At 51.8% G+C, this 55431-nt stretch carries 61 protein-coding genes and 3 pseudogenes (1 of these 64 only partly in view); 18 read left to right on the top strand and 46 right to left on the bottom strand.

The features are described 5' to 3' along the window. From J3351_RS11085 to J3351_RS11075, 3 genes and pseudogenes are all read right to left on the bottom strand, one after another. Nucleotides 1-358 carry the 5' portion of a DUF2249 domain-containing protein gene (locus tag J3351_RS11085; protein ID WP_156060030.1) on the bottom strand. Its footprint begins 335 nt before the window's first position, so 358 of the gene's 693 nt are visible here — the first part of the coding sequence; its start codon is at nt 356-358; the stop codon falls past the left edge of the window. 4 nt (nt 359-362) lie between these two features. Next, entirely contained in the window at nt 363-620 is a 258-nt protein-coding gene (locus J3351_RS11080; protein ID WP_156060031.1) for a DUF2249 domain-containing protein, read from the bottom strand. A 52-nt stretch (nt 621-672) separates the two neighbouring features. Then, a pseudogene (locus J3351_RS11075) lies at nt 673-810 on the bottom strand (ferredoxin); the annotation flags it as partial. A 115-nt stretch (nt 811-925) separates the two neighbouring features. Between J3351_RS11075 and J3351_RS11070 the strand changes: the two are divergent. Beyond that, a complete protein-coding gene (locus tag J3351_RS11070; RefSeq protein ID WP_097771455.1) occupies nt 926-1621 on the top strand; it encodes a Crp/Fnr family transcriptional regulator in 696 nt (231 codons plus the stop codon). 308 nt (nt 1622-1929) lie between these two features. Here J3351_RS11070 and trxB read toward each other — a convergent pair whose 3' ends face one another. From trxB to J3351_RS10975, 19 genes are all read right to left on the bottom strand, one after another. Next, nucleotides 1930-2859 (bottom strand): thioredoxin-disulfide reductase, encoded by a 930-nt coding sequence (gene trxB, locus J3351_RS11065; RefSeq protein ID WP_156060479.1) that lies wholly within the window; start codon nt 2857-2859, stop codon nt 1930-1932. 14 nt (nt 2860-2873) lie between these two features. Further along, entirely contained in the window at nt 2874-3197 is a 324-nt protein-coding gene (locus J3351_RS11060; protein WP_097771457.1) for a co-chaperone YbbN, read from the bottom strand. Nucleotides 3198-3419: 222 nt separating this feature from the next. Continuing rightward, nucleotides 3420-4283: a nitroreductase family protein gene (locus J3351_RS11055; protein WP_207697749.1), complete on the bottom strand. Its 864-nt coding sequence runs from the start codon at nt 4281-4283 to the stop codon at nt 3420-3422. A gap of 34 nt (nt 4284-4317) precedes the next feature. After that, entirely contained in the window at nt 4318-5361 is a 1044-nt protein-coding gene (locus J3351_RS11050) for a ribonucleotide-diphosphate reductase subunit beta (protein ID WP_005946381.1), read from the bottom strand. A 10-nt stretch (nt 5362-5371) separates the two neighbouring features. Next, nucleotides 5372-7888 (bottom strand): ribonucleoside-diphosphate reductase subunit alpha, encoded by a 2517-nt coding sequence (locus tag J3351_RS11045; RefSeq protein WP_207697748.1) that lies wholly within the window; start codon nt 7886-7888, stop codon nt 5372-5374. Nucleotides 7889-8046: 158 nt separating this feature from the next. After that, nucleotides 8047-9258 carry an FprA family A-type flavoprotein gene (locus tag J3351_RS11040; protein ID WP_117506266.1) on the bottom strand — a complete coding sequence of 404 codons (1212 nt, stop codon included), beginning with the start codon at nt 9256-9258 and terminating at the stop codon, nt 8047-8049. Between the two features lie 23 nt (nt 9259-9281). Further along, nucleotides 9282-11195 (bottom strand): acyl-CoA dehydrogenase family protein, encoded by a 1914-nt coding sequence (locus J3351_RS11035; protein ID WP_207697747.1) that lies wholly within the window; start codon nt 11193-11195, stop codon nt 9282-9284. A 22-nt stretch (nt 11196-11217) separates the two neighbouring features. Further along, nucleotides 11218-11649, bottom strand: coding sequence for an Rrf2 family transcriptional regulator (locus J3351_RS11030; RefSeq protein ID WP_097782394.1), 432 nt, complete (start codon nt 11647-11649; stop codon nt 11218-11220). Nucleotides 11650-11990: 341 nt separating this feature from the next. Beyond that, nucleotides 11991-12662, bottom strand: a complete 672-nt coding sequence (locus J3351_RS11025) for a GTP pyrophosphokinase family protein (protein WP_156066591.1) — start codon at nt 12660-12662, stop codon at nt 11991-11993. After that, nucleotides 12659-14353, bottom strand: coding sequence for an FAD-dependent oxidoreductase (locus tag J3351_RS11020; protein WP_207697746.1), 1695 nt, complete (start codon nt 14351-14353; stop codon nt 12659-12661). The genes J3351_RS11025 and J3351_RS11020 overlap by 4 nt, the downstream gene beginning before the upstream one ends. Then, complete coding sequence (gene trxA, locus J3351_RS11015) at nt 14350-14673, bottom strand: thioredoxin (RefSeq protein ID WP_207697745.1); 324 nt, start codon at nt 14671-14673, stop codon at nt 14350-14352. Before trxA ends, J3351_RS11020 begins: the two co-directional genes overlap by 4 nt. A 28-nt stretch (nt 14674-14701) precedes the next feature. Then, nucleotides 14702-15277, bottom strand: coding sequence for a 4Fe-4S binding protein (locus tag J3351_RS11010; RefSeq protein WP_207697744.1), 576 nt, complete (start codon nt 15275-15277; stop codon nt 14702-14704). After that, on the bottom strand, nt 15274-15477 hold the full coding sequence (locus tag J3351_RS11005) for a 4Fe-4S binding protein (protein ID WP_005946404.1): 204 nt from the start codon (nt 15475-15477) through the stop codon (nt 15274-15276). The genes J3351_RS11010 and J3351_RS11005 overlap by 4 nt, the downstream gene beginning before the upstream one ends. Before the next feature lie 18 nt (nt 15478-15495). After that, entirely contained in the window at nt 15496-15714 is a 219-nt protein-coding gene (locus J3351_RS11000; protein ID WP_227621501.1) for a ferredoxin-thioredoxin reductase catalytic domain-containing protein, read from the bottom strand. A gap of 102 nt (nt 15715-15816) precedes the next feature. Beyond that, nucleotides 15817-16191, bottom strand: a complete 375-nt coding sequence (locus tag J3351_RS10995; RefSeq protein ID WP_112146307.1) for a desulfoferrodoxin family protein — start codon at nt 16189-16191, stop codon at nt 15817-15819. Between the two features lie 17 nt (nt 16192-16208). Continuing rightward, the gene (gene rbr / locus J3351_RS10990) at nt 16209-16751 is read right to left on the bottom strand and encodes a rubrerythrin (protein WP_207685094.1); all 543 of its coding nucleotides are present in this window, start codon (nt 16749-16751) and stop codon (nt 16209-16211) included. Between the two features lie 79 nt (nt 16752-16830). Next, complete coding sequence (locus J3351_RS10985) at nt 16831-17487, bottom strand: Crp/Fnr family transcriptional regulator (protein ID WP_097771467.1); 657 nt, start codon at nt 17485-17487, stop codon at nt 16831-16833. A 1-nt stretch (nt 17488) separates the two neighbouring features. Then, the gene (locus J3351_RS10980; protein ID WP_156066579.1) at nt 17489-17890 is read right to left on the bottom strand and encodes a NifB/NifX family molybdenum-iron cluster-binding protein; all 402 of its coding nucleotides are present in this window, start codon (nt 17888-17890) and stop codon (nt 17489-17491) included. After that, nucleotides 17887-18267: a DUF134 domain-containing protein gene (locus J3351_RS10975; protein ID WP_156066577.1), complete on the bottom strand. Its 381-nt coding sequence runs from the start codon at nt 18265-18267 to the stop codon at nt 17887-17889. Before J3351_RS10975 ends, J3351_RS10980 begins: the two co-directional genes overlap by 4 nt. Before the next feature lie 274 nt (nt 18268-18541). Here J3351_RS10975 and J3351_RS14190 point away from each other — a divergent pair, with 274 nt between their 5' ends. From J3351_RS14190 to J3351_RS10965, 3 genes are all read left to right on the top strand, one after another. After that, nucleotides 18542-18748 carry a DUF6219 family protein gene (locus J3351_RS14190; protein ID WP_097771469.1) on the top strand — a complete coding sequence of 69 codons (207 nt, stop codon included), beginning with the start codon at nt 18542-18544 and terminating at the stop codon, nt 18746-18748. Nucleotides 18749-18949: 201 nt separating this feature from the next. Next, nucleotides 18950-19189, top strand: coding sequence for a GTP-binding protein (locus tag J3351_RS10970; RefSeq protein WP_005921342.1), 240 nt, complete (start codon nt 18950-18952; stop codon nt 19187-19189). 102 nt (nt 19190-19291) lie between these two features. Next, a complete protein-coding gene (locus J3351_RS10965; protein ID WP_097771470.1) occupies nt 19292-19930 on the top strand; it encodes a YitT family protein in 639 nt (212 codons plus the stop codon). A 333-nt stretch (nt 19931-20263) separates the two neighbouring features. On the opposite strand, the gene J3351_RS10960 is transcribed toward J3351_RS10965, so the two are convergent. Next, nucleotides 20264-20437: a helix-turn-helix transcriptional regulator gene (locus J3351_RS10960; RefSeq protein WP_255658672.1), complete on the bottom strand. Its 174-nt coding sequence runs from the start codon at nt 20435-20437 to the stop codon at nt 20264-20266. Between the two features lie 49 nt (nt 20438-20486). Further along, complete coding sequence (locus J3351_RS10955; RefSeq protein WP_242699392.1) at nt 20487-21059, bottom strand: S24 family peptidase; 573 nt, start codon at nt 21057-21059, stop codon at nt 20487-20489. Nucleotides 21060-21417: 358 nt separating this feature from the next. Between J3351_RS10955 and J3351_RS10950 the strand changes: the two genes are divergently transcribed. The 5 genes from J3351_RS10950 (at nt 21418) to J3351_RS10930 (ending at nt 25653) form a co-directional block, all read left to right on the top strand. Next, on the top strand, nt 21418-21672 hold the full coding sequence (locus J3351_RS10950) for a Cys-every-fifth RiPP peptide CefA (protein WP_207697743.1): 255 nt from the start codon (nt 21418-21420) through the stop codon (nt 21670-21672). 76 nt (nt 21673-21748) lie between these two features. Continuing rightward, nucleotides 21749-23083, top strand: coding sequence for a Cys-every-fifth radical SAM/SPASM peptide maturase CefB (locus J3351_RS10945; RefSeq protein ID WP_207697742.1), 1335 nt, complete (start codon nt 21749-21751; stop codon nt 23081-23083). 5 nt (nt 23084-23088) lie between these two features. Beyond that, the gene (locus J3351_RS10940) at nt 23089-24744 is read left to right on the top strand and encodes an ABC transporter ATP-binding protein (protein ID WP_207697741.1); all 1656 of its coding nucleotides are present in this window, start codon (nt 23089-23091) and stop codon (nt 24742-24744) included. Continuing rightward, nucleotides 24741-25064 (top strand): PadR family transcriptional regulator, encoded by a 324-nt coding sequence (locus tag J3351_RS10935; protein WP_097782885.1) that lies wholly within the window; start codon nt 24741-24743, stop codon nt 25062-25064. The genes J3351_RS10940 and J3351_RS10935 overlap by 4 nt, the downstream gene beginning before the upstream one ends. A gap of 1 nt (nt 25065) precedes the next feature. Continuing rightward, nucleotides 25066-25653, top strand: coding sequence for a DUF2812 domain-containing protein (locus tag J3351_RS10930; protein ID WP_097838885.1), 588 nt, complete (start codon nt 25066-25068; stop codon nt 25651-25653). Nucleotides 25654-25704: 51 nt separating this feature from the next. On the opposite strand, the gene J3351_RS10925 is transcribed toward J3351_RS10930, so the two are convergent. Both J3351_RS10925 and J3351_RS10920 read right to left on the bottom strand, forming a co-directional pair. Continuing rightward, nucleotides 25705-26361 carry a sigma-70 family RNA polymerase sigma factor gene (locus J3351_RS10925; protein WP_097838886.1) on the bottom strand — a complete coding sequence of 219 codons (657 nt, stop codon included), beginning with the start codon at nt 26359-26361 and terminating at the stop codon, nt 25705-25707. Continuing rightward, complete coding sequence (locus J3351_RS10920) at nt 26345-27175, bottom strand: helix-turn-helix transcriptional regulator (RefSeq protein WP_097838887.1); 831 nt, start codon at nt 27173-27175, stop codon at nt 26345-26347. Before J3351_RS10920 ends, J3351_RS10925 begins: the two co-directional genes overlap by 17 nt. Nucleotides 27176-27489: 314 nt before the next feature. On the opposite strand from J3351_RS10920, the gene J3351_RS10915 reads away from it, so the two are divergent. The 5 genes and pseudogenes from J3351_RS10915 to J3351_RS10895 all read left to right on the top strand — a co-directional run. Beyond that, on the top strand, nt 27490-28131 hold the full coding sequence (locus J3351_RS10915) for a CHC2 zinc finger domain-containing protein (RefSeq protein WP_374222248.1): 642 nt from the start codon (nt 27490-27492) through the stop codon (nt 28129-28131). 73 nt (nt 28132-28204) lie between these two features. Then, entirely contained in the window at nt 28205-29521 is a 1317-nt protein-coding gene (locus J3351_RS10910; protein WP_207697739.1) for a phage/plasmid primase, P4 family, read from the top strand. 365 nt (nt 29522-29886) lie between these two features. After that, nucleotides 29887-31152 (top strand): plasmid recombination protein, encoded by a 1266-nt coding sequence (locus J3351_RS10905; protein WP_207697738.1) that lies wholly within the window; start codon nt 29887-29889, stop codon nt 31150-31152. 17 nt (nt 31153-31169) lie between these two features. Beyond that, nucleotides 31170-31463: a hypothetical protein gene (locus J3351_RS10900; protein WP_097782879.1), complete on the top strand. Its 294-nt coding sequence runs from the start codon at nt 31170-31172 to the stop codon at nt 31461-31463. A gap of 96 nt (nt 31464-31559) precedes the next feature. Next, a pseudogene (locus J3351_RS10895) lies at nt 31560-31748 on the top strand (recombinase family protein); the annotation flags it as partial. A gap of 63 nt (nt 31749-31811) precedes the next feature. Here the strand turns inward: J3351_RS10895 and J3351_RS10890 are convergent. From J3351_RS10890 to J3351_RS10865, 6 genes are all read right to left on the bottom strand, one after another. Continuing rightward, nucleotides 31812-33488, bottom strand: a complete 1677-nt coding sequence (locus J3351_RS10890) for a recombinase family protein (protein ID WP_019727566.1) — start codon at nt 33486-33488, stop codon at nt 31812-31814. Between the two features lie 100 nt (nt 33489-33588). Further along, a complete protein-coding gene (locus tag J3351_RS10885; protein WP_004607973.1) occupies nt 33589-33816 on the bottom strand; it encodes a transposon-encoded TnpW family protein in 228 nt (75 codons plus the stop codon). Nucleotides 33817-34233: 417 nt separating this feature from the next. Next, on the bottom strand, nt 34234-34494 hold the full coding sequence (locus J3351_RS10880) for a helix-turn-helix domain-containing protein (RefSeq protein ID WP_019727567.1): 261 nt from the start codon (nt 34492-34494) through the stop codon (nt 34234-34236). After that, nucleotides 34475-34915 carry an RNA polymerase sigma factor gene (locus tag J3351_RS10875; RefSeq protein WP_008978027.1) on the bottom strand — a complete coding sequence of 147 codons (441 nt, stop codon included), beginning with the start codon at nt 34913-34915 and terminating at the stop codon, nt 34475-34477. The genes J3351_RS10880 and J3351_RS10875 overlap by 20 nt, the downstream gene beginning before the upstream one ends. Nucleotides 34916-35450: 535 nt before the next feature. Beyond that, nucleotides 35451-36440: a 23S rRNA (adenine(2503)-C(2))-methyltransferase RlmN gene (gene rlmN / locus J3351_RS10870; RefSeq protein ID WP_008978028.1), complete on the bottom strand. Its 990-nt coding sequence runs from the start codon at nt 36438-36440 to the stop codon at nt 35451-35453. A 22-nt stretch (nt 36441-36462) separates the two neighbouring features. Next, entirely contained in the window at nt 36463-36642 is a 180-nt protein-coding gene (locus J3351_RS10865; RefSeq protein WP_002588768.1) for a cysteine-rich KTR domain-containing protein, read from the bottom strand. A gap of 382 nt (nt 36643-37024) precedes the next feature. Here J3351_RS10865 and J3351_RS10860 point away from each other — a divergent pair, with 382 nt between their 5' ends. The 4 genes from J3351_RS10860 to J3351_RS10845 all read left to right on the top strand — a co-directional run bounded on the left by J3351_RS10860 (nt 37025) and on the right by J3351_RS10845 (nt 39599). Beyond that, on the top strand, nt 37025-37378 hold the full coding sequence (locus J3351_RS10860; protein WP_008978029.1) for a helix-turn-helix transcriptional regulator: 354 nt from the start codon (nt 37025-37027) through the stop codon (nt 37376-37378). A 267-nt stretch (nt 37379-37645) separates the two neighbouring features. Then, nucleotides 37646-37975, top strand: coding sequence for a plasmid mobilization relaxosome protein MobC (mobC, locus tag J3351_RS10855; RefSeq protein WP_008978030.1), 330 nt, complete (start codon nt 37646-37648; stop codon nt 37973-37975). Then, the gene (locus J3351_RS10850) at nt 37936-39282 is read left to right on the top strand and encodes a relaxase/mobilization nuclease domain-containing protein (protein WP_008978031.1); all 1347 of its coding nucleotides are present in this window, start codon (nt 37936-37938) and stop codon (nt 39280-39282) included. The genes mobC and J3351_RS10850 overlap by 40 nt, the downstream gene beginning before the upstream one ends. Before the next feature lie 65 nt (nt 39283-39347). Further along, a complete protein-coding gene (locus J3351_RS10845; RefSeq protein WP_002585088.1) occupies nt 39348-39599 on the top strand; it encodes a helix-turn-helix domain-containing protein in 252 nt (83 codons plus the stop codon). Nucleotides 39600-39776: 177 nt separating this feature from the next. Here the strand turns inward: J3351_RS10845 and J3351_RS10840 are convergent, their stop codons facing one another. The 14 genes and pseudogenes from J3351_RS10840 to J3351_RS10775 form a co-directional block, all read right to left on the bottom strand. Next, nucleotides 39777-40142, bottom strand: coding sequence for a cysteine-rich VLP domain-containing protein (locus J3351_RS10840; protein ID WP_067539660.1), 366 nt, complete (start codon nt 40140-40142; stop codon nt 39777-39779). After that, nucleotides 40139-40345: a transposon-transfer assisting family protein gene (locus tag J3351_RS10835; RefSeq protein ID WP_002569181.1), complete on the bottom strand. Its 207-nt coding sequence runs from the start codon at nt 40343-40345 to the stop codon at nt 40139-40141. The genes J3351_RS10840 and J3351_RS10835 overlap by 4 nt, the downstream gene beginning before the upstream one ends. A 2-nt stretch (nt 40346-40347) precedes the next feature. Further along, nucleotides 40348-43719, bottom strand: a complete 3372-nt coding sequence (locus J3351_RS10830; RefSeq protein WP_207697737.1) for an antirestriction protein ArdA — start codon at nt 43717-43719, stop codon at nt 40348-40350. A gap of 240 nt (nt 43720-43959) precedes the next feature. Then, nucleotides 43960-46050 (bottom strand): DNA topoisomerase 3, encoded by a 2091-nt coding sequence (locus tag J3351_RS10825; RefSeq protein WP_207697736.1) that lies wholly within the window; start codon nt 46048-46050, stop codon nt 43960-43962. Between the two features lie 15 nt (nt 46051-46065). Next, the gene (locus J3351_RS10820) at nt 46066-46254 is read right to left on the bottom strand and encodes a hypothetical protein (protein ID WP_002569177.1); all 189 of its coding nucleotides are present in this window, start codon (nt 46252-46254) and stop codon (nt 46066-46068) included. Continuing rightward, nucleotides 46251-46952 carry a DUF4366 domain-containing protein gene (locus tag J3351_RS10815; RefSeq protein ID WP_002585094.1) on the bottom strand — a complete coding sequence of 234 codons (702 nt, stop codon included), beginning with the start codon at nt 46950-46952 and terminating at the stop codon, nt 46251-46253. Before J3351_RS10815 ends, J3351_RS10820 begins: the two co-directional genes overlap by 4 nt. Then, complete coding sequence (locus J3351_RS10810; protein ID WP_002569175.1) at nt 46945-47223, bottom strand: DUF4315 family protein; 279 nt, start codon at nt 47221-47223, stop codon at nt 46945-46947. Before J3351_RS10810 ends, J3351_RS10815 begins: the two co-directional genes overlap by 8 nt. Nucleotides 47224-47261: 38 nt before the next feature. Then, on the bottom strand, nt 47262-49331 hold the full coding sequence (locus J3351_RS10805; RefSeq protein WP_002569174.1) for a CHAP domain-containing protein: 2070 nt from the start codon (nt 49329-49331) through the stop codon (nt 47262-47264). 35 nt (nt 49332-49366) lie between these two features. Further along, nucleotides 49367-50326 (bottom strand): site-specific DNA-methyltransferase, encoded by a 960-nt coding sequence (locus J3351_RS10800; protein ID WP_008978036.1) that lies wholly within the window; start codon nt 50324-50326, stop codon nt 49367-49369. Then, nucleotides 50323-52761, bottom strand: a complete 2439-nt coding sequence (locus J3351_RS10795) for a VirB4-like conjugal transfer ATPase, CD1110 family (RefSeq protein WP_067539662.1) — start codon at nt 52759-52761, stop codon at nt 50323-50325. Before J3351_RS10795 ends, J3351_RS10800 begins: the two co-directional genes overlap by 4 nt. Further along, nucleotides 52712-53113 (bottom strand): PrgI family protein, encoded by a 402-nt coding sequence (locus J3351_RS10790; RefSeq protein WP_067539664.1) that lies wholly within the window; start codon nt 53111-53113, stop codon nt 52712-52714. Before J3351_RS10790 ends, J3351_RS10795 begins: the two co-directional genes overlap by 50 nt. A 177-nt stretch (nt 53114-53290) precedes the next feature. After that, nucleotides 53291-54160: a VirB6/TrbL-like conjugal transfer protein, CD1112 family gene (locus tag J3351_RS10785; RefSeq protein ID WP_016289915.1), complete on the bottom strand. Its 870-nt coding sequence runs from the start codon at nt 54158-54160 to the stop codon at nt 53291-53293. Between the two features lie 19 nt (nt 54161-54179). Continuing rightward, a pseudogene (locus J3351_RS10780) lies at nt 54180-54263 on the bottom strand (Maff2 family mobile element protein); the annotation flags it as partial. 90 nt (nt 54264-54353) lie between these two features. Then, on the bottom strand, nt 54354-55431 hold a 1078-nt coding region (locus J3351_RS10775; RefSeq protein ID WP_207697735.1), incomplete at its 5' end, for a recombinase family protein.

The following is a 55431-nucleotide window of genomic DNA, read 5'->3' as shown; positions in this document are numbered from 1 at the left end:
GCCATGTGGTCTCCCAAAAATCCACGGCGATCTGCCCCAGCTTTTCATCGATCATGGGATAGTTCAAAAGAGCCAGCGGCTTGAAGGGAGCGGAGCTGTCGCCTTCCTTCTTCTCCACGCGGCAGAACCAAACATGGAACTCCGCCTCACTCCGCCGCTCGGTGTGGTGCTCGTAGCCCAAGCCCTCCATGACAGCGTACAGTGGATGCGGCTCAAAGATCTGGATGATGTGTAATCCTTCGCCCACCTCCAACGCCTCGGCTCTTTTCTTCAGCCCTTCAAAGAAGCTGCCCTGTATATGGCGCACATCCACGGTCTGAAACCCCTGTGCCTTATTCTTCCAGTTTTCGTAGCTCATGCGGTTATTCTCCTTTCTTCACTCGATAAAACCAGATGTGATATTCGCTGCCGCTCACCTTCTCCGTGTGATGCCCAAAGCCCATAAGGGCCAGCACCGGGTACAGGGGGACAGGCTCGAAGGTCTGGATGATATGCAGTCCTTCGCCGTTTTTCAGCGCGGCAGCCTTTGCCTTCAATGCGGGGAAGAAGTCCATCTTTTTGCCCCGCACGTCCATCACTTCAAATGTGCCGATTTTGTCCTTCCAGTTTTCATAGCTCATAGTCTTTGCCTCTCTTGCAGAAAGCTCACGCCTCTTCGAAGGAATCCTTACCCACGCCGTCCAGCTTAGGACAGCCCACCAGGGTGATGTGTCCCTTGATGAACCACTCGTGGAAAGCGGCGTAGGCGTAGGCGGTGCAGTCGGCGGCAATCAGGAGCCGTGCGCCGTCAAAATACGGGGCGTTTATCCTGATCGATTTCAATGATCCGTCGTTTCATGTTCGATCCTCCTGTTGCTTTTGTGCGTTCATTGTACTATACTAAGAGCAACAAGTCAGTTGAATTTTCAATAAAAGAGAACTTTTTATGAAAGAATTTTTTCCGGTACTTCATACGGCGGCGCTTTTCTCCGGCATTTCCGACGATGAGCTTGCCGTCATGCTCTCCTACCTTGGGGCGAGGATCGACACCTTCCCCAAAGGCTCACGCCTGCTCCGCGCCGGGGAGCAGGTGGAGGAGGTGGGTCTCGTGCTGGCGGGCAGCACCCTCATCGTGCAGGAGGATATCTGGGGAAACCGCAACATCCTCTCCAAGACCGGGCCGGGGCAGACCTTTGCGGAGGTATTCGCCTGCGCGCCGGGAGCGGTACTGAACGTGAGCGTAGAGGCGGAGAGCGCGGTGACGGTGATGTTTCTGCATATAAGGCGCGTTTTGAGCGTGTGCCCCTCCGCCTGCTCCCACCACAGCCGGATCATCCGCAACCTGCTGGACGAACTGGCAGAGAAGAACCTGCGGCTCAACGAAAAGCTCACCCACATGGCCCAGCGCACGACGCGTGCAAAGCTGATGTCCTATTTTTCCGCCGAGGCCCAGCGGCGCAGCGTCTATGAGTTCGACATTCCGTTTTCAAGGCAGCAGCTTGCGGATTACCTCGGTGTGGAGCGCAGCGGGCTGTCTGTAGAGCTTGGAAAAATGCGGGATGAGGGCCTGCTCGACTTTCACAAAAGCCATTTCCTTCTCAAAACGCCGGAGACTGACCGTCCCTTTCCTTCTGCGCGTTAAGGAGCCCTCTTTGGGCGTATTGGCAAGTGCGGATAACCCCGTCAGCCACGGAGCGTCGGGGTTGTGCAGATGGAAGAAGCAGCTATACTACGCAAAAAAACACAGCCGCAGAGTACATCTGTGGCTGTGTTTTGTGTTCAGTTGCTTACTGTTGCGTGGACTGGATATGGAGAGACAACATATCTCCCGATCTTACATGGGTTTCTTATCTGCCATCACTCTGGCAGTTTGCCTTGCAGATATGTCGGCATCCCCACTGCGGTCGTATCCGGCCTGACCTTAAACATGGCTTTTTCAATCTACCTCCCTTATCGGTTTTCCGCGATATATTTCTCCGCCATGTGAACTGCCACCGCGCCGTCCGCCACGGCGGTGACCACCTGACGGAGGGGCTTCGTCCGCACGTCGCCCACGGCGTAAACGCCGGGAATACTGGTTTCCGTGGTCTCTCCGGCCACGATATAGCCGCCGCCGTCCAGCTCCAGTTGACCCACCGCCAGCGCCGTGGCGGGCTGTCGGCCCACGCTGACAAATACGCCGTCGCAGTCCACCACGCTTTCCTCACCGGTGACGGTGTCCCGCAGGCGGATGCCGGTCAGCCTGTCCCCGGAAAGCAGCGCGGAAACGACGCTGTTCCAACGGAATTCCACGTTTTCGGCCTGTGCCAGCGGCTCGTGATAGATCTTGGTGGCCCGCAGGGTGTCTCTGCGGTGGACGAGGATCACTTTTTTCGCCACGCGGCTGAGAAGGAGGGCATCTGCCGCGGCGGAATTGCCGCCGCCCACCACGACCACCGTTTTGCCCTTGTAAAACATCCCGTCGCAGGCGGCGCAGTAGGCCACGCCTCGGCCCACCAGTTCCAACTCTCTGGCCACGCCCAGCGTTCTGGGGTTCGCACCGGTGGCCAGCACCACGGTTTTCCCCAGGAAAATCCCCTCGCTGGTCTCCACGAGCTTGGGAACCGCCGTCAGATCCATGCGGAGGACTTCTGCGTATTCGCTGCGTGCCCCGAAGCGCTCCGCCTGCTTTTGCATCTTCTCCGCCAGAGAGAAGCCGTCGATCCCGTCCTCAAAGCCGGGATAGTTGTCGATCTGCTCGGTCAGGGCCATCTGCCCACCGGCGGACAGTTTTTCCAGCACGATGGTGTCCAGCCCCGCCCGTGCCGCGTACAGGGCGGCGGTGTAGCCGCCCGGGCCGCCGCCCACCACGAGCATATCATAAACATGATTGTTGTTCATATCTGAACCCTCCGTTATTTCGCCAAGGCTTCCTGAATGAAACGGTCGATTTCTGCCTTTGAGCCGGGCGCGGTGATGGAATCCACGGCCTTTCCGTTCCGGTACAGCACCAGAGTTGGGATGTCCTCGATCCCCTCGGCCCCCGCCAGCCGCGGCTCCTCGTCAATGTTGATTTTGCCGACGGCAAGGCTGTCCGCGTATTCCTCTCCAATCTTCTCATACGCAGGGCCGATCTTCCGGCAATAGCTGCACCATGGCGCCCAGAAATCCACCAAAACAGGCTTTTCCTCCCGGATCAACTGCTTAAACTGCTCCTGATTCATATTCATAGCTGCCATATCTGTCAGCTCCTTTCCTTTGTTTGGGTATTCTCAAGACTCCGGTCTCGCCCCACACCACATTGTGACCTCATCCTGAGATGACGGTAGCCATATAAAAAATACCTCCTATTTTCCTTACTCAGACTCTGACGGATAGGTTCTTCTTTTCTAATGAAACATACGCTCAACCGCGGATCGACGGTCGCGCATTTTACCGTTGCCTTGCTTCCCCCAGAGTCGTTACATGTGGTACACCGCAGCGGAGCGAAGTCCTTCCGGCAGGCCGTCGGGCGCAGCAGGTGAAAGTTCCCAGCGTACCTGCCCCGCCCACTGGGAGGCGACGGCGGAGAAGTGGAGCATGACAATACCGAGATCCAATGCGGCATCCAAATTATCGGTGTAGGCATCCTCCTGCTGCACCAAATAGATGCTGTGGTCCTGCACAAGGAAGCCATAGGGCTGACGGTTGAGATAGCTGGGGGAGAGCGAAGCGGCGTAGATGGACTGCCAGAGCATATCGTCGTAGAAGTCCATCATCTCGTCAAGCCCAGACTTGTTGCTCCAGCTCCCCATGTGAACCAAATCGTGCACACCCTTTTTGGGCGCGTAGTACTGCTGCTCGGCCCGCACATCGATCTGAGACATACTTAGGATATTCAGCCGCAGCTTTTTTGCGGTCTTTTCCCCGTAGCCAAAGGCAACGATTGCCGCCACCTCTAACGGGGTGGCGAGAGACAGTGCCTGTTTGATTTTGTCGCTGTCGGTGAAGGTCATCCAGCAGGTGTCAATGTCCAACTCAGTCAGCTTAAGGACGAGATCTTCCATCATGTAGCCGGCGTTGATGGCCGCATAGGAATGCGGGGCAGACATAAGGAGCAGGTAGTGCGGTGCTCCGATGAGAAATTGATTATAGCCCGCTGAGCTCTCCAGCGCCGGCTGTGCATCCTTGTCCAAGACGATCAACTCCGTTGCAATCTCTGGGATAAGACAGGGGCAGGTCTTTTCATAGTAGGATCGGAGCTGGCCGATAGCCTCGCTCGGAACTTCCTTTTCGCGGAATGCGTGAACGGATCTGCGATTTTGAATCATAGCGCTGTAATTCATAGTAGTATCTCCTATTCTGATGTCTTTGGTTTTCTTATAAATCGTCTATCAGTGCGGTGCTCTTGGCGTAGGCGGTACTGCGTGCCTCAAAGAAATCGGTCTTGACCATGTTGGCGTCGGCGTACTGGCTGACCCATTCCATGCTCTCCGGTTCGCTCTCAAAGCCTGGATACAATGCGGGATAGCCAAGGCTCGTCCAGCGGAGGTTGCCGAGATAGCGGATGTAGTCGCTGATCATCTGCCGGTTCAGCCCCGGGATGTCGTCGCCGATTACATAATGCCCCCATGCGATCTCCTGCTCCACGCCCTCACGCATCATCTCGCGCAGCGCTTGTACGCTCTCGGCGGTGAACAACTCCGGCTGCTCCTTTTGCAGCTCCGTGATGATATTGCGGAACAGCCACAAGTGCGTGTTCTCATCGCGGTTTATGTAGCGAATCTCCTGCGCCGAGCCGGGCATCTTCCCGTTTCGGGAGAGATTGTAGAAGAACATAAAGCCGCTGTAAAAATAGATGCCCTCCAAAATATAGTTTGCCATCATCACGCGCAGCAGCGTGGGAGCGTCCTTCCGCTCCTGAAACTCGTTGTAGCAGTCCCCAATGAAGGTGTTGCGGCGCAGCAGATGCTCGTCCGTTTTCCATTGGTAGAGGATGTCATTGCGCTCCACGGGGGAACAGATGGTGTCGAGCATATAGCTGTAGCTCTGTGAGTGGACACACTCCTGAAACGCCTGAATGGACAGGCAGAGATTGACCTCGTTGGCGGTAATGTAGGCGCCGATATTAGGCAGGTTCGCTGTCTGAATGGAATCCAAAAAGACAAGAAAACTCAGAATTTTATCGTAGGCGCTGCGCTCGGCTGACAGCAGGCGTGGATAGTCCTTCACATCCTGCGAGAGATTGATCTCCTCAGGGATCCAAAAGTTGTTCATGGCCTGCCGGTACCAGTCGCTGACCCAAGCGTACTTCATATTGTTGAAGTCGTTGAGGTTTGTGGTATTGCCGCCGATCATGCGCCGCAGGCGCACATCAGGGTCGCCCTCCGGGTTAAAGAGGGGCTTTTTCTTCAGTTCCGTCATGCTATCCTCCTTATGACGAGCAGCTTTCGCAGGCCTCGACCTCAAGGGCCTTGCTGCGGACATAGTAAATGGTCTTGACGCCGGCCCTCCACGCCTCCAAATACAGTCTGAGCACCTGACGCATGGAATAGTCGTTGGTGATATAGAGATTCATGCTCTGCGCCTGGTCAATATGTCTCTGGCGAAGGCCCGCGGCGCGTACCGACCAGCTTTGGTCGATCAGATGCGCCGCCTTATAGTACCACCATGTATCCATAGAAAGCTCCGGAGCAACGCGGGGCAGCATGCTGCCCTTTTTTTCCTCTAAAAAGAATTTCTTCATAATTGGATCTATGCCCGCCGACGTGCCGGAGAGGATAGATGTGCTGGAGGTCGGTGCGACCGCCAGCAGATAGGCGTTGCGCATTCCCTGCACCGCCACCGTTTTCGCAAGCGCCCGCCACTTTTCGGAGGTATAACCCCGCTTTTCAAAATACGCGCCCGTCTGCCAGTCGCTGCCCTCAAAGAGCGCGTAACGACCCTTTTCCCGTGCCAGTGCTGTGTCCGCCTTGACGGCGGCGTAGTTGATGAGCTCGAACACTGCGTCGGTGAAGGCAAGGTGCTTATCGCTCTCCCAGTGGATGCCGCGCTTTGCCAGCATGTGGTGGTAGCCGCTGACGCCCAGGCCGATGCTGCGGTACTTCTGATTGGTAAGCCGCGCGTATTCCAACGGGTAGAAGTTGAGGTCGATCACATTATCCAGTGCGCGGATGGCCGTTTCCACCGTGCGTTCCATATAGGCCTCGTCCTCCACCGGCAGATTACCGAGAGACAGACTCGCCAGGTTGCAGACCACAAACTCACCTGGGCGTGTGGCCGTCACCACAATTGTGTCGCCGTTCTCCGTGTGCACCTCAGTGCTGATGTGCTCGATGGGTGCCATGTTCTGCGCGATCTCCGTACAGAGATTGGAGCAATAGATCATTCCCGTGTGGCCGTTTGGGTTCATATGATTTACACTGTCGCGATTGAAAGCGAAGGGTGTGCCGGTCTCCACTGCCGAGCGAAGCACCAGCCGCACGATGTCCTTGACGGTGACGCTGCGCTTTTCGATGCGCGGGTCATTGACGCAGTCCAGATACCGCTTCTCCCATTCTGTACCCCAGTAATCCTCCAGTGCGTAGCCCTTGACCGTGAGGATCTCATGCGGACACATGAGATGCCACGGTGCGTCTATGTTCTCCTCCGCCAGTCGCCAGAAGAGATCCGGATAGCACACGGCGGGAAACACATCATGTGCCTTCATGCGGTCGTCGCCGTTGTTGGTGCGCAGTTGAAGGAATTCCGGCAGATCCCGGTGCCATGCGTCTAAGTAAACCGCCACAGCGCCCTGCCGCATCCCCAACTGATCCACCGCCACGGCGGTGTCGTTGACCAGCCGGATCCAGCGGATAACACCGCCCGCCGCCCCTTGAAAGCCGCGGATGGTGCTGCCTGCAGCGCGCACCTTACCGAAGTACATCCCCATTCCACCGCCGAATTTAGAGACCTTTGCGAAGTTGTCCAGCGAGCGGTAGATGCCGTCCAGACTGTCCGGCACAGTGTCCACAAAGCAGCTTGAAAGCTGATGGTAGGGCTTTCGTGCGTTGGACATGGTAGGTGTCGCCATCGTGACCTCCATACGGCTGAGCATATCGTAAAAGCGTTTTACCCACCCCATGCGGTCAGAGCCTTCGTTCATAGCAAGATGCAGCGCGATACCCAAAAACATCTCCTGCGGTGTTTCCAGCGGCACGCGGCTGCGTGACTGGATCACATAGCGTTTGAGCAGCAGGTCAAGGCCGGAGTAGGTGAACAGCTCGTCCCGTTCCGGGCAGAGAAAGTCCTCCGCCATGGCAATCTCCTCGTGGGTATAGTGGGCAAGGATATAGTCACCGTAGAGTCCCTTATCCGTCAGATAGCGAAGCCTGCTATAGAGGTCGCCGACGCCGCGCCCCTCCCATTCCTGTGCGTTGCGACAGCGAAAGGAGTGGTTCAGAAGCCGCGCCGCGATGAACTCCCACTTGGGTGCCTCTGCCGTAGTCAGCTCTACCGCCGCCTTGGTCAGTGCCTCAGCCCGCTCATCCTCAGTCATGCCCAGGCGACAGAAACTCTCAAACTTCATTTGAAGCGCCGCGAGGGAGTAGACTTCCTCGGTAAAATCCATCTGGATGCGGCGCAGCACCTCGTCAAGCGAGTCATCCCCCACCGTCCGCGCGATGGTATGCCGGACACGGCGCAGCGCAGACCGCTTTTCGCGGTAGAGGATGTACGCCTTGGCCACCTCATAGTGTCCGCGCTCCATGAGCGCTCGCTCCACCTCGTCCTGCACACGTTCTACGGTGAGCGGCACTGTGACGGAGAGATTGTTGAGAACGGTGGCGAGGATCTCATCCATCTCTCTGCTCCCGATCTCCTTGCCCTGTCCGTCAAACGCCTTTTTCATGGCGTTGAAAATTTTCTCCTGTTGAAAGGGAACAGACTCCCCGTTTCGTTTTCTGATCTCCATTTCGATCCTCTCATCTTCTCCGGTCACTTCTCATGTCCTTTTGGGCAAAGAGCGGGCAAGCGCAGTATCACGCTTGCCCGCTCTGTTTTTGAAAGCCGGTTTTTCTGCAGCCGACGCGGCAGGGCTGTTTGTTGTCTTGGCTTTGGCTTCTCTGCCAGTCACTTCATAGATTCCAGAATAGCGTCCGCCAGTGCTTCCAGCTCAGTGCGCTTGTCCGTGCCCATGGACGAGGCGAGGCTGAGCCGCTCGTTGAGCACCGTCATGTTCTTAAGCTCATCGTTGACGAATTTCTGCATGAGGTCACCGGACTTCACCGCCCATGAGCCGTTTTCAATGATGGCAAAGGTGCGGTTTTGCAGATTCAGTGCCTTCATATCCATGAGGAAGTCATGCATGGCGGGGTAGATGCCGAGGTTGTAGGTCACAGAGGCCAGGACAATGTGACTGTACTTAAACGCCTCGGAGATCAGCTGGGAGACATGAGTGGAGGACACATCGTACATCGCCACCTTGCTCATGCCCTTATCGCAGAGCGACGTCGCCAGCGCCTGCGCCGCGTTCTCCGTGTTGCCGTACATAGAGGCGTAGACGATGAGCACGCCCTGGGTCTCAGGGGCATAGCGGCTCCATGTGTCGTACTTTTCAATGAACCAGCCCAGATCCTTGCGCCACACGGGGCCGTGGAGCGGGCAGATGTACTTGATCTGATCCAAAACGCCGCCGGCCTTTTTCAGCAGGAGCTGGATGTGGGGGCCGTACTTGCCCACGATGTTGGTAAGGTAGCGACGGGCGTCGTCCAGCCAGTCCCGCTCGAAGTCCACCTCGTCGGCGAACAGCTTGCCGTCCAGCGCGCCGAAGGTGCCGAAGGCGTCGGCGGAAAAGAGGACGCCGTCGGTGACGTCGAGGGTCACCATGGCCTCCGGCCAGTGAACCATAGGCGCGCCCACAAAGGTGACGGTGTGCTTGCCGAAGGAGAAGGTGTCGCCCTCCTTCACCTCGATGCACTCATGTCCGTCCACATGGAAGCCGAACTGCCGCATGAGCATGAATGCCTTCTCGTTGGAGATCAGTTTCACCTTGGGATGGCGCAGCAGGATCTCCTCGATGCAGGCGGCGTGATCCGGCTCCAGATGGTTGACCAGCAGGTAGTCCAGCTCGCGGCCATCCAGCACATACGCCAGATTTTCCAAAAGCTGGCGGCAGGCAGACCAGTCCACCGTGTCAAAGAGCACCGTCTTTTCATCCAGCAGGCAGTAGGCGTTGTAGCTTACGCCCCGGGGAATGGGAAAGCAGTTTTCAAACAGGGCCAGGCGATGGTCGTTGGCGCCCACCCAGTAGAGGTCGTTCGTTACTTTACGCACGCAATACATCTTATCTTGCCTCCTTCACGGCCTCAAGCCTTTACAAATTGATCCTTCGTCTCCGCGCACTCGGGACACACCCACTCGGCGGGAAGCTGCTCAAAGAGCGTACCGGGCGCGATCTCGCCGTCCTCGTCGCCCAACTCCGGCACATACTCGTAGCCGCAGCCGCTGCAGACGTAGCGGTCGCCGATGGGGGCGGGCTTCGGCGGCGTGGGCCGCTTCATCTTTACCATGGGCGGCGCGGGCAGCTTTTCGCCGCTATCCAGCGCGGCAGTGAGCAGGGGCAGGATCTCCTCCACATCGCCCACGATGCCGTAGTCGCAGTTCTTGAAGATAGGCGCGTTACCGTTCTTATTGATGGCCACGATGGTGGAGGCGTCCTTGATGCCCTTAAGGTGCTGGGATGCGCCGGAGATGCCGCAGGCGATGTACAGATTGCCGGTGAACTTCTGACCGGACATACCCACATAGCGGTTCAGCGGCAGATATTTGAGAGTCTCCGCCACAGGGCGGGAAGAACCGATGGCCGCGCCGGCGGCCTTGGCCAGCGACTCTACCAGTTTCATGTTCTTTTTCTCCCCGATGCCCTTGCCCGCGGAGACCACCCGCTCCGCCTGCGGGATGGGCGTATCCATAGGGATGCCCACGGAGAAGTCGTGACCATCCTTCTTCAGCGCCGCCACAAGGTCGGCCACCTGCTGGGCAGCATCCCCCTCCCGGAAGATGGTCTTTTTGCGAATGCCGGTGATGGGCGCGGATTTCTTGGCCGCCGAACGGCTCTCGCCGCCGGAGCTCTTGCCCAGCCTGCCCAACAGATGAGAGGCGATGACCACCCGCTGGATCTCGTTAGTGCCCTCGTAGAGGGTGGTGATCTTGGCGTCGCGGTAGGCCCGTTCCACCTCCATGCCCTTGAGGTAGCCGCTGCCGCCGTGGATCTGCAAGGCATCGTTGGTGACCTCCAGCGCGATGTCCGAGGCGTACATCTTCGCCATGGCGGACTCCATGCCGTAAGGCGCGTGCTGCTCCTTCAGCTCCGCCGCGGAGTAAATGAGGAACCGGGCGCAGCGCAGCTTGGTGGCCATATCCGCCAGCTTGAAGGCGATGCTCTGCTGGGCCGCGATGGGCTTGCCGAACTGGACGCGCTCCTTGGAATAGCTCAACGCGTGCTCAAACGCGCCCTGGGCGATGCCCAGCGCCTGCGCGGCGATGCCGATGCGTCCGCCGTCCAGCGTGGACATGGCAATCTTGAAGCCCTCGCCCTCCTTGCCCAATAGGTTTTCCTTGGGAACCTTCACGTTGTTGAAGATCAGCTCCGCCGTGGAAGAGGAGCGAATACCCATCTTGTCATAGTGGTCGCCGAACTCAAAGCCCTTCCAGCCCTTCTCCACGATGAAAGCGGAGATGCCCCGGGTGCCGATGTCCGGCGTGGTGACGGCGAAAACCACATAGGTGTCCGCCTTAGGGGCGTTGGTAATGAAGATCTTGCCGCCGTTGAGGAGGTAGTAGTCCCCCTTATCCAGCGCCGTGGTCTCCGTGCCGCCGGCGTCGGATCCAGCGTTGGTCTCCGTAAGGCCGAAGGCACCGATCTTCTCGCCCTTGGCCAGCGGAACCAGATATTTCTTCTTCTGCTCCTCGGTGCCATAGGCGAAAATGGGCCATGAGCCGAGGGAGACGTGGGCGGAGAGGATTACGCCCGTGCCGCCGTCCACACGGGCCAGCTCCTCCACCGCGATGGCGTAGCTCAGAGCATCAAGACCGGCACCGCCGTACTCCTTGGGGTAGGGAATGCCCATCCAGCCCAGCTTACCCAGCTTCTTGACAGCCTCATCGGGAAACTCGTTGTTCTGATCCATTAAAAATGCGAGGGGCTTGATCTCCTCCTCCGCAAAACTCCGGATCTTCGCGCGCAGCTCTTCGTGCGCCGACGTGGTTTGAAACAGCATAGGGGTACCTCCTTTTAAAATTTTACAGCTTGCTTGTATCTTGGGGATCGGATCCGCCGGTCAGCAGCCTGCGCAGGCTCACGGCACGGAACGCCTCGTCCTGCTTTTGCTGCAAGGCCGCCAGCTGACAGTGGATGGCGCACCGCCCATGCTTGTCCTGCCAGTGGCATTCATATCCCGGCTCCATGCAGGCGCACAGGATGCCCCGCTCCCCCACGACCCCCATGAGATCGTAGAGGGAGGTCGCGTCCAGATCGCAGGACAGCGCGCAGCCGCCGAGAGCGCCGCGGCTCACCCGCACCAAATTGCCGGCGGAGAGCTTGCGCAGAATCTGGTAGGCAAATTGATTGGGGATCAATTCCGTTTCCGACATCTCGGCCACCGAATGCTTCTTCCCGTCCAGCAGCACCCGCAAAATGCGCAGCGCGTAGTCCGTCTCTTTGGTGATGATCATGCTCCACATCCTCTTTTCGCTTGCTTGTTAATACCATAATATCAATCTTGATAAAATTTGTCAAGATAGTTTCAAAAAAATATCGCTTTATTACAGACCGCCCCAGACCGGGTCAGCTTCGCTTTCAATTCAGCGAAAAGCCATGTTCCTTACAATTATAGAAGCCGAAAAAGCTGTGCCGTGGCAGTCCGCCAAAAGCAGAAAAGACTATGCCTGAAAACCAGAAAGCGGAGGAATTGGTTGGGGCTCGCAGGGATCGTCCATCCAAGGCGGATGAGGCGATCCCTGGCAAGTCCAAGGCAAGCACCAAAGTGCGTGCTTTTCATTTTATATCCGACGCACTATGTTAAGATGTGCAGTAGATGTTCCATTTTACCATCCCACTCTCTGCTGGAATCGGCGCACTCTTTCAGTTCAGTTTCGATTTCAGCATTTATCGGCAGATTTTTCTTATAGCGGATGGTATGCTCAAGGCTTGCCCAGAAGTCCATGGCGATTGTACGGAGTTGTATCTCCACTGGCACATGGATCTCTTTTTCCGCAAAGAATACCGGCAGCCGGATCGTCAGGTGCAGACTGCGATAGCCATTTGGCTTAGGGTGTGAAATATAATCTTTCTCCGTGATGATTTCAATGTCAGACTGATCTTTTAAGCACTTTGCCAAAAAGAACACATCCTCCTCGAAAGAGCAGATCACCCGCACACCGGCAATATCCATGATATTTGCCTGCATGGTCGGAAAATCCAGAGAAAGTCCCCGCTTCTGCATCTTATTCATAATGCTGGACGGTGACTTCAAGCGACTTTTCATACTTTCTATCGGATTGCGATCATGCTGCAATGAAAACTCTTCGTTTAGAATTTCCAACCTGCTTTCCAGTGCTTTCAGCGCACATCGGTATTGCAGCATGACTTCCTGATACCTGCGATTTTCGCTTAAAAGGCGCTGGCACTGCAGATCATCTAAGCCTTTATCTGCCGCAACCGTCAAGCCAAATAAATTTTCACTCATAGTTTCTCCATTCCGCAGGGATAGGCGCTCCGCGCTGTCTGCTGCTCTTGTGTTACGACCTGATAAAAACTGTATCCGCCAGAGAGATGGGAACAGCTGAAACCATACTGCGTTAAAAGCCGACAGGCCAGATAACTGCGAAGCCCAGTCTGGCAATTCACATAGACAGGCTTGTCCCGCTCTAACTCGTCCAAGTGCTCCCGCAGATCGTCCAGTGGAATATTGCGGAATCCATTCAAGTGCCCACGCCGATATTCGCCTTCCGTACGGACGTCCAGCAGCGTCGCACTGCCATCGCAGGGCAAGTCCTCAACATCATTCCAGTGGAACTGCTGCACTTTCCCGCTCTCCAAATCCTCAATCATAAAACCGGCCATATTGACCGGATCCTTGGCAGAGGAATAGGGCGGCGCATAGGAAAGGTCAAGTTCCGTCAGTTCCAAAGCTTTCATTTTTGAGCGAATGGCCGTTGCCAGTACATCAATACGCTTGTCCACGCCCTCGCCGCCAACGATCTGCGCACCCAGCAGCCGCAGGCTTTCCTTTTCATACAGTACCTTCATTGCCATAGACTGTGCGCCGGGGTAATAGGCAGCGTGGGATGCCGGGAATAGCACGACTTTGTCGTAAGCGATCTCTGCTGCCTGCGCCGCTTTTTCATTGATCCCCGTGGAGGCCGCTGTCAAGCCGAACAGTTTCAGAACAGACGAGCCCTGAGAGCCGTGAAAGTGGCTATTGCCGCCACAGATATTGTCAGCGGCAATGCGTCCCTGCTTGTTGGCGGGTCCCGCCAGCGAAATCAACGCTTTCTGCCCGGTTACAAAATGGGTGACCTCTACGGCATCGCCCACAGCATAGATGTCCGGCACGGAGGTTTCCATCCGCTCGTTGACAGCGATGCTGCCCCGGATGCCCAGCTCAAGTCCGGCCTCTTTTGCCAGATGGGTGTCCGGCGTGACGCCGATGGCCAGCAGCACCATGTCGGAGCGCAGCGGCTCACTTTCCTCCAGCAGCGTCAGCACGGAATCTCCGTCCTGCCGGAATCCGGTGACGGTTTCACCCAACCGCAGAGTCACGCCGTGCCTGCGCATTTCCGCATGGACAAAGCTCGCCATGTCCGCATCCAGCGGCGCTAATAGCTGCTTTGGACGTTGGACGATGGTGACGGAAACGCCCATCTCCACAAGGTTTTCCGCCATTTCCAGACCGATAAAGCCGCCGCCAGCCAAAACAGCGGTTTTCGGCTTCTGATCCTCTACAAAGCGCCTGATGCGGAGGGTATCCTCCACGGTGCGCAGTGTGAAAACACGCTCGCTGTCCACGCCGGAAAGCGCAGGAACCGTCGGCTTTGCGCCGGGGGCAAGAAGCAGTTTGTCATAGGTTTCCGTGTAGACCTTTCCACTATCCAATGCGTGAACGGTGACGGTTTTCTCTGTGGGATTGATCGCAGTTACTTCCTGCTGTACCCGTACATCAATGCGAAAGCGGTCCCAGAAGCTCTCCGGAGTTTGCAGTGTCAGTTCTTCTTGCTCCTTGATCACACCGCCCACATAATACGGCAGACCGCAGTTGGCATAGGACACATAGCCGCTGCGCTCGATCATGATGATCTGGGCGTGTTCATCCAAACGGCGGATGCGGGCAGCGGCAGAAGCACCGCCCGCCACACCGCCTACGATCACAACTTTCATCTTGCGCCCTCCACCATTGCGGCAATCTCCGACTTAGGCCGATGGCCGCCGACCGATTTGGCAACGGCCTTTCCATCCTTGAATACGACCAGCATCGGGATGCTGGATCCTTGAAAACGCATTGCCAGCTCCATCTGCTCGTCCACGTTGACCTTGCCCACCTTGAGCGTACCGCTTTTTTCTTCGGCAAGCTCATGCAGTACGGGAGAGAGCATTTTGCACGGTCCGCACCAGTCCGCATAGAAATCCAGCAGGACGGGCTTGTCGGAATGCAGTATCTCATTTTCAAAATTCGCAGCAGTAATTTTCAGTTCAGCCATGAGAAAGGCTCCGTTCTGTTATCTTTGTTTATTCTTTGTTTTTCAGCTTGCAAATGCTCTGCGTCATGGTTCCCATCGGGCAAAACGCACACCATGTGCGGGGCATGTAGAGCACCATAACGATCAGACCCAGCAGCAGAGAGGTCAGCATGAGGCTATAAAAGCCAAAGCTGAACTGCGCCACCCAGTCAGTGACCGTACCGGCTGTATAAGTCCAGCTCCACGGCACACGGAATGTCCAGAACAGCTTAATGGCCTCCCGCAGGGACGTAGCACCAGCAGCGACCAGATAGGTCTGGAACACCATGTTGCCGAACATCGTCAGGAAAAAGAGCAAAAAGGCATAACGGAACCACTTGGAGGACATCCAGCGGGGCGTGGGCTTGCAGCGGGAGCATTTAAGGTCTGTCCCCAGCTTGCTGAACAGTTGACCCCGTCCGCAGAGGTGGTTGCAAAAGAATTTGTTCCCGCCAAAGATAGCTAAAAGCAGCGGCAGAAGAAAATCGATCATACCCAGCCACGCGAACAGGATATTGAAAAAGCCCAGTGCAAAATAGATGATGGCATATACCCACAGATAATCGTACCAATGCTTTGCTTTCATGCGTCAGCCCTCACTTTCACCTCAATGCAGCCGACGGGACAGAGCTTTGCGCACTTGCCGCAGCCTACGCAGCGTTCCGCCTCCACGGCGGCGTAGCAGCCACGGCGCACCTTGACGGCCCCCAGTGGACAGGTATTTTCACACACACCACAGGCGACACACCGCGTCTTATCTATGGCAGCCAGTTTCTTTGACAGCATAGCTTTCCTCCCTTAATCCTACAAGGATTTGTAATAGAGCATACAGTGGCAGACCCCCTCGAAGCCCGGATCTGCAATTGGATTCTTGAACTCCTGGCACATACATTTGGTTGCCTCTGTGCGCTCCCTGCGGCAGGGGCAGTACCCGCCGGTGCGCTTGAGTCCTTTTCTGATGGTGCTGACAATCTCCTGATCGGGATTGAGCTTGATTTTCATGTTCGCCAGCTCTTTCTTGATTGTGGCTTTATCATACCGCAGGACAAAGTCTTTTTCTGTGACGAGGTTACATTGATAAAAAAAATCCGGTGCTTTTTGAGCACCGGATTTTAAGAAGGTGAATTACGCTTTCCACAGACTGTGGAGGTTGCAGTAGGCGTAGACCGCTTCGACCTCGTCGCCCTCGCAGAGCGCGAAGCAGACCTCCGGCTTTTCGCCGGGATGCAGTTCCTTACGCTGATTGCCCTGCTTGGTCTGGAGAGATACCCATTCGATGTAGTGCTCTGGCAGCATGGGGTGCTCCACAGAGCCGACCTTGACATGGACGATGCCGTTTTCCACCGTCCAGACAGGGACGTGCTTTTCCACGGCGGCATCGGTGGTGCCGGGAACGATCTCGCTCATCGGCTCGCCGCAGCAGACAACAGGGACGCCTGCGTCCTTAACTTTGGCAATGATGTTGCCACAATGCTTGCAAATGTAAAACTTCTGATCCATGATAATTCTCCTTTTCTTTAATAGTTTTCTGCGTGAATTTCAAAATAGCTCTGGGGATGGTTGCAGGTGGGGCAAATCTCCGGAGCTTTCTCACCGATCACAATGTGACCGCAGTTGCGGCACTCCCATACCTTGACCTCACTCTTGGCAAAGACCTCTGCCATCTCCACATTGTGCAACAGGGCGCGGTAGCGCTCCTCATGGTGCTTTTCAATGGCGGCTACCAGGCGGAAACGCTGGGCCAGCTCATGAAAGCCTTCCTCATCGGCAGTTTTGGCAAAGCCATCGTACATATCCGTCCACTCGTAGTTCTCACCCTCAGCGGCGGAGAGAAGGTTTTCTGCGGTGTCGCCAATGCCGTTCAGTTCTTTGAACCACAGCTTGGCGTGTTCCTTCTCATTATCAGCGGTTTTGAGGAATAGTGCCGCGATCTGCTCAAAGCCTTCCTTCTTGGCCTTGGATGCAAAATAGGTGTACTTGTTGCGTGCCTCGGACTCACCGGCAAAGGCAGCCATCAGGTTTTTTTCGGTTTGAGTTCCTGCGTATTTCGTTTCTTTCATGGTGGATACTCCTTCCTGCTTTTCTGCTTTTATTGTAGCAAATCTATGATTTTATTCCGTGACGAAGTCACATTCCTTTTTATTTTAGACGATTTAGTCTGTTCTTATCCCGCAGCGTGATTGCACCACGCTTCAGCTCCACCAGTCCGTCCTCCGAGAAGCTTTTGAGCATCCGTGCCACTGCCTCCCGTGCCGAGCTGATGTGCTGGGCGATCTGCTCATGGGTCATACGTATCGTGTCGGAGCCGGTACGTTCAGCTTCGGCAAAGAGAAATTCTGCCAGCCGCTGATCCAGCCCCTTGAACATGATCTGCTGCATCGCCCACATCACATCAGAAAACCGTTTCGTTGCCAGTTCATAGAGAAAACAGCGGACATGGAGATTTTTCTCCTTGAGTGCAGCAATGACATTTGCAGGGATAATCAGAACGTCCGTATCCATTCCGGCAGTCATTTGCGTATCAAAGGTGATCTGACTGATCACGCAGGAGGCGGAAAGCACGCATAGTTCGCCCGGATACAGGCGGAACAGCGTTACCTCCCGCCCCTCATCAGAGAGAAGATAGGTGCGAATCTCGCCGGAAAGAATAAACAGCATTCCGAGACATTCATTGTCGCTGCTGTGAACGAACGCACCCTTTTTATAATGACGGACAAAGGCACTTCGGCGTAGTGTGTCCATTTCGCGTTCGGTCAAGGATGACCAGAACGGAAGTTGTGTCAGTGTGCGTTCCATATCAATGGCAGCTATGCTTGCCGCAGCCGTGGTCACCGCAGGAGTGACCAGCCTCGCCGTGCTCATGGTCATGGTGGTCACAGTGAACATTGGGATCGTAGCCCAAACTTCCGTTGAGCAATGCGCTCACCGCCGCGTCAGCGTCCCCGCTGACACCGCCGTAGAGCTTGATGCCCGCTTCGGCGAGTGCTGCCTGCGCACCGCCGCCGATGCCTCCGCAAACCAAAGTGTCCACACCGTGCTGCATTAGGAAGCCTGCCAGTGCGCCGTGACCATTGCCGTTGGTGTCAACGACTTTCGCATGAGTGATTTTGCCGTCCACAGCTTCATAAAGCTTGAACTGCTCGGTGTGACCGAAATGCTGAAAGATTTGACCGTTTTCATAGGCAACTGCAATTTTCATAATGGAATCTCCTTTGAAAGTTTGCCTGAATTTTCCATGTTGGCTCTCTGCATCCGGCAGCAACGGCCGCAGTGAGCTGTCTCCTGTCCTCCGCAGATGCGGTAGTTTCCCCCGGTGATGTGCAGTGGTTTCCCGTGGACAAGATACGCTGCGATCTTGCTCCGTGCGCTTTCGTAAATCTCCTGCACGGTAGAGCGGGAAATGTCCATTTGAGCGGCACACTGCTCGTGGGTTTGCTGCTCCAAGTCAACCAGCCGAATGACCTCGTATTCGTCCAGCGTCAGCAGGATCGGCTCGGTATTCCCGCACCCGTTGGGACAGAATGTATCGACCTGTGGTACGCCACAAATTCGACGGCACCGTGGCGGTCTTGGCATGGGAGCTTTCCTCCCTTTGTATTCGGTATATTCCGATTGTAGCACTTTGAGCAGAAAAAAGCAATTTTTTTAAAGCTGCTACATTTTCCGTCCTCATATGTGTGCCGGCTGATATTCGGAGTCGAATGCTACATGTGAGCCTTGTTCGTAATGCCCACCGATCATGACCGCAGCGGCAGTCACAGCATCCACATGAAAGCGTTCCCGGTAATGCTTGCATTTTCGTAAAAAAACGTTATAATTGAATCAGTTAAATCAAAGGAGTTATCAAATCATGAAATCACATAAATACTGGTCCTTAGGCGCACTTTTCTGTATGTTGGGATGCATTTATTCTGGAATCAAAAAATCTATGACTGCGCATAAATACTTTGCCTATTCTTCATTGCTTTGTATGGGCATGTCCATTTATTCCGGTCACAAACTGGTTTCTCCAAAGAAGAAGAAAATCACTAAACCAAATAATAGTGAGAATAGTTAAACAAAAAATTTCCTTTATTCATCAAAGACAAAGTTGCTGGAGAATTTTTTTCTCCAGCAACTTTCTTCATATAGAAAACCACAAGCTATGCTTGTGGAAGAATAGAGCCGTAGCGTTGAAACGGTAGAAAAAGAACCTCCTTTTGCTATAATTAGAAGCGGGTAACGCCAACCGCATAGGGCCTTTGGTTCGGCCTACTTTTTGGAGCTGGGCCTCTCGTGCCAGCAGCTCGAACAGAATATCCCGGCCCTCTTCACCGACCCCGCGTGCGGCCATGTGCTGCGGGCGAAAGGCTTCGTACAGGACGAGAACGGCTGGGTGGAGCTGAACGCCACCGCCGACGGCCTGACGGCAAACGCTATCCCCAAGGGGCAGGAAGTGCTCATCGTGATCGGGGAGGGGCTGGAGAAAGAACGGATTGAGGTGAGATTAAAGGGGTAAGGCGGATCCCCCGTATATCGTTGTATCTTTCCATAAATAGTTTGTCTCCCGCCCAAAGTAGGCGTATAATAGGGGAAAAGAAACGCTAAAGGAGAATCCCCTATGAACGGCACCGCATTGCGCAAACCGACTGCCCGGCGGGTGGTGGGCATGGTGGCGGGCATCGTCATCATCGCCCTTGGCATTGCGCTTTTCAAGCAGTCCCACCTCGGCAACGACTCCATCAGCGCCCTGAACATGCGGCTGGCGGAGCTGCTCGGCATCTCGCTGGGCACCCAGAACCTGTGCACGAACATCCTGTTTTTCCTGCTGGAATTCTGGTTCGGGCGCAAGTACATCGGCCTTGGCACCTTCGTCAACGGCATCTGCATCGGGTACATCGTCACGGCGTTCTATGACCCCATTCACGCCCACTTCGGCGACGCGCCGTCGCTGGCGGTGCAGTTGGCGTGGGTCATCGCGGCGGTGCTGGTCACGGCGCTGGGTGCTTCGCTCTACCAGACCGCCGACCTCGGCATCGCGCCCTACGATTACCTTTCCCTCGGTCTGCGGGACTACACACCCTGCCCGTACTTCGGGTGCCGCATCTTCACCGATGCGCTCAGCGCCCTGCTGTGCTGGCTGCTGGGTGGCCTTGTGGGCCTTGGCACCTTGATCTGTGCGTTCTGCCTTGGGCCCTTCATCCAGTTCTTCGATCGGACGTTCTCCCAGAAGGTGCTGCAATACAAACCGAACAATTGAGAAACCCCGCGGCGTCAAATCATACGCTGCGGGGTCTTTTTTATTGCTGCCGTTAAGCAGAAAATGAAAATGAAGGAGATTTATCTTTCAAAATCGCCTGTGGATTGCTGCGGCGATGGGGAGCCATAACAAACCCATCAGACAGGCTTTGGAAGAAGTAAATAGGGATGTGAGAAATGCACTGTCACAGGTTGATGTCGATTCCAAGGATCACGAATAGGATTGCCAGACAGATGCAGCTTAACATTTATCTGGAGATGGCCCAAGGATAAAATAGAAGCAGTATTAAAGCCGCTCACTGTGCTGGTTTCCAGCATGGTGAGCGGCTTTTTACTACAAATATGAGGAATCGAAGAAGTCTTTTAGTGTGATTCCCAAACCCAGACAGATTCTTTCAATCGTCTCTACGCTCAACTGGCCTCCCCGACGAGCAGTGGTTTGAATCGTGGAATACGATATTCCGCATTTCTTTGCCAACACACACAGATTCATATCACGCGCTTGCATCAAATCCTGAACACGTTTGATCGTATCCACGAAAACTCCTCCCATCTTTTTAGTTCAAAACTTTTCCAACAACCTCGAATCTTTGCTCAGGAGATATAAGGATCGGCGAATATTTGGTGTTAAGAGAAACCAAAACCGGTTGGTTATGCACCACGCCATAGCTGTCGGTAAAGAACTCTGCTTGGGACTTATCTGGGGTATGTTCATCGTATTTTTTCAGATATCCGCAGTCATCATATACGAATATCCCGATATCTCCGCATGCAAGTTCTTCGCAGCGCTTTACCCATACGATCTGTCCGCTATGATAACGTGGCTCCATACTATCACCGCTAACGTATATCCCGAACTCGGCACCAGCCGGAACGCTACTGGCAGGCACTTGTATCTGCTGAAACATTTCACCTTCAAGAAAAGCTCCTAGACCTGCCGATACTGGCAATTCTGATACTGGCATCATTATGCAGTCGATTTTCGCAGGCTCTTCTGTGCCTGGCTGGTAGCGCCGAGATGCAATCAAGTCCATTTCGTACTCAGCGACCTTTTTTTGCCCGATGGCATTTAGAAGGGCGGGTTTCTGAAAGGTCTTTGTAAAGTAGGAAGGTCCTTCCTTGATGTTCAATGCGTGGCAGATTGCAACCAGTTGGTAGATGCTGGGAGTGGTGTATCCCGTTTCCCTTAATTAAAGATACCACTTACTAAGTGTAACCCACGCTTACAATATTTGACATGATATTTCACAAAAAGCTTTTCTATAACCTGTTCAATGTCACAAAATTCAAAGACACGCTTTATAAACTCTTGATTACTATTACGGTTAACGATATAATTAGCTTGGACGAATCAATGTGTACGATTCTCCATGCCGAACGGTTTCGTGAAGCATCAACCTCATCGTAAATGAGCTTTCATAGTGACTAAGCCACATAGCATAGCTGCTTCCTATGAATAGTTTCACGCACAAAAAAAGGAGATTTCTCATGGAAACTGAATACCTCGGTAATGCGTATACAACGCAGTCTTCAAACGATGGCTGTGTGGCTGTTGCCTGCCCTATTGATGCCGGATGCGCAATTAATGCTTGTGGCACTGCTGCCTGTGGTGCCAATGCCTGTCCAGCAGATATTTGTGTAACTGCGGGCTGTGTTGCGAATGTTTGCATCAATGCTTGTACAGTTGACGGTTGTATTTTCAACCTAACACCGGCTCCCGGCCCATTCTCTCTCGATGACTAAAATTTCTTAGGATTCAAAAATTTCACAATGTCAGATTTAAAGGTTTAAATCGAGGCAGCTATGCTATGGTAATTATATGAAATTTTCAAGATATAATTTAGTCCTGTTTGAAAAAGGAACGGATAAGCCAATTCTTTTTAATACATTCACGGGAAATACATTTTTTCTTTCCTATGAAGCACTCGATTCCATCAAGAAAAATGATATTTCGTCTTTGGATTGCCGCAGCCGCGAATTGTTTTCTCGTGCTGGCGTTATCATTGAAGACACTGTTGATGAACTACGATATTTTTCATATTTTAACAATCGAAACAAATATTTTTCAGAAGTGCTTTCCTCAACTATTATATTAACTTGGTCGTGCAATTTCTCTTGTGTATATTGTTATGAAGGTGCCGGGGAAAAAAACGAAACCATGGATCATGAGCATGCGCTCCAATATATAAAATTCATGAAAAACGAAGCTAAAAGCAGACGTTCAAAGTCCATGTATATTGTATTATTTGGAGGAGAACCCTTAGTTAATATTAAAGAGGGCTTGTTCATTCTTGATGAACTTCATAGCTACTGCACCCAAAATAGCATTTCCTTTTCATGTGGCATAATAACAAATGGAACATTACTGAATAACTATGTACTCCAGCAACTTTCTAAACATAATTGTAATATGGTTCAAATTACACTTGACGGAATGCCTGAAGCACACAATTCCAGAAGACCTTATAAGAACGGGAATCCCTCATTTAATGACGTTATAGATTCCATTAAGAAGGTTCTTGCATACCCCAAGATCAATGCCGTCATAAGAATCAACATTGATAAAACAAATATTAATGATACTGACACGCTTTTAAAATACTTGGGAAAATATGGTGAAAACTTAACTTGTGCCTCTATTGATTTTGGCATTGTTAGAAGTTCGACAAGTGCTTGCTCCTCTTATGCTGGAAACTGCTTTGCCGATAGTGAAATTAGCGATGTTCTTGAGCACCTGTGGAATGAATTACAAGTAAACGGATTTGCTTGTACTCCCCGTCCAATGCAACGATGGATGTTCTGCGGATTATATAGTGATAGCCAATTTACAGTTACTCCAGATTGTTCCGTTTATAAATGCTGGGAACACGCAGGATTTGAGCAGCATAGAGTTGGAACCATTGATTCCGAGGGTAATCTTATCAATAAAACATACGCATTCTACGATTGGATGACAAGAGACCCTTTGGAGAATCATGAATGTCGAGAATGCGTGTATCTACCGGTCTGTGGTGGCGGTTGCGGTTCCGTTAGTTACAATCAATCTAAAACGTATCATGCGCCAGGTTGTTTTAAAACGAAAGGCGTTGTTGAAAAGCAAATTTTGCATTTTGTGAACGAAAAGATCAAAACAAATGTGGAGGTCAAAAAGTAAATAACTTGAATCGTTTTTTTAATCTATGTAAAAATTCACTTGTCAAATGCCGCAGACAGCTTTTTCTTTATATCGCAATTTGCATCTTTTCAAGTATCTTTTCATTGATTGTTCCATATATCAATGGTACGTTCATAGATTTTCTGACAAGTGGAAATGGAGCAAACGGAATCCTCTTATTTGCAGTTATCTTTGCCGTTGCCAGTTTATTAGGACTATTTATAGGATATATTTGCAATAGACTATATGCAAAACTTCAAACCACTATCGCATTTGATCTTAACAGAAAAGTTATTGTACACTTACAGAAAGTTTCTTTATCTTTTTTCGCCGGAAAAGACGTCTCTTCTCTCAGTCAAAAGATAAATAGCGACTCAAATGTTGTTTCGACCTTTTGCATTTCTCTTTTTCAAAACATCATCGTTAATTTATTTACAATCGTGTTGGGCCTTTTTATTGTTTTCTCATACAATCCCGCAATCTTTCTATTTATTTTTATTCTTATTCCTTTTTACTGCATAGGATACTTCTTTCTCAGAGCTCCACTGTACAGAAGTAGCTATAATTTAAAAGAAAGTCAGGCTTTCTTTTTTTCGAAGTTGTACAGCCAACTCTCAACCATAAAACAAATCAAACTGTTTTCAATTGTTAATTCATTTTCGGATAAAATGACTTCATATTTTGATACTTTAATGTGCTCTGCATTAAAGTATCAAAAAGAGTCATACAAATTCTCTGCTTGGGATACAGTTATTATAACTATTGGACGCATTTTTTTGTTTATATATGGGGGATTCAAAGTCATTCAATCACAAATGACAATAGGAGAATTCACTATTATCACCACTTATTTTTCAATGACGCTTTCAGCTATTCGCTACTTTTTTTCTCTTGGAAAAAACATTCAAGATACCAATGTTTCATACGAGCGGCTAAATGCTCTACTGGATATTCCAGAGGAGCTTATTGGGGATACTTGTCCAAAGCAGGTCAAACAGATCAAACTCAATAATCTTGGACTTATTTTGAACAAGAGGCAAATACTATCCAATGTAAACCTAATATTCGAACAGTCAAAGATATATGTTCTGATGGGCGCAAATGGTTCCGGAAAGAGCTCGTTACTCAATGCCATCGTTGGATTATACAACAGTGATATCATCGGGGATATTTATTACGATAATTATTCTATTAAAGCACTTGATGTTTACACTTTACGCCGCACATTGATTGGTTTTTGCGAGCAAACGCCAATTGTATTCGATGACACCATACGCTACAACATCTATCTTGATTCTGTGCACAACGATACAGTCATTGGGAATAAGTTGATTTCCATCTTACATTTACGCGGGTTGTTTGATAAATTAGAAAAAGGTGTCGACACTCCTATCGACAATAGATTCATTACTCTATCTGGTGGCGAGAAGCAAAAAATAACGCTTATGCGAGCATTGGTGCACAATCCTTCTATAATTCTATTGGATGAGCCAACCTCTGCATTGGATAAAGACAGTATTGATGACCTCAAAAAATATTTAACCTCAATAAAGAAAAATCGAATCATTATAATTTCTACACACGACAAAAATATAGTGGATTTAGCCGATGTGACAATCAATTTGGATAAAGGGCACATATTCGAAGCGGAGGTTCTATGAAAGACTATGTGCAAGGGGGAACCCTTACAGAAGTTACAGATTTAATACTTTTGTCCCTTTATGAACCAAGGCATGGATATGCAATCATTCAATTTGTTGAGGAAGTAACAAACGGAAGGGTATTATTAGGAGCAGGGACATTATATGGTGCTCTATCCTCGTTAGAACAAAAAGGATGGATTAAATTACAAAGCACTGAAAGTACAAGCAGAAAAAAAGTATATTTAATAACACCTTCTGGAAAGGAGGCTGTCCAAACCGAAATAGATCGACTTCATCAATTAATCGACTTAGCGGAAAGGATTTCAAAGGAGATTTAATATGCGCTACAAAAAGGTACGTTTTTTTGGTTGTCTATTATCCTTACAAGAGAAATGGCTTAATAGAATGTCCCAACAAGGGTATCACTTAATAAATACATCACGGGCTATCTATGAGTTTGAAACATGCACTCCGGGGGAATATCAATATAAGATTGATTATATTGGTCACAAGAGTCGTGAAAGCTCAGACAAGTATGTTGAATTTCTTCAAAGCTTAGGATACGTTGTTTTTTTCAAGAACATTAATCTAAACTACTCTCTTGCCAAAGTACAATTTCGTCCGTGGGCTGAATCAGGTGGAAAGCTATCAACGCCTAAGACGACACTTAACAAAGAATTATTGATTGTCGAAAAAAAGAATGATGGAAAGCCATTTGAATTATATACTACCCTTGAAGATAAACTAGCTTTGTATAAATCAGCACAGTCGCCGTGGATATTCTTTTTTTTCATCTTTATGATTATGGCTGTGCTTATGAAATCTTTCATCTATAGTGCGTTAGCAATCACATGCCTTATCATCGTTATTGTCTATTGGTTTCCAATTTATAAGATTATTAAAGAGCGTCGAACAAGGGAAGATTAGCTTTTGTTCTCTATCGTAATTCACTCAATTTAATACAATCTCTCTGCCTATTCATATAAACCACCACGGCAGTTCCAACCACAGGTTATCCATAGCCTGTTCCTCCGTCTTTTTGGCGCGGCCTTTTGTCAGGTGAAAGTATATCGCCGTGCCGATCAGCGGATGTTCCTCGCCATCGGTGAAGCCATAGCGGTACAGCAGATAAGTCTGCTCGCGCTGGGTCAGCCGGTTCAGACCATCGTACAGCTCCCGTCGCGATTCCTGTTCCTCCATAATGCTCTGTGGCTGCATGGCATAAGGGTCAGCTATGGCTTCGATGCGCCGCAGTTGTTCCTCTCCCGGCAGAACATCGTCCAGCGAAACGCGCTGGCAGCACTTGTCCTCTGTCACCATCCGCTGCTCAAAAGCGGCAAAGGCATCCCGCACCATGTCCATCATAGCATTACGGATGGCAGGAGCCGCATAAGTCAGGAACTTCATGCCGCGCGCTGCATCGAACTTTGGCACGGCCTTCCATAAGCCAAGATTGCCCGCCTGTTTCAAATCGTCTATGTCAAGGTTCAAGCCAGACTGTGCCAGATTCATGCTGCGGAAGAGGTCGTTTGCCACCTTGCCGATAAAGGACTTGTTGTTTTCGATCAGGCTGTCCAGTGCGGCGGCATCGCCTTTCTGTGCCAGCGCACAAAGCCGTTCATTCGTCTGCTTCATAGGCGTTTTCCTGCTCTGCGGCAGACTGCAAGATTCCCAACAGGCCACTCCGCAGCTGCTCCAGTGCTTCCGGCGTAGCTCCCTCCATGCCCGAAACGCTGTCCAACATTGCATCCGTCAACTGCTCTGCTGTAATCGTTGGGTGCTGCACGTCCTGCCCCTTTGTCAATTCCGTAAACATTTTCTCTGCCACTTTCTTGCTCATAGCTTCCTGTTCGGCGTAATGGCTCCCGATGCCCTTTTTGATTTCCTTGACCGCCGCCATGAAGTACATCTCAATGTCATCAAGGTCGCCTTGATACACTGGCTTTCTCCGAAGGCTGATGTCCTTTGCGGCTTTAGCTGCTGCCGGGGTTTTGACCTTTGTGCGCAGCAGGGTGCTCAATGTCGTGAGCATGGCATTCTGTGCCGCAATGCCGGACGCAAACGTATCATCAAAATACTGTGCTATACGGTAAGTAAGCTCTGCAAAGCGGGCGTTTTCCAGCAGCAAGTTGACTACCTCTGTATTGACGCGCCCTGTGTAGAGGTTCTTTGCTGCTTCTACGGACAAGCCCAGTTCGGCAATGTCGTAGTTTTTGCGATCAGGGATATTTGTTTCTCCCAGCAGAAAATCCGTAGATACGTTGAACAGCCTTGCGATTTTCAGTGCCTGCTCATGGGTCAGGGTTCCTTTTGCCCCACTGATAAAGCGGTTTATGGTGCTCTTGGAGCAGCCGATCTCCTTGGCAAGCTCCTGTTGGTTGATGTTATGTTCTTTCATCAAGTCCGCAAGACGGACGTTGGATGGTGCGGGCAGATATTCCTGTGCCATGTGGTCGGCCCTCCTTTTGAAAGCTCAATCTTTTTACTTATTATAATATATCTGCCCGTTCTGTTCAATACGACTTTTTTCGCTGCTCTCGCTGTTGCAAATCTGCAACTGGTGAGGGCATTTTTCTTTTTCCGTTGCAGTCCTGCCGCTTTTTCGCCCTTCCTGCAAAATTTTCCGTATATTCAGGCAGGAAGCAAAAAACACCAGAGTTCCCACGCTGGGTACTCTGGTGAAACGCACGAAACAAAGGAGGAATGCCCTTGAGCCTGTATCAAACTGTCAAGTCCGCCATCACCGTTCGGCAGGTGGGAGAGATGTACGGCATGGAGCCAGACCGCCATGGCATGGTGTGCTGTCCGTTCCACTCCGACAACCACCCCAGTATGATGCTGAACGACACCTATTATTACTGCTTTGGCTGCGGAGCCAACGGCGATGCCATCGACCTCACCGCCAAGCTGTTCGACCTGAACCCCCGGCAAGCCGCCGAGAAGCTGATAAATGACTTCGCGTTTGCGAAGCAATGCAGTCCCCAGTGGGGACTGCAAGTGACAGAGCGGTCTTGCGTCAGCAAGATGGAGGGGCCCCGCCCCGACAAGCTCTGGCTTGACCCGGACAAGCCGCCCGCCAACGCCATTGCCCTGCCGCCGCCCAAGCGCGGCCTGACAGACGAGCAGTGGGCAGACATCGCCTACTGCCTGCGGGTGCTGACCGATTATCTCGACCTGCTGCACGACTGGCGAGAGCGTTACAAGCCCGCCAGCCCGGAAGAACCGCTGGACGAGCGGTTCGTGGAAGCCCTCCACATGACCGAGACCATCGAGCACCTGACGGACTGCGTTGCATTCGGAACGCCCCAGCAGAAGGCCGATGCCGCTGCACGGCTGCTGTCCGGGTCGTACCTGCTGATGCTGGAGGAGCGCACCGACCGCCTTGCTCTGGCGAAGTGCGCCTGATAATTTATTCACCCGAAGTGGTGGGTCTCACCGTGAGACCCGCCACTTCACTTTTCTAAAGGAGAACCACCCTATGAAGAAAAACATTTCCCGCAACCCCTTATGGCCGGACTGGTACAACGGCAAGAAAATTGACGAAGTCCAGTTTGGCCGTGCCTTTCTGGAACAGTGGCCGCTGAAATGCGTCAACGGAACACTGTACACGCTGGACGGCCCGGTGGAGGACGAGAGCGAGATCAAGCAGCGCATCTTGGAGAACATCGAGGAATATGTCACCTCCGGCCTGTCCAAAAAGGTCACCAACATTCTGGAGACCATCAAGCTGCTGGCCTTTTCCGACCCGTTCCCCATCGAACAGGACTGCATCCACCTCCAGAACGGCGTGTACCATCTGCCGGACGGTACCTTTCAGGAGAGCCGCCTGTTCTGCCAGAACCGCCTGCCTGTGAGGTATGACCCCAAAGCCGCCAGCCCTGATCACTGGCTGACCTTTCTGCACGAGCTGCTGGACGATGCCGACATCCCCACCTTGCAGGAATATCTGGGCTACTGCCTGATCCCCAGCACCAAGGGACAGAAGATGATGCTCATTGTCGGCAAGGGCGGCGAGGGCAAGTCCCGCATCGGGCTGGTGCTCAAGCGGCTCATGGGAGATGCCGCCAGCAACGGCAGCGTCCAGAAAGTCGAGAACAACCGTTTTGCCCGTGCCGATCTGGAACGCCGCCTGCTGATGATCGACGATGACATGGACATGAACGCCCTGCCCAAGACCAACTATATCAAGACCATCGTCACCGCCGAAGCCAAGCTGGACTTGGAGCGCAAAGGTGTCCAGAGCTACCAGCGGGACATTTACGCCCGGTTCCTCTGCTTCGGCAACGGTGCGTTGACCTCGCTGTATGACCATTCGGACGGTTTCTTTCGCCGCCAGCTTATCCTGACCACTAAGGACAAGCCTGCCGACCGCACGGATGACCCCTTCCTTGTGGAGAAGATGTGCGCCGAGTTGGAGGGCATCCTGCTCTGGTGTCTGGAAGGGCTGCACCGGCTGGTGCAGAATGATTTCCGCTTCACGGTCAGCGAACGAGCCGCCGCCAACGTGGACACCATCAAGCGCAGCAGCAACAATGTCATCGACTTTATGGAGTCCGAGGGCTACTTCCGTTTCAAGGCGGACTACTCCATCAGCTCCAAGGAGTTCTATGACATTTATAAACAATGGTGCGAGGACAACGCCTGCCACAGCGTATCGGCGATCCGTTTCAGCGCAGAACTTCGCCAGAATGACCGTCGCTACAACCTTGAAGCCACCAACAACATCTACCTGCCCGGTGGCCGCAGGGTGCGGGGTTTTGTAGGCATCGAGCCGCTTGTCCACCCCTGCCCGTAAAAAGTGCATTTTTTCACGGAAGAAGTTCGTACAACCTGTACGGTCTGTACTTGTACGCACCTGTACGGCGAATTGAAGCAAATTAAAACGTGGTATCGTTTGTATTTTGCATTTCTGTACACCGTACGAACCGTACAGGTTATTTGAACTCCGTACGCAATTTTTTCAGATGCGTACGGAGCAATCAAGTTCGCATTGTGCGAACTTGATTGTAACTCTCCCGCAGGAGACGTTTCCCCTCGGAGAGCCCACTACACTTTGCAGACCGCAGGGATGAAAGTGTCATAGTGGGTTATTACACTTCCGCAGAAGTGCATCTCCGTTCCCCGTCACCTCCCGATGAACCTTGAAAGGAGGGATGCCTTTTGGCAAGAAATGATGGTATTGACCGCACCAGTGTCCGAAATCTCGCCGTTTCGGATAAGGCTGTTGGCAACACCCAGCAGCACAACGAGCGTGAAAAGGACAGCTATCGGAACCCCGACATTATCCCCCAGCGCGCTGCATGGAACGTCCACTTCAAGAAGCCAACCGCCAGCCATACTGACCTGTTCGCCCAACTGGAAGCCGATGGAACCATCTCCACGCGCGGCCTGAAGCCGGATGCCACCCATTACTGCGAACTTGTCTTTGATGTCAACTCAGCCTACTTTGACAACCACGGCGGCTATGAGTTCGCCAAACAGTTCTATGAGGATGCCTACAGAGCAGCCGTTCAGATCGTTGGTGGTGAGCAGTATATCCTTTCGGCAGTCATGCACTCCGATGAGATCAACCGTGCCATGACCGAAGCACTAGGCCGGGAGGTCTACCACTACCACCTCCATGTGGTCTATGTGCCTGTGGTTGAAAAGCAGATCCTCTGGTCGAAACGCTGCAAGGACAAGGCGTTGGTCGGCACAATCAAGGAGACCGTCATGCAGGTCAGCCGAAGCAAGAAGTGGGCATCCAAGCCCTTGCTGGACGATGCCGGAAAGCCTGTCCTGCAAAAGAATGGCAAGCCCGTCCTGAAGAAGTCGTACAGTGTCCTGCAAGACGATTTCTTCAACTATATGCGCAACGCCGGGTACACGGATGTAGAGCGCGGTGAACGCGGCAGCACCGAAGAACACCTGACCGTCACCCAGTTCAAAGTTCAGAGGGAGCAGGAACGGCTGGACACCCTGACTGCTCAAGCCGACCAGCAAGCACAGTCGCTTGCTAAAACCTGTCAGACCCTCTCCAAAAAGGAGAAGGAACTTGCCGCTGTTCAGAAAAAGACTACACTCACGAAAGAAGCCCTCATTCATGCGCGCGATCTGGATTATATTGGCAAGCGCACATTCCTCGGCAACTATTCGCTGACCGAAGAAGAATTTTCCAAGCTAAAAAAACAGGCTGACCACGGCTATATGATGGACGTGGAGAACCGTCGCCTGAAAGAAGAACTTTCCACGGCCAAGAAGGAGGCCGTTCGTTGGAGCAACAAGTACCACGACCTGTGGTACGACGTGAAACCCTATCTGGATGCTATGCGCCGTGCGCCAGAACTGGTGCGCGGTTTTCTGGAAAAGATTCTTGCCCCCAAGCAGGAGTGCACCATGAATGTGCCACAGCGAAACCGCAGGCATGGGCAGGATATGGAACTTTGATTTTCGGAGGATACTGAATGGATAATAGAAGCACTGATATGATGAACGATGCGATTGACCTTTGCTCCTGTTATGAGCCTATTTGTGAACCACCTGTCAATTTACTCGAAGAATGGCAGGATTCGGAGTACGCGGGTCCCGAACCTACTCTTGAGAACACGTCTTACTATGTTAAAGAGCCAGACGGTACGCTCTATTTTTACTGTGGCAACACCAAAATCAAAATGACCGAACATTTCGCAGAAAATGGAAAATCAGTCGGCACACTGCTGGAAGATGTGATTCAGTATTCAGCTAACCGATGCGCCTGATGATAAAAACGAATTGAATCCAGCCCACACTTACGGTATAATGGAAGCAGAAGTATTGTAAGCGTGGGCTGTTTCTTTTAAGAAGGAGGCTCTACTATGAAACAGCCTAACAATACGATGATCTATAACACTGCACTGTACCTTAGACTAAGCCGTGACGATGAATTGCAGGGTGAAAGCGGCAGCATCCAGACCCAGCGCATGATGCTTCGTCAGTATGCAGAGGAACACGGGTTGACCGTTGTTGGCGAATATATCGATGATGGTTGGTCTGGCACCAACTTTGTTGAGGTAAGATAACGTAACCTTTTTTGCAGAGGGTGTTATCTTACCTCTTTTTGATGTATGTTAGATAGCATAACTCTTTACGTCGGCTCCAATCTGTCTGAAATAGGAGATACTTTCAGTAGGCTTGTCGCCTGTATCAACTCTGCCGACAAAGCTATAAAAGATTTCGATTTTGCGGGTGTTCGTTTCCTTATCCAGTTCGTGAATAAGAATGCGGTCAATAAATTCATGGACGTTTTCGTAGGTCAGTTCGGTAATGGCGGTGTATTTGCGTACCAGTGCGACAAACCTTTTCACGTCCGCGCTGCGCTCGGTGGCGTTGTCAATTTCCTGTGACAGTTCCGCAATCCTCCGGGTCAGCGTCTTTTTTTCTTCGTCATAGCCGGAAGTCAGAAAAGCAAATTGTTCATCTGAAAGTTTCCCTAAAGCGTTGTCCTCATAGAGCTTGCGGAACAAGATATTCAGCTCGCTAATCCGGCTCTGCGCCTTGTCAAGCTCTTTCCGTTGCTGCGTCAGCGTCTTTTGTACTGCCTTTGCGCTGCACTCGTTGGCGGTTTCGATAAACTCCTGTTCATGCTCTTTCACATAGGACAATACCCTTTGTAAATCGGCAAGGACAAGTTCTTTAAGGACGCTCTTTCGGATATAATGGGTAGTGCAAAGCTCGCCAGTCCTTATCCTGTTTCGATACTTGCCGCAAGTGTAGGCGTGTTTGCGTTCCAGTGTCCCGGCTCCCTGTTGCAGATACATTTTATAGCCGCAGTCCCCGCAAAAGAGAAGCCCCGAAAAAATGTCAATTTCATCAACCTTTGTAGGGCGGTGTTTGGTGGCAATCCGTTTCTGTGCAAGCTCAAAGGTTTCTTCATCAATCAAGGGTTCGTGTGTGTTGGGGAAGAAGTAACGCTTTTCCTCCGGGTTCTTCTTCGTCTTTTTCGATTTGTAAGATACCTTATAGCTCTTGCCTGTAATGGTATGCCCCAAATACTCTTTACGCGCCAGAATGTCATAGAGCGTCTTATCCGGCCAGTTGTAAATACAATTCGGGTGTGGGCGGGGGTGCCTGTGGCTTCCTGTGCGCCTGTACTGCAATTCTGCAACAGTCAATACCTCATGTTCCCGTAGCCAGTTCTGGATTTCGCAGATACGGTCGCCGCGCACATACATAGCGAAAATCTGTTTTACAATGTGCGCCGTTTCCGGGTCGGGCAATAGATGATTGCGGTCGTTGGGGTCAGCTATGTACCCATAAGGCACTTGCCCGTTGACGCGCTCGCCTTTCTGCGCCTTTGCCTGTTTGACAGCCCGGATTTTCTTTGAAGTGTCGCGGGCGTAAAACTCGTTGAACCAGTTCCGCAGAGGGGTAAACTCGTTATCTTCCCTTGCTGTGTCTACACCGTCGTTAATGGCAATGTAGCGCACTTCATATTCGGGAAAAACAATCTCTATCAGCTCCCCGGTTTTCAGATAATTACGTCCCAGACGGGAGAGGTCTTTTGTTATGACGGTCGCCACGTTCCCGGCTTCAACTTCGTGCAGCATGGCTTGAAGCCCCTCACGCTCAAAGCTCACGCCGGAAAATCCGTCGTCTACGAAAAAGCGCGTGTTGAAAAAGTGGTGTTCGTCAGCATACTTTTGTAAAATCATCTTTTGGTTCTGTATGCTCTCGCTTTCCCCGGCCTGCATATCTTCCTGGCTCAATCTGCAATATAAAGCGGTAATCTTGTCTGTCTGTAACATTTTGTCCTCCTTTCCGACGACAGACAAGCATGGCATTTGTACTGTCTATATTATACCACATACCGCTGCCTGTGTCATGTATAAAATGTGAAGAAACGCCCTATTTCCGGGCGTTTGCGGGGTTCAGTTCCATGTCTTTGCGAATGAGTTTTTTTATCTTTTTATCCAGTGTGTCCGTTGCGCGTTCACTTGCGGACGAACATACAAGGTAAGTAACTTTTCCTATTTTATGCTCCGTTGTGGTAACGGGCGTTTGGTTTTGCGTCAAAGAAAATCCCCCTTTCTTTCGCAAACATATAATACAGTCTATGAATAGCAGCAAGTCCACTATTCAATAAAACAAAGGCTTTAATCGGACGGTTATTAGCATAACCTCATGGGAATTTCACCCCGGCATGGTTCTCATGCAGCCCTACCCATTGCCTGCGACGCTCTTAACGCTCGGACTGTGGCTGTAAGGAAGTATCATTGTATATTCTGCGTGTCGTCGCCCGCAAGCCGCTACACTTGCTTTCCGGCGCGGTGTTGGTCGCTCGGCTGTCCGGGCGGGGATAACCTCACCCGGATAGCGTCATGGCGCACCCGCCGTATGGCTCGGCGCAAAAGGAACGTATCCGATTTGCCCTATGCTGCGCCGCCGTTATCTTGCGCCGCTTTCTTTGTCAAGGTTCAGAATGGCTTTGCTGCCGCGTCAGCAGCGGAACGGAAAAGGGGGAGAGAGAAAGCGTCCCGCCGCCGCTGCGGTTTATTCCTCTGCCTTAAAGGTGAGGACAGCCATCATCAGTTTTGCTTGCAGCCGTTCCCGAATGTCGTGGTCTACGCCGAAATAGACATTCCCGCGCTCGTCGTACAGCTTCCGCATGGAGAGGCGGGCTATGTAGCCGCTGAAATGCTGCAAGACAATCTTCATAGCGTCCGGGTCGCCCTTTGTCGCTACCACAATGACAGGATAGGGAACAAGGGCATTTTCCGGGTAGCCGGGTTCGTTACCATTCGTCCCATTCATCAGCATTTTCCTCCAGATATTTTCTTAATCTCTCAAAAGAGCTTGTCCGCCTGTACTGTATCGTGCTTCTCGACGTATTGAACAGTTCCGCAATCTCGGTATCGTTCATTCCCTCGAAGTAATACAGCAGTATGGCTTTGCGCTTTTCTTCCGGCAAAGTACGGATTGCTTCAAGAAGCAGCTTTGGCGTGATTTTCTTCCCGGCTTTCTCAAAGACGGTTTCAACAGTTTCCCGTTTGAAATATTCATCAAACGTATGAAGCTGTCGCGCTTCGTCTAAGGTCATGTCGGAAAAGGTCACTTCCTTTGCCCTGTGTCTGCGAAGCTCTCTATGAGTGTCGCACGCTTCATTGTGAAGTACCGTATTACAAAACTTCTGAAAAGCACACTGTTTGTAAAACTCCCTACTGTTAGGTTCCACATTCTCACCTCCTTTCTCGTTGGAAAGTTGGTGGTGCTTCCCCCTTTTCGCGGGGCAATACGGCGGTTTTCAAAAACGCCGAAGATTTTTTGAAATTTCTTCAAAAAATTTTTTGAGCAGCAAAATGCGCCTGTCCGAAAAGCCCGGACAGGCGCATTGGTATTGTGAGTAGTATTTAGATGATTAGACAGTTCATATATACAAGCGTAATTTCCCCCGGTGGTGGTCGGGCTTTTTTTGATGTGTCAATGACCGTCGGATTTTGTCGATATGGTATGTGCTTCATGGCGGCTACCTCCTTTAGCCGCCGCTTTTAACAGTGATACCGCGTCATTTCTTGAGAAGATAAAAAGAAACGGCGGCTTTGATTTTTCAAAGCTGCTGCGGAAATCAAAGAACGACAAGCAACAGTTCTGATTTTGCTCCAATATGGTTATTGGGGGCACAAATTAAATCAAAAAAGAGCCGATAACAGCAGTATTTCAAACTGCATATTATCGGCTCTGCGTCTGTGCGTCTGGCTCTTTTAATTAAATTATTTTTGTTGTTTTTTGGCTTTATTATATGTATTAGCTAACTGTCCACAAGCTGCTTTAATCTCTCTACCATGAGAAACTCTCATGGTAACTTCAAGTCCTGTTTGCTCTAATTGATGTTTGAACGCAACCATTTCTTGTTTTTGTGGTGCTCTAATTTTTGAATTACTCGTCGGGTTGTATTGCAGCACGTTAATCATAACATTTTTGCCCTTAAACCATTTTGCAAGTTGCCTTATATCTGAGGAACGGTCATTTATACCTGGTAAAAGCAAATACGCAAATACCACTTTTCGATTATGCCTTTGTGAATAGGACAATGCTTGCTTAACAACATCTTCAATAGCGTACATGTGCATATGAGGAATGATACAGTTTCTCACAGCCTGTGTTGCTGCATGTAAAGATATTGTCAACTGAATTTTTAGATGTTCTTCGCGCAATTTTTTTAATTGATTAACTGGACCAACTGTTGATATGGTAATGCCGTCGGTTGGAAAGTTAAGTCCATTTCTATCTCGAAGAATATGGATTGCTGCAATCAAGTTGTCGTAATTGAATAAAGGTTCTCCCATTCCCATAAAAACGATACGATTTACTTTTTGACGTATCAATATGACCTGCTGCACAATTTCAGACGGTGTTAGATTACGAACGAAACCATTGCGTCCGGACTCACAAAAAATACAGCCAACAGAACAACCAACTTGCGTACTTACGCAAACAGTCCCACCATCTCGCCGTTTAATAAAAACCGTTTCGATATACCTGTTGTCTTTCAATTCATAAACATACTTTTCAGTATCGCTACTTTTATAGACTTTTTTTGTTGATATTGATAGATTTTTTTTGTGAAATGGCTGTTTATACAATTTCGCATATAAGGCTCTTGCTTTATCCTCTCCAATTACTTCCGACATTTCTTTGTAAGTAAATCCGTATGGGTCATTCAATATTTCCGTAGGTGTACTTTTAGGTAAGTGTTTCATTTAATATCCTTCCTTTTCAAAATTAAAAAGTTTGTTTTTCAGAGTTTTTGATTATGATTTCTAATTTTTCAACATCAACGATATGTGTTAATTTACATTTAGGGCAGAAAAGAGGAAAATTTCTTAATACCGTATTATAAAATACTTGAACCCTCGTCTTTCCGTTACAAATTGGACATTTTATCCAATATTTTTCAAGCATAATATTTCTCCTTTTGCGCAAAAAAATACAGGTCAATTCTCAACATGAGCATTGACCTGCATTTATACATATAACACTACAACAAAATTAAGGCATAGTTTTTATACTATGTCTATACATCGTTAGTTTTGTTGTATAGCATACGCAAAATAAGCATGACAAAAAAGCCCATATTGAAAATGGGAAAAATCTTTTTTAATTTCAATGCTTATCGAATACGCATGCTATGTAACATAAACATTTCCCCCCTTTTAATAATACTATACAAAAAAAGCGGCTAGTTGTCAACATATACATATGAATTATTTTAGTCAACTGATAGAACAGTGTAGACATATCCAAGAGGAAAGGTGAACAGTAAAATGTAATAGGGTGAATAATTATGGCAAAAAGACCAGTACCGAAATACGACTTCAAGGCTTTTGGGGCAGCGATAAAGGCGGCGCGGACAGGGCGCAAGGAGAGCCGCAAGAAAGTAAGCGACGAAATGTTTATCTCGCCGCGTTACCTTGCGAACATTGAGAACAAGGGGCAGCACCCAAGTTTACAGATTTTCTTTGAGCTTATGCTCCGCTACAATATATCCGTAGACCAGTTCCTTTTGGAAACGCCGCCGGAGAAGAACACGCAGCGGCGGCAGCTCGACGCGCTTCTTGACGGTATGAGCGATACAGGCATACGGATTGTGACCGCAACGGCAAAAGAGATTTCCGAAGTCGAAAAAGAGGGCGAATAGGAATGTCCGGCTTAAAACTGAACAGGATTTAGAAAGCGTTGCAATCTTTTTTGAATTGCAGCGTTTTTCTTTTGCGGAAGTTTGGCAAAATAGCTTTTTCTCCGTAGTAAGGGATAAGGGCATAAGGGATAAAAACATTCGTAGCAAGCATAGGAAGCGGGTACCCACTTCCGTATTTTCGCCCTCCCGCGCTGCGGCGCGTCGGTTGAAAATGGCTTGTTGGGAAGTGTCCCAAACCCTCGGAACGGAAAGGAAAGGAGCGAAGCAATGGACGGACGGAAAAGGACGGTGCAAATCAAATTCAGAGTGACGGAAGCGGAACGGGATTTAATACTGGAAAAAATGAAGCTCGTACCCACCCGGAACATGGCGGCGTATCTGCGGAAGATTGCCATTGACGGGTATATCATTCAGATAGACCACGCCGATATAAAGGCAATGACCGCAGAGATACAGAAAATCGGTGTCAACGTCAACCAGATAGCCCGCCGCGTGAACGCGGCGGGGAACGCATACCAAGAGGACATAGAGGAAATAAAGGGGGTGCTTGCGGAGATATGGCGGTTACAAAGATTAAGCCTGTTAAAAGCACCCTAAGCAAAGCCCTTGACTATATCGAAAACCCGGACAAGACGGACGGGAAAATGCTCATATCCTCTTTCGGCTGCTCCTATGAAACGGCAGACATTGAGTTCGGCTATACCCTCTCGCAAGCACTGGATAAGGGCAGCAATTTAGCCTTTCACTTGATACAGTCCTTTGCGCCGGGGGAAGTGGACTATGAGAAAGCCCACGAAATCGGGAAGCAGCTTGCCGACGCGGTGACAAAGGGGCAGCATGAATATGTTGTGACGACGCACATTGACAAGGGGCATATCCATAACCACGTCATTTTTTGCGCGGTGAATTTTGTAGACCATCACAAATACAATTCCAACAAAAGGAGCTATTACGGCATACGGAACATGAGCGACAAGCTGTGCCGGGAAAATGGCTTGTCCGTCGTCGTCCCCGGCAAGGGCAGCAAGGGAAAGAGCTATGCGGAGTACCAGGCAGAAAAGACGGGTACAAGTTGGAAAGGCAAGCTAAAGATTGCCGTTGACGCGCTTATCCCCCAAGTTTCCAGTTTTGAGGAATTGCTAACGCGGTTACAGGCGGCGGGCTATGAGATAAAGCCGGGGAAATATGTTTCATGCCGCGCCCCCGGACAGGAACGCTTCACCCGCCTAAAAACCCTCGGCGCAGACTATACAGAGGAAGCCATAAGGGAACGGATAGCGGGCAGACGGGCAAAGGCGGCGAAAGCCCCCAGAGAGCAGCGCGACGTTTCGCTGCTTATCGACATTGAGAACAGTATCAAGGCGGCGCAGAGTAAGGGCTATGAACAGTGGGCGAAAATCCACAATCTGAAACAGGCAGCTAAAACCATGAATTTCTTGACGGAACACAAGATTGAACAGTACGCGGATTTAGTCAGCCGGATTGAGGAAATGTCAGCGGAAAGCGGACAGGCGGCAGACGCATTGAAGAACGCGGAAAAGCGGCTTGCGGACATGGCGGTGCTTATCAAGAATGTTTCCACCTACCAAAAGACAAAGCCCGTCTATGACGCATACCGCAAGGCAAGGAACAGGGAGAAGTACCGCGCCGGACAGGAACAGGCGATTATCCTACATGAAGCCGCCGCAAGGTCGTTGAAAGCGGCGGGCATTGCAAAGCTCCCGAACCTTGCCGCGCTGCAATCGGAGTATGAAGCCCTCCAAGCGCAGAAAGAAGCCCTTTACGCCGACTATGGGAAGCTGAAAAAGAAAGTCCGGGAATATGATATTATCAAGCAGAACATTGACAGCATTTTACAGGCAGACAGGCAGCCGGAACGTGAAAAGGGAACAGAGCGCGGATAAGGATAGCAAAATCCCCGCCGCTGTGCTATGATAAGGCTATCAAATACAGACAGGAGCGTTGAAGCATGGAAAACCAGAAAATGCCGGAATATGAAACCATACGCGCCGCCGTTGCCGGGGAAAAATGGGCGGTGGAGAAAGTCGTGGAGTGCTACAAGGACGAAATCGACAGGCTATCGACGGTAGCGGTCAGACAGCCGGACGGAAGCACGAAACAGGAAATCAACGAAGATATGCGCCAGTCTATCACAAAGAAGCTGATAGAAGCCCTCCCGCAGTTCCCACTTGAAGAAATGGAAAAGGGAAATGTCAGATAGGCAAAAAAAGAACAGGACGCGGAAGCCGGTATATGACTTCCGCGCCCTGTCTTTTTATGGGTGCTGTTTTCGTGAATGTTACGCAGTAGAACGCCATTTTCGGGGATAAAGGTATAAAGTATCGCCTATCCGATTTTCACGCCCGGAAAGCCCTGTAAATCAAGGGATTTTCCGCGCCTACTGCGTAACAGGGGTGCGTCTTTTCCTCATGCGCTCGGCGGCTTGTCTGCGGGTGATACGCTTCCGGCAGACGGGGCAGTATTTGACACTGTTAGAGGTTGACGCAAAGAACGCGCCGCACTCGGTACATTTCTTCTTATCCCCTGTCTGGTAAAGCTCCGCATAGAGCAGCCTGTCGGCGGGAAGCACCGCAACCCGGAACCACTTGCAGAGAAGCGAATAGGAAATGAGCTGCGGACATACGCATTCGTCTCCGTCGTCCAGTAAGATACAGTTCCCGTTATCATAGTTGCAGCACGTCCGGCGCACAAGGGCGTTGACTTTCCGGCTCTGGGGCGGCGTCAGCCGCTTAACCCCGTTCATACTTCATCAGCGGCGTAAATGGGAAGCTCTGCAAATTCCGCTTCGGTCAAAGCGTCCACTTTGGAAAGGGTGCGCTTTGCAAGCTCCCGCATATCCGCGTCCATGTAGGGCAGCGCGGCGTTGACATTCTCAATCAAAGCCCGCTTGCCGCCCTCGTTGTAAATGCTCAAAAGGTTTGTTTCTTCAACAGTCAGTCTAATCATGCTCATACCTCCATATCGTGATTTTTTGTTTTTGCCGCCGCCTTTTTCGGGGCGGTCTTTGCCTTGTCTGCTTTAAGCTGCGCCCGGATAGAGGGCTTTTTTTCCGGCTTCGCTCCCTTGCCGCGCTCCTTGTCGGCTTTGACAGCGTTAGCCAGGTCAACAAGGGAAATCTGCTCGCCCGCCTTTACCTTTGCTTCCAGTTCGTCAACGGTGGGGGTGTTGTTGATGATACCGTCAATCATGTTTCCGTTCTGCTCTATGGTCTGCTCGGCGGTTTTCAAGGGATTGTCCCGCTGCGCCTGTTCTGCGGCAACGGCAAACGCCCGCGTCCCATTCCCCATAATCAGATACTTTCCGTCGTCCGACTGGTGGTGAAAGCCATATCCGGCGGCTTCTATCTGCTCCCGGCTCATAGCGGTTACATGGAAAGTCCCTCTCGGTGTTTTGACAGTTTCGCCCGTTTCCAAGTCGTCCGGGGTAAGCTGCTTCTGCTCCTGTAAAAACTCCGGCACTTCCCGGAAACCTACACTGTCAACGAAATGCGCCGCGTCCTGTCCGTCCTGATGAAGCACTACCACGTCCGAAACGGAAAGGCTGTGTCCCTTAAAATCTTTGGGGTGGTCGATATTGAAACGGGTGTAAATATCTTCAAGGGAAGTTTCCGGCGCAAGGGGCGCGGAATAGACAAGCTCATAGTTCGCCCTGTCAACCACATTTCCCGCCGCCTGCAGGCGGTCGTATGGCTCAAAGCGGAAATCCCTTGTTTCGTCCCCGCCTTTTATCTGGTAAATGGAAAAGGTGTCTTTGTCCTGTCCGGCGGTCTGCGCCGTTTCCTGTGCCTTTGCGTAAAGCTGCTTTACGTCGCCCTCGGTCAGCCCGCCGCTTTTGAGCTGCCCCATAAGCTCGCGGCATTTCTCCGGCGTTCCCGTATAAAGCACGTCGCCCATTTTCGCCCGCCCGTTCTCCTGTGTCACATAGGCTTGCAAGAGGTGGCTGTTTTCCGGGCTGTCGCCGTAAGGGTTCCGGCGCATCTTGTAAATCGTTTCCGGGGTAAAGGCTTCTTTCGGGGCTGCGCCCGCCTTTTCCTGTGCGCCGGATTTTCCCGGTGCGGCTGCTTCCGGCTTCTCTTTCCCGGCTGTATCTGCCTTTGCCGGGGCTTCCGGCTGCGGCTGTTCTTTCGGGGCTGCCTTTTCCTCTCTGGTGGGCTGCTCCTGTCCGGCGGTCTGCTCCTTGTCCTGTGCCTTTTGCAGCTCCGCAAGATTTTCGTCTATGGAATTGATAATCTCGGCGGCTGCGCTGCGTATCGTTTCAAGGGAGCTTTTCAGCTCGGACAGCTCCCGCCCGCTGCTCCACCCGGCGACATAGCCGAAAGAGTAGTCCGACGTGTCAAGCCCGTAATGTTGGCAGACAGTATAGGCGACGCTTTCCGCTTCGACTTCGCGGGTGCGGCGGTCAACGTGGGGCTGCTGCTCGTCCTTTGGCGCGTTGAGGTCAATGTCGTGCAGCTTCGCATGGGCGATTTCGTGAATGGCGGTCTTTAAGGTCTGTAATTCGCTCATGCCCTCGTTGATAGCAATGCGCTTGTCCTCCAAGTGGTAGTAGCCATGAGAGCCGCCCTCGATATTCTCAAAGGCGATAGGAACGGGGGAAGTCTTTTCAAGGGCTGCGAAAAAATCCTTGTAGCGGTCAACGTCGCCCGTCAGCTCGTCAACGGCAATATCCGGCAGCTCCTTTCCCTCGGTCTGGGAAACGTCAAAGACGGATACCACCTTGTAGGCGGGTATGGTGACTTCCTTTTCCTCGGTGACGGGCTTTCCATCCTTGCCGATTATGGGCTTCTGTGTGTGCGGGTCGATTTTCTGCATTTCCTGTTTGATTTTATAGGGCGACGGGGCAATGATTTTAATTCCCTTTTGCCCTTTCATCACGTTTCGCTCAAAGTTATTCTTCCAAGCGGAAAAGCCCGCCACAAGGGAAGCGTCCGGCTTCTGCATGGCGATAAGGACGGTGTTTCGGAAGCTGTAATTATGGAATTTTGACATGACTTTCAGATATTCCTTGTAACGCTCGCTGTCAAAGAGTTCCGCAATACCCTGTTCCAGACGGTCGGTAATCTCTTTTAATTTCTCGGCGGGCTTCTCGCTCGTCAGCACGATAGGGATAACCGGGCGCGGCTCCTGTGGCTGCTCTGCGGTCTGCGCGGTTCTCTGCCCCGGCGCGGCTGCGTCAAAATCTGCTTTTTCCGGGTCGGGGCGTGACCGCTGCGGGGGCTGCGGCGTTACCCGGTATTCCTGTGGAACGTCGCGCCCGTCGTACCATTCTGTAAAGGTGTTGCGGTTGTTGTAGATATAGCCCTTTTCGGTAAACATACCGTCGTCGTTAATGGAAGCGTCGCGCCCGTATTCCTCATACATGAAATACTTTTTCGCTTCTTCGGGCAGTTCGGGTTCTTCCAGTTCATCAACCAGATAACGCCCGTATTCTTCTTCATTGTGGACGGACGGATAAATCCAGTAGCAGTCAAGGTTTTGTGCAAGGTTGATGATGTCCTGTAAGCTGTCGGCATGGTCGCCGTATTCAATGGCTGCAATGAATTTCTCCCGGTCGTCGTCAAACTGCATTTCCAAGAGCTTCCCTAAATAGTTCAGCTCGTCGGGGTGGGAATACTCGCTTAAATGTTCCGCCAAGCCGGGGATAGGGGATTGAAATTCTGTGAAATGCCATTCCTCGTAATGCTTGAAGTCAATCCCGATACGGTCAAAGACTTCTTTCAGATGTTCGGCAGTCGTGGGGAACGTCACCCATTCGCCCGCGGGTCTGCCCTCGGTGTACTTCCCAAGATTGGAAAGATAGCCGCTTAAAATCGGTTCTGCCATTTGTTCGCTCCTTTCTTTTTCAATCATGCGGTGCATAAGCTCAAAATCCTCAATGCTCATGCTCCCGTCAAATACATAGGGGTTAAAATCCTCTCCGTCCCGGTAGGGCTTTTCGGAAAAGGGAAGCCCCGCTTCATGGGCGGCTGCCCTCGCTTCCTCGATAACCTCCGGGGGAAGCCTGTCGTCATGCGCCCCGATAAAACCGTCAATGTCGTTCATGCTGTTTTCGTAGTGGTAGCGCACTCCGGCGGTCAGCTCGTCAAGGCTCATGTCCTCGCCTAAATGCCCGCAGTAATAGCCGTTTAGGATAACGGCGGCGGGGTCGGTGCTTTTGATTTCCTCTAACCGGCTCCTGTCCTCCGGGTAGAGGGTGTCGTCCATATCAAGATGAAAATATTCCGCGTTCCATGAACGCCCCTGTTTCCAGAACGCCACCCATGCGATACCGTCCCTAAGCTCGTCTTGATAGTCCTTTACGGTGTCCCGTAAACTTGCCATAGTGAAAAACCTCCTTTCTTTGGGGCAGCGTCACAAGCTGCATTTTTGGGCTGCATGGTCTACTACGGGTACGCCCGCATTTCTGCCAAAGATTTCTCAAAAATTTTTAGAGGGTGAAGCCCTCCGCAAAAGAGGGTTTGGGAAACTTCCCAACAAGCAAAATCCCCGTCCGGCGCGTCAGCGTCGCAACGGGGATTTACGGAAGTGGGTACCCGCTTCCTATGCTTGCTATTCAAGTTTTTAGTTCTTCTGTACTTCGATACGGTAGTTGACGTATTTCCCGCCAGTGTCAGCCAGAACGATAGTTCCGTCATAGGTCTTGCCTGTTTTCGGGGAATAGAGCTTCTTCACATTCACTTTGCCGGATTTAAGGAGCGCGGCGGCAATCTTCGCGGAAAAAGCGGTCTTGCGTTCCTCGAAAAAGCGGTCATTCTTCCACATGACAAAGGCACATTCTTTGTTGCTGCAATAATAGTTTTTCTTCCCCTCATGGACGGGGGAACCGCAACGGGGGCATTTGCCGACAGAGGGCTTTTCCTCCCGGAACAAATCCTTTTTCCCGTCCAGTGCTGCGGCGTGTGTCTGCACAAGCTCCCGCGCCATAGCTTCAATGCCGGACAGAAATTCGCCGGGGTCTGCGGCTCCCTTTGCTATCTGCGTCAGATTGTTTTCCCATTCTGCGGTAAGCTGCGGGGAAGTGAGCATATCCGGCAAGACTGATATAAGGGCGGCTCCGTTCTGCGTGGGGATAAGCTGCTTCCCCTTGCGCTCTGCAAAGCCGCCCTTTACCAGTTTTTCAATGACGGCGGCGCGGGTGGCGGGAGTGCCAAGCCCCCGGCGTTCCGCGTCCGGGTCGGTGTCCCCGTTCCCGGCTCGCTCCATAGCAGAGAGAAGCGACGCTTCGCTGTGGGGCTTCGGCGGCGTTGTGGTATGCTCCGTTACTTTTGCGGCGGGGTTAGGAAAGTTCTGTCCCTCGGAAAGCTCCGGCAGCGTCACGCCCTCATTTTCCCCGTCCTCTGCTTCGGGCTTATCTTTCAGCGTCGCCCGGTATCTGCGTTCAAGCTCTTTCCAACCCTCCGCAAGTACGGTCTTTCCCCTTGCGGTGAAGTCTGTCCCGGCGCATGAGAAAACCGCCGTAACCGCTTCATAAATATGCGGCTCGGCGGTGGCAAAAAGCAGACGCGCCCCCGCAAGGGTAAGGATATTCTTCTCGCTTTCCGGCAGCGCGTCCGGGTCAGCCTTTGCAAGCTCCATAGTGGGAATGATTGCGTGGTGGTCTGATACTTTCTTGCTGTCTAATACCTTTGCAATCTCCGGCGTGAAGTCCGCGCCCGCCATAAAGGGGAGCTTTTCGCAAAGCAGCGCGATAATGTCCGCTGCGGTGCCGCCCATGTCGTCAGTAAGAAAGCTGCTGTCCGCCCTCGGATAAGTAAGGAGCCGCTTTTCATAAAGGGATTGTGCAAGGTCAAGGGTCTGCTTTGCGGTGTAACCGAAAATGCGGTTCGTTTCCCGCTGCAAAGAGGTAAGGTCAAAGAGCTTTGGCGGGGCTGCGGTTTTCTTCTCTCTGGTAAGGGAAACGCATACCGCCTTTCCCGCTTCGCAAGCCCCTTTCAGCGCGTCGGCTTCTGCCTTGTCCGAAATCCTTTCGCTTGCCGCGTCCGCGCCGGATAAATCAAGGCGAACATGATAATATTTTTCTTTCTGGAAATGGGAGATAGCCGCGTCCCGGTCGGTGAGCATTTTTAAGGTCGGGGTCTGGACGCGCCCCACGTTCAAGGTCTTTCCATACAGGCAGGAGAAAAGCCGGGTGGCGTTAATGCCGATAAGCCAGTCAGCCTTTGCGCGGCAGAGGGCGGACGCAAAGAGCGCGCCATAGTCCCGCCCGTCTTTGAGGGAAGCAAAGCCCGCCTTAATCGCCCCGTCCTCCATTGAAGAAATCCACAAGCGGCGCATGGGCTTCTTGCAGCCCGCCACTTCGTAGACAAAGCGGAAAATCAATTCACCCTCGCGCCCCGCGTCACACGCATTTACCACTTCGGAAACGTCGGCGCGGTGCATAAGCTCTTTAATGGTTTTGAATTGCTTCCCCTTGTCCGGGTCAACGGCGTACTGCCATTCCTCCGGCAGAATGGGTAAGCTGTCAAAACTCCATTTTTTATATTGCTCCCCGTAGGCGGCAGCTTCCGCAAGCTGTACCAAATGCCCGACGCACCATGAAATGAGGTAGCCGCCGCCCTCGATATACCCGTCCTGTTTCCCCTTAATGCCAAGCGCGGCGGCGATAGTCTGCGCCATGCTCGGCTTTTCTGCAATCACAAGTCTAAATGCCATGAAAAAATCCTCCTTTCAGCGTTCCGGCGCGGTGTGCTTCTTCTCCTGTGCCTGTTTCAGACAATAGCCGATACAGGGGGATTGCGCCTTATAAGGGCAACGCATACACGCCGGGGATTTTGGAACGGGCGGCGCACTGTCACGCCGCCCGGTGGGTCTTTGTACCATCATTTTTTCTAAAGGGTTTTCGGTGAAAAGCGTCATGCTTCCTCGTCCTCCTGTTCTTCATCAGAAAGCCCGTCCCCCTCGTCCTCGTCGTAATCGTCAAAATCGAAATCTTCAAGGTCGGTGTCGCCCTTGACGTTCTGCTTTGGCTTCATAAACTTAAAATAATAGAACGCGCCCCCGCCGCCAAGAAGTGCCACGACAAGGAAAAGCACAAGCCCGCCTGTATTGCCTTTCTCTTTGGGCTGCTCTGTTGGTTTCTCGGTTTCCGGCTCCGCTTCCTTGCCGCTGCAAGCGGTCATGTTGTCCTTGCAGACAGGGCAGCTCACATTTACCTTTCCGGCTTCGCATTTATCGGTGCAACTGCAAACGGCGGGCGGGGCTGCTTCGGTGCTTCCGTCCTCCATAAGTGCTAAGAGGTCGGCTTCGTCCACTTGATTAAGGAAATGTACGGTGTCCTCGCCCTCGTCGTCCCGGTCAATGAGGATATAAAAGTAATTGCCGTTTTTGGTCGTTACGGTGATAAGCTGCTTGTTGCCGCCGAAATCGTCTACAAGGGTCGCGTTCCCGTCCGGGGTAAGGGGTTCTTCCTTTTGGGGTTCCTCGTAGACAACGCCGCTGTCGTTGGTGTCGTCCTCTCCCTCCGGGGTCTGTGCAAAAGCGGTGACGGAAAAGCCGCCCATAAGTACAAGGGCGGCGCAAAGTGCGGTCAAGGTTCTAAGGATTTTCTTATTCATTCTCGGTGTCCTCCATTTCTTCGGTGTCATGGTCTGCGGGTTCTGCGGGGTAGCCCGGCGCGGCTTCCATACCCGGAATACCGCCCCCGGAAAGCATAGCGGAAAGCTCATGCGGGGAAAGGCGCATGGAGCGCACAAGCTGTACGATTTGCAGGTTTTCCGCTTCGGTTTTCTGCGCTTCAAGCCCCCTTAATCTGTTCTGGTACTCGGTGATTTTCTCGCGGGTCTTTGCAATCTCTTTGTCGATACGTTCAATTTTGTTCATAGCCATCAATAAATTTCTCCTTTCAGATTTTCATTTTTTTGTTGTCAGTTCCAATTCATTAAGCCGTAGCCCTTGATACAGGAGTAATTGACGGGGTAGCTCTTTATCTTGCAGGCGTCGCCGGAATTGCCCTCGACGGTATAGACGCGCTCCCCGTCCGTTCCGATAACAAGCCCCACATGGTCTGCGCTCCCGTCCCCGTCCCAGTCGAAAAAGATAGCGTCGCCGGGGGCGATATTCTCATAGCCCCTCGCGCCCCATTGCCCGCGTGACTGGAACCAGGGTACGCCCTGTGACTGGCACCCGGCAAAGCGCGGCTCGCTCTTTCCGGCTTGATTGTAGCACCATGAAACGAAACAGGCGCACCATTCCACGCGGCTGTTAAATCCGTACCAGCTCCAAAAGGGTCGCCCGCCCACGTTGCCGACTTGCCGCTTCGCAAGGTCTACAACGGCGGTGTTGCCGGGGCGTGTGCCGTTTACAAGCTGTACGCCGCTTAAATCCTCGGACGCGCCCATATCGGGGGAGCCGCCGCCGAAAATCAGCGGTTTGTTTCCGCTTGTTTCCAGATAGACGCGGTACATTTCAAGCTGCTGTGGCGTTAGAAGTTCCTCCGCAATCTCGGAAATGGGCTTGTTCGTCAGCTTCACGTTGAGGATATGGTACTCGTAGGGTACTTCCTCGGTGGTCGTTTCCCCTGTTTCCGGGTCTGTGCTTGTTTCTGTGCGGTAGCGGATTTCCGTTTCTTCTGTCAGCGTCAAAGTGTACTGCATGGCAAAGACGCGATTTAGCTCTGCCTGTGCGCTCTGCGGGGTGTAGGTCTGCAAAAGGGCGGTGAGGTAGGACGCTAACTCATGGGGGTTATGCCCGATACTGTCAAGGTCATAGCGGTATTCGTCATAGCCGGGGTGGGTGCTTTCGATATTGTCAATCTGCTGCTGAAGCTCGTTTTCCTTTGCGGCGTAATTGTTCTCCGTCGCCACAAGGTCGCTGTCCTCCGACGTGTAGGAAGTCCCAAGTATGCCGTTCATCAAGCCGGAGAACATGGAACCGCAAGAGGAAAGCCCCGCCGATACCATGATGAATAAGAGCAGCGCGGCAACGGCGATACATACGCCCGCCGGGTGCCGCCCTACAAAAGCGATTGCCTTTTTTGTTTCCTCGGCGGTCTTTTTTGCCGCCTTGCGGGTGTTCTCTGCGGCTTTCTGCGCCGTTTTTGCGCCGCCTTTCCTTGCCGACTTTGCATACTGCCGCTTGATTTGCTGCTTCTGCATGAAGCGGGAAAGGGGATTGCCCGCAATCTGCGGATTGTCATGCAGGGCTTTATGGTACTGGAAATCCACATTCGCCTTGAACGCCGCTTTCTCTGCCTTTGCCGCCGCCCGGTAGGGTTTGAGCTTGTGGCTGTGGTAGCCCTCCTTGACTTTCCGCGCCCCGTACTTTGCGCCGCGCTCTGCCAGTTCTTCGGATTTGTGCGCCCCCTCAACGCCGGAATTGTCCTTTTCAACGGAATGTATCTTGTTGTGGACGAAAATACCCGCTTCCTGTGCGGGGCGGGATAGCGGGTTATTGTGGGGCTTATTCTTTCCTATGGGCTTTTCCTGTTCCTCAAAATGTAGGCGGGTCTTGCCTTTCCCGGTGGCTTCATCAAAGGTGCGCTCCCGTACAAGTTTCTTTTCTTTGGGGATAGCCGCCTTTGCCGCGTCCAGACGGTCGGCTGCTTTGTCCGATTTTCGGATATACCTTTCAAGCTCCGGCGTTGCCCGTTCCTCGTCGGTAAACTGCAAGCGGGAAGATTTTTCTTTTGCTGTGGCTTCTGCCTGTGCTTTCCTCGCCGCCTTTTTGCTCGCCTTTCTGGTACGCGCCCCGTCGATACGTTCCAAGACGCGCTCGGCTGCTGCGGTGTCCTGTTCCCGTTCTGCCCCCGGCGCATGGGGAAGCGGCGGCGTGTCGGTTAAGGGCGGGGAAGTTGCGCCGCCCGGTAGGGGCTGCGCTGCCTGTTCCGGCTGCGGTGGGGCTTCGGTCTTTGCAAAGTCCGCGTCCCTTATCCGCTTGCTGATACGTTTCTTTTTCCCGGTAGCGGCGTTTACCTCGACAGCCCCCTCGCGGGTCATTTTCTGCGTGACTTTTTCACGCGCCTTATATTGTTTTATGTGTCTGTCCCTCCAATCCGCGCCCTTGCAAGGGCGCAATACTCGGCGTTTATCTCAATGCCTATATAATGCCTGTCAAGCTGCTTTGCGGCTGCCCCCGTCGTGCCGCTGCCGAAAAAGGGGTCAAGCACAACGCCGCCTTTCGGACAGCCCGCCTTGATACAGGTTTCGGCAAGTTTTGGCGGGAACGCGGCGAAATGCCCGCCCTTGTAGGGAACGGTATTGATAAGCCACACGTCCCGCCTGTTCCGCATGGTCGGCATGAGGGCTTCGTCGTAGTAGCTGCCGCTTCGCGCCCGGTTAAGCCCCTGTACGTTCCCCTGTCCGGGTACTTCGTCCGCATATTTCTGTCCCGCGCTGCGCCCGGTGCGGTACCGCGCCGCCGTTGTGGGGGCTAACGGCTCGGCTATGGCGGCTGCGTCATAAAAATACTTCTTTGACTTCGTAAGCAGAAAGATATGTTCATAGCAGCGGGTAGGGCGGTCTTTCACGCTCTCCGGCATGGGGTTTTCTTTCTGCCAGATAATGTCGCTCCTTAAATACCACCCGTCAGCGCGTAGGGCAAAAGCTAAAAGCCAGGGAATACCGATTAAGTCCTTTTGTTTGCAGCCGGAAACGCGGTTGTTTCTTGCAATCTGCTGTCCGTTTCTCCCTTTCGGGTTCTTCGGGTCTGCATGGTAGCCTTTATTTCCTGTGCCGCAGTAGGTGTCCGCGATATTCAGCCAGAGCGTACCGTCAGAACGCAGTACCCGGCGCAGTTCGCGGAAAACCTCGGTCAGCCTGTCAATGTACTGCTCCGGCGTGTCCTCCCGCCCAATCTGCATATCAAGCCCGTAATCCCTAAGCGCATAGTAGGGCGGGCTTGTGACGCAACAGTGTACGCTTTCCTCTGGAAGCTCCCGCAAGGCATAGAGCGCGTCCCGGTTGATAATGGTGTCTGTCCTTAATTTTGTCATGCTTCGCCCACTTCCTCCGGCTTCGTCGTCATTACCCGGTAAAGCTCGGTGTCTTTCGGGAAGCGGTCTACAAAGGGCAGCACCACGTTCCCGTAGAAGATAAGCCCCTCGCCCGCTTCGGTGTGGGTGACATACTTCATCTGCTGCGGGGAGATGTTGAGCTGCTTTGCAAGGATAGCCCGGTCGCCCGCCGCCTGATTGAGCATGAGGACAAAATCAGAGTTTTCAAAGATATTCTCCACTTCGCGGGAAGCAAGCAAATCCTTGACGTTCTGCGTAATGGCTGTGGGTATGCCGCCCCATTTTCTGAAACGCTTCCAGATTTCAACGGAATAGGCGGCGGTCTGTTCCTCTTTCAAGAGAAGATGAAATTCGTCCATAAAATACCGGGTGGATTTCCTTTCTGCCCGGTTGACGGTGACGCGGTTCCATACCTGGTCCTGCACAATGAGCATACCTAACTTTTTGAGCTGCTTCCCAAGCTGCTTGATGTCAAAGCAGACAAGGCGGTTAGAAAGTTCCACGTTGGTACGGTGGTTAAAGACGTTCAAGCTGCCGGAAACGTAAAGCTCCAATGCCGCCGCGATACGCGCCGCTTCCGGCTCCGGCTGCTTCAAAAGCTCGTCGTAGAGGTCGCCCAAGATAGGCATTTTCTCCGGGTCGGGGTCTGCAAGGAAAGGGCGGTACACGTTCCTAACGGCGCGGTCAATGACGGTCTTATCGACGGGCTGCAAGCCCTCCTTGCCGCCGATTACAAGCTCGCAGAGGGAGAGGATAAAGTCGGATTTCAGCGCAAGGGGGCTGTCGTCCTCGGAATAGTTGAGGTTAATATCCATAGGGTTCACATACTGGGGCTTCCCGTCAATGCCCTTGCCCGTAGGCGATAACCGTATCACTTGCCCGTCAAGCCGCTGCACAAGGGAAAAATACTCTGCTTCCGGGTCGCAGATAATTATGTCGTCGTCGGTAATGAGGAAAGCGTTTGTCATTTCCCGTTTGGCGGCAAAGGATTTCCCGCTTCCCGGCGTACCCAAGATTAAGCCGTTGGGGTTCTTTAGCTGCTTGCGGTCGCAGAGTATCATGTTGTTAGACAGGGCGTTTAAGCCGTAGTACAAAGCCGCGCCCGTCTGGAAAAGCTCCTGTGTGATAAAGGGGATAAAGATAGCGGTGCTTGACGTGGTAAGCCCTCTTTGAATGGGGATAAGGTTCTCCCCAAGCGGTACAGAGGACATAAGCCCCGCTTCCTGTTGGTAGTCAAGGCGGGTCAAGGCGCAGTTGTTCTTCTGTGCAATGCCCGCCGCCGCGAATACGTCATTTTCCAGTTTCCGCTTCGTGTCCGCCATGTTCACCACAAGGAACGTCAAGAGGAACATTCTTTCATTCCGGCTCTGCAAGTCCTGTAAGAGGTTCTTCGCTTCGCTGCCGAACGTGGCAAGGTCGGACGGGATTATATCCATGTCGTAGCCGCTGCGTACCGCTTTTTTCTGTTCCTCGATTTTCATTTTGTCAAGGTCGGTGATTTTCCGCTTGATTGTCTTTATGGCTTCGGTCTGGTCGATACTGTGGATATGCAGATTGACGATAACGCCCGTTTCCAAGTCCAGAATATCCGATAAGATACGGTCGTTTAATTCCGGCGCAAGGATTTCAAGGAATGAAACCGCGCCGATTTTGCGCCCCATGCGGAAATAACGCCCCTCGCCAAAACGGAAAGAGGATGGGGCGATAAAGTCCTTTGTGGAAAGCCCGGACGGGGCAAGCCATGAAAAATCAAAGGCAAACTGCCCGCCCTCCGGGTGGAAAATGCCATGCAGCATTTTAAGGCGTTCATAGCCTGTCATGGGGCGGGCAGACACGCCCAAGAGCTTAAAGTTGTTGAGTACGTCCGTTTCGATACGGGCAAGGCGGGATTTCGCCGCGCCCAGACTGTCGGCTTCAATGGCAAAGGTGATATATTTTGCTTTGACAAGCCCGTTGTTTCCCTTTGCAAGCTGGTTTTTCAGCATATTCCGGTATTCTGTGCGGATAGAGTTGAAAGCGTCCTCCTGTGCCGGGATATTGACCGCCTTTTCCGCTTCGCCCCGCTGCGTCCCCTGATTGATGAAAGAGAGCTGCACCGAAACGGAAGCGTCAAAGTAGTTGAGGAAGTCGCACCAGTTCTCAAAAATGGCGGTCTTGTCGTCTGCCTGTGCAAGCTGATAGTTAATATCTTCAAAGGCGACGGTCTTTGAGTATTTCCGTCCCGTAACCTTGCAGATACCGTCCGGGTACATCTGGATATAGGGGATTGTCTGCTGTGCGGTGTGGGCTTTCCCGTCGCCCTTTGCCTGTCTGATGATTTCCGCAATCTGCTTTTTCTCGGCGCGGGTGAGCTTGCGGGGCGGGTTAGGCTTTGCGCTTCCCGCCGCGCTGTTTCTTCGTGTTTCCTTTTGCAATCGCTGATACCTCCTTTTCAAGTTTTCTCTGCCGTTCTAAGACGGAATAAAAGTTGTCTGTCCTGTATGGTCGTTCTTTGGGGGCTATGAATTTCGTCCGTATGATGTTCTTCACCACCACTTCAAGGGGCTGTCCATGCTTTTCATACATGGCGAACAGGAAACAGGGCAGCATGACGGCAATCATAGCCATAGACGCAAGGCTTGTGCCTGTGCTGTCTTTGAGCAGAAAGAAAAGCGGAAGCCCTAACAGGAGAGCTACCGCAAAACATACAATCTGCCGTTTGGTAAGGTTGAAAGCTACTTTTGTCTTGACTTTGGATAAGTCTTTGGGTACGGGTACATACGCCAAGTGGAAACCTCCTTTCTCTGGGTTTTTTGCTGCTGTAAGTTCCCATAGGGGTAATCAAGGCAAAGGTCAATTTCTGCCCTTTGCCCGTCCCTATTCTATGGGGTTTTCCCGCGTCAAGGTCGGGTAGTATTTTCGCCGCTTTGCTCTGAAAATCTCCACCCTACCCTTGACACGCCGCTAATGCGCGGAGAAAATCGACTTCGCCAGTGCGCCGGATTTGAACAGGGAGAAACAGAGGATAACGGTATAGGCTGCAAGGGAAAAAATCGCGCTGTGCAGGTTGTCCGCTATTATCATGTTGTTCACCAAAACCGCGTAAATGCCGACGCATATCATTATGAGGAAGCCTTGAAAGCCAAGCGCGAACAGGGATTTTAGGTAGTTGTTCCCTATCTGTCCCCATTCCCGATTAGTCATTGTTGCGAACGGGATAGGCGATACCGAACAGTAAAGGTAAATTTCTATCATTCTGCCGTAGAGGATAACGGTTATCAGTACGGACATGATTTTCATGCACAAGCTCACAAGGCTTGTTTCCATGACAAGTAAGAGCAGTTCGGGGATTTCCATAGCGTCAAGCCCGCTTTGCATGGAAGCAAGGGCGGCGGCAACATCAATCTCTGTGCTGCCGCCGATTACCCCCGCCGCGCCGGAAACAACGTGCTGCGCCATATCGAACACCGCCATAGTGATGTCAAAGGTGTGCGTCACAAGGTAGACTGCCACAAACGCCTTGAACACCCACTTGAAGAACATGGAAGTGTCAACGTCGTGCATATTGTTCTTTTCCGTTACCATGCTGATAAGCTCATAGCATAGGACGTAGGTAATGACAAGCCCCGCAATGGGTACGATTACATTCTCACTAAGCGTCTGTATCATGGAGAATATATTTGCGTTCCACCCTTGCGGGGTCTGCCCTACCTCTGCGGCGATAGTGCCGACTTTCTCGTTTACGTCCCCGAACATAGTTGACAGATTACCGTTTATGGCTCCTATGAGGATTTCCTTTATCCATTCGTTAATCGCGTCAAGTATGCTCTGCATAAGCCTTTACCCGCGCTTCTTAACCGAACAAGCCGGAAAGCAGCGGTACAAGGGTCATGCCGATAAGGGCAACGCCGCCGCCCGCCATAAGCTGTTTTATTCCCAATTAGGTGTAAAACTCTGCTCGATGGCGGGCGGCGGCGTACAAAAAATCTATATGGTGTTTTTAAGAGAACCGTCCCGGCGGGACAGGTCAGGCAGTGACCTGTTCCACCTCCGGGATGGGTTTGAGATTAAAATGAATTTCGATAGAAATGTGTCTTGTTTTATCTTCGTCAATGCGCTCATGCACGACGATTTCTTTGATTAAGCGGTTAAGGGTGGCTGCGTCCAGCTCTGTGATGTTGGCATATTCCTGAATGGCTTCCACCCATTGTTTTGCGTCATTGGCAAGCTGGGCTTCATCGGACAGCCGCTTCCTGCCCTCGGACACTTTTGCTTTAAGCTCCGTCTGCTCGGTCTGTGTCTTTTCCAGCATGGTGTTGAAATTCTGCTCACTGATACGCCCTGCAATCATATCCTCATAAAGCCGCATGACCATTTTATCCAGAACCTCAATCCGTTCCTCGTCCCTTGTAAGGGAGCGTTCCATTGCTTCCCGCTGTTCCCGCTGCTCGGCTTCACAGGTATTGGTCAGGCGGTCGGCAACCGCTTCCCCGTCCATCAGGGCAGCTCTGGCACATTCCCGGATTTTCCGCAGTACATGGCTGTAAAGGGTGTCATAGTCAATCCGGTGCTGGGTGCAGTGGTTCTTTCCAAAGGCATTGTAGGTCTTGCAGGAATAAATCTGCTGGGGATGTTTTGCGTTTGTATAGCGTATCGTCAGCGACTTCCCACACTCGCCGCATTTTATCAGTCCGGCAAACAGGCTGATTTCATTGGTCTGCCCCGGACGCTGGCGGGATTTCAGCTTGTTCTGCACAATGTCAAAGCTCATGCGGTCAATCAGCGGTTCATGCTGTCCCTCCACTACAATCCAGTCCTCCGGCTTCTTTTCCCCAATCGTGCCGATTTTGAAACGGTAGTCTTTTTTCTGGGAAGCAATCGCCCCGGTGTAAACGGGATTCATCAAAAGGTCTTTGATAACGGAGAAGTCCCACATATACCGTCCGTTTTCCGGGTCTTTCTTTTCCCATTTGGTTCTGGTATTGCGAAGCCCCCGTTCCCGGTTCCACCATGTGGGGCAGGGGATTTTTTCTTCCTCCAGCCGTCTGCGGATATAGTTCGGACCATGACCGTTTAGGGCATATCCGAAAATCAGCCGCACAATC

This window comes from Faecalibacterium sp. Marseille-Q0746 (assembly GCF_017377595.1).
GTDB lineage: Bacteria > Bacillota > Clostridia > Oscillospirales > Ruminococcaceae > Faecalibacterium > Faecalibacterium duncaniae.
This window is presented reverse-complemented; position numbering and strand designations above follow the sequence as displayed.

Coding starts and splice junctions, on each gene's coding strand:
- J3351_RS10910 (WP_207697739.1), top strand. CDS start 28,205: ATGAAGAAAAACATTTCCCGCAACCCCTTATGGCCGGACTGGTACAAC.
- J3351_RS11010 (WP_207697744.1), bottom strand. CDS start 15,277: ATGAAAGCAAAGCATTGGTACGATTATCTGTGGGTATATGCCATCATC.
- J3351_RS11060 (WP_097771457.1), bottom strand. CDS start 3,197: ATGGCAGCTATGAATATGAATCAGGAGCAGTTTAAGCAGTTGATCCGG.
- trxA (WP_207697745.1), bottom strand. CDS start 14,673: ATGGCTGAACTGAAAATTACTGCTGCGAATTTTGAAAATGAGATACTG.
- J3351_RS11070 (WP_097771455.1), top strand. CDS start 926: ATGAAAGAATTTTTTCCGGTACTTCATACGGCGGCGCTTTTCTCCGGC.
- J3351_RS11035 (WP_207697747.1), bottom strand. CDS start 11,195: ATGCTGTTTCAAACCACGTCGGCGCACGAAGAGCTGCGCGCGAAGATC.
- J3351_RS10930 (WP_097838885.1), top strand. CDS start 25,066: ATGCGCTACAAAAAGGTACGTTTTTTTGGTTGTCTATTATCCTTACAA.
- J3351_RS10960 (WP_255658672.1), bottom strand. CDS start 20,437: ATGCAAGCGCGTGATATGAATCTGTGTGTGTTGGCAAAGAAATGCGGA.
- J3351_RS10950 (WP_207697743.1), top strand. CDS start 21,418: ATGGAAACTGAATACCTCGGTAATGCGTATACAACGCAGTCTTCAAAC.
- trxB (WP_156060479.1), bottom strand. CDS start 2,859: ATGAACAACAATCATGTTTATGATATGCTCGTGGTGGGCGGCGGCCCG.
- J3351_RS10825 (WP_207697736.1), bottom strand. CDS start 46,050: ATGGCATTTAGACTTGTGATTGCAGAAAAGCCGAGCATGGCGCAGACT.
- J3351_RS11030 (WP_097782394.1), bottom strand. CDS start 11,649: ATGATCATCACCAAAGAGACGGACTACGCGCTGCGCATTTTGCGGGTG.
- J3351_RS10800 (WP_008978036.1), bottom strand. CDS start 50,326: ATGACAAAATTAAGGACAGACACCATTATCAACCGGGACGCGCTCTAT.
- J3351_RS10815 (WP_002585094.1), bottom strand. CDS start 46,952: ATGAATAAGAAAATCCTTAGAACCTTGACCGCACTTTGCGCCGCCCTT.
- J3351_RS11005 (WP_005946404.1), bottom strand. CDS start 15,477: ATGCTGTCAAAGAAACTGGCTGCCATAGATAAGACGCGGTGTGTCGCC.
- J3351_RS10945 (WP_207697742.1), top strand. CDS start 21,749: ATGAAATTTTCAAGATATAATTTAGTCCTGTTTGAAAAAGGAACGGAT.
- J3351_RS11025 (WP_156066591.1), bottom strand. CDS start 12,662: ATGAGTGAAAATTTATTTGGCTTGACGGTTGCGGCAGATAAAGGCTTA.
- J3351_RS10805 (WP_002569174.1), bottom strand. CDS start 49,331: ATGACCCGCGAGGGGGCTGTCGAGGTAAACGCCGCTACCGGGAAAAAG.
- J3351_RS10925 (WP_097838886.1), bottom strand. CDS start 26,361: ATGAAGCAGACGAATGAACGGCTTTGTGCGCTGGCACAGAAAGGCGAT.
- J3351_RS10880 (WP_019727567.1), bottom strand. CDS start 34,494: ATGAATGGGACGAATGGTAACGAACCCGGCTACCCGGAAAATGCCCTT.
- J3351_RS10920 (WP_097838887.1), bottom strand. CDS start 27,175: ATGGCACAGGAATATCTGCCCGCACCATCCAACGTCCGTCTTGCGGAC.
- J3351_RS11080 (WP_156060031.1), bottom strand. CDS start 620: ATGAGCTATGAAAACTGGAAGGACAAAATCGGCACATTTGAAGTGATG.
- J3351_RS10915 (WP_374222248.1), top strand. CDS start 27,490: ATGTACGGCATGGAGCCAGACCGCCATGGCATGGTGTGCTGTCCGTTC.
- J3351_RS10975 (WP_156066577.1), bottom strand. CDS start 18,267: ATGCCAAGACCGCCACGGTGCCGTCGAATTTGTGGCGTACCACAGGTC.
- J3351_RS10995 (WP_112146307.1), bottom strand. CDS start 16,191: ATGGATCAGAAGTTTTACATTTGCAAGCATTGTGGCAACATCATTGCC.
- J3351_RS10785 (WP_016289915.1), bottom strand. CDS start 54,160: ATGCAGAGCATACTTGACGCGATTAACGAATGGATAAAGGAAATCCTC.
- J3351_RS11050 (WP_005946381.1), bottom strand. CDS start 5,361: ATGACGGAACTGAAGAAAAAGCCCCTCTTTAACCCGGAGGGCGACCCT.
- J3351_RS10985 (WP_097771467.1), bottom strand. CDS start 17,487: ATGGAACGCACACTGACACAACTTCCGTTCTGGTCATCCTTGACCGAA.
- J3351_RS10840 (WP_067539660.1), bottom strand. CDS start 40,142: ATGAACGGGGTTAAGCGGCTGACGCCGCCCCAGAGCCGGAAAGTCAAC.
- J3351_RS10890 (WP_019727566.1), bottom strand. CDS start 33,488: ATGTTACAGACAGACAAGATTACCGCTTTATATTGCAGATTGAGCCAG.
- J3351_RS11020 (WP_207697746.1), bottom strand. CDS start 14,353: ATGAAAGTTGTGATCGTAGGCGGTGTGGCGGGCGGTGCTTCTGCCGCT.
- mobC (WP_008978030.1), top strand. CDS start 37,646: ATGGACGGACGGAAAAGGACGGTGCAAATCAAATTCAGAGTGACGGAA.
- J3351_RS11040 (WP_117506266.1), bottom strand. CDS start 9,258: ATGTATTGCGTGCGTAAAGTAACGAACGACCTCTACTGGGTGGGCGCC.
- rbr (WP_207685094.1), bottom strand. CDS start 16,751: ATGAAAGAAACGAAATACGCAGGAACTCAAACCGAAAAAAACCTGATG.
- J3351_RS10965 (WP_097771470.1), top strand. CDS start 19,292: ATGAACGGCACCGCATTGCGCAAACCGACTGCCCGGCGGGTGGTGGGC.
- J3351_RS10845 (WP_002585088.1), top strand. CDS start 39,348: ATGGAAAACCAGAAAATGCCGGAATATGAAACCATACGCGCCGCCGTT.
- J3351_RS10935 (WP_097782885.1), top strand. CDS start 24,741: ATGAAAGACTATGTGCAAGGGGGAACCCTTACAGAAGTTACAGATTTA.
- J3351_RS11045 (WP_207697748.1), bottom strand. CDS start 7,888: ATGGAGATCAGAAAACGAAACGGGGAGTCTGTTCCCTTTCAACAGGAG.
- J3351_RS10865 (WP_002588768.1), bottom strand. CDS start 36,642: ATGCTTGAAAAATATTGGATAAAATGTCCAATTTGTAACGGAAAGACG.
- J3351_RS10820 (WP_002569177.1), bottom strand. CDS start 46,254: ATGACGCTTTTCACCGAAAACCCTTTAGAAAAAATGATGGTACAAAGA.
- J3351_RS10900 (WP_097782879.1), top strand. CDS start 31,170: ATGGATAATAGAAGCACTGATATGATGAACGATGCGATTGACCTTTGC.
- J3351_RS14190 (WP_097771469.1), top strand. CDS start 18,542: ATGAAATCACATAAATACTGGTCCTTAGGCGCACTTTTCTGTATGTTG.
- rlmN (WP_008978028.1), bottom strand. CDS start 36,440: ATGAAACACTTACCTAAAAGTACACCTACGGAAATATTGAATGACCCA.
- J3351_RS10835 (WP_002569181.1), bottom strand. CDS start 40,345: ATGATTAGACTGACTGTTGAAGAAACAAACCTTTTGAGCATTTACAAC.
- J3351_RS10980 (WP_156066579.1), bottom strand. CDS start 17,890: ATGAAAATTGCAGTTGCCTATGAAAACGGTCAAATCTTTCAGCATTTC.
- J3351_RS10810 (WP_002569175.1), bottom strand. CDS start 47,223: ATGGCTATGAACAAAATTGAACGTATCGACAAAGAGATTGCAAAGACC.
- J3351_RS10860 (WP_008978029.1), top strand. CDS start 37,025: ATGGCAAAAAGACCAGTACCGAAATACGACTTCAAGGCTTTTGGGGCA.
- J3351_RS11055 (WP_207697749.1), bottom strand. CDS start 4,283: ATGAATTACAGCGCTATGATTCAAAATCGCAGATCCGTTCACGCATTC.
- J3351_RS10830 (WP_207697737.1), bottom strand. CDS start 43,719: ATGGCAAGTTTACGGGACACCGTAAAGGACTATCAAGACGAGCTTAGG.
- J3351_RS10850 (WP_008978031.1), top strand. CDS start 37,936: ATGGCGGTTACAAAGATTAAGCCTGTTAAAAGCACCCTAAGCAAAGCC.